Source organism: Zestomonas carbonaria, from assembly GCF_904061905.1.
GTDB lineage: Bacteria > Pseudomonadota > Gammaproteobacteria > Pseudomonadales > Pseudomonadaceae > Aquipseudomonas > Aquipseudomonas carbonaria.
The window spans coordinates 1-48,143 of the sequence record NZ_CAJFCI010000024.1; the positions used below are offsets into that span (position 1 = coordinate 1).

Genomic DNA, 48,143 nt, shown 5'->3' on the forward strand with positions numbered 1-48,143 from the left:
GTCTCCCCATGTGAGAGTAGGTCATCGTCAAGCTCCTATGCCGAAACCCCCGTCCTGGCAACAGGTCGGGGGTTTCTCTTTGCGCGATGGAAAACCGGGGCTGCTCGTTTCCATTTCCCTGATCAGCCTTCGTGACTGTCGGCCTTGGCGAAACGCAGGTCGCACTGTGTCGGAAGCGTTGTTATTTGATCCAGGCCAGCGGGCTCATGCATACCTCCGCAAGGACCAGATCTTCACGGTTTCCGAGATGGCTACCAAGGCCAGGAAAATCAGGTTGTGCCCAGGCACGAAATGAGCGGCGACCAGGATCAGGGAGATGGAAGGAACCAGGAAGAACAGGCGGAATGGGATCTGCGCGTAGCCAAGGTATTTCGCGTAGCGAACATCGAGCAGGAACATCAGGCAGGACATGATCAGTGACAGTTGCAGCAGCCAGGATGCAACTATCACGGCGGAGCTGAAGCTGCCGTGCCGCAGCAACAGCTCGTGAGTCGATATCAGGTCCTGGATGTACGGTGTCCGTCCGTGCAGCCAGCTACTGGTGCAATACCAGAGGATATGGAGCGCATCGAGCCCTCCCCAGATGAGGAGGGTGCTCTTGCGCCTGGTCGATTGGGTGGCGTTATCCATTGTCCTCGTCCAGGTGAGTGTTTCTGGATAGTGGGCAATCTCACGGATGCCCTTCCGGCAGGTTTCACAGAAATCGGGGCGGTGTTCGGCTCTGTTGCGAGCCATCGGCAACTGGCGCAAGCATGCTCCGCCCCGGAGCTGAGGGACTTGAACACGCTGCGGGTCTTGTTCGCCGACAAGGCGTAGGGTGGGATGTGCGCGAAGTGCTACAGACAGCCAGTAATCAGCGGCTGGTTGGGGCCGCTCTCGGGGAAACTGACCAGCACCTCCATGCTGATCCGCGGAATGGCGAGTTCGATTTCCTCCTGAGCGTTATCGGCCGCCGGTTTGAAGATAACGATAATGTAAGCACAGGTGGTCGAGAGGTCGCTGTGGGAAGATTCTGAATATCCTGCGTTGACCTGCGGCAGCGGCCACTCTTGCGTCGGTCGTCTCTATAACGGCTCCGCCCACAGGCTTACCGCCAGGCTCTTCTGCTCGCCTGGTGCGAGGTGCAGCGTGTCGCCGAGTACGTTGGCGGTTTCGATGCACAGCATGCGCTGCCAGGCGTCGCTGGCGAATTGCGAGAGGCGCTGGGATTTGTCGATCCACGGGTTCCAGACCACGGCCGAGCGCGAGCCGCTGCTGTGCAGGTGGATGCGCCGTTGCCAGGCGGGGTCGAAAACGCTCAGGCGCTCGGGGAGGTCGAGGTAGATGCGGTCGGTTTCGGCCTCGAAGTGCAGGTCGCCGTGCTGGGTGCGTTCCTGCCAGTCTTGCAGGGTTTCGATGTAGTGGACGCCGGCGAGGCCTTCGACGCGGGCCTGGCGGATGTCGCCGACCGCGAGATAGGTATGCAGGGCCTGGCCGACGGTTACCGGCTGGTCGCCGTGGTTGTGGCTGGCGAGGCTGAGGTGCAGGCGTTCGTCGAGGTGGATGTGCAGGCGCAGGTCGACATGGTGCGGCCAGCCGGGCAGGCCGTTCTCGGGTTGCAGGAGGGCGAACTGGAGGTTGACGGCATCTTCGCGGGTGTCGATTTCCAGCAATTGCCAGTCGAGGTTGCGGACCAGGCCGTGGGCCGGCGCATCGTTGCCCTGGTAGAGCGCCTGGACGGCCTGCGGGTTGCGCTCGAGGGCGCCGAACCAGGGCCAGCACACCGGCACGCCACCGCGCACCGACTGGCCCTTGCGGAAGGCCGCCTGTTCGCTGAGCCAGATCAGCGGCGCCTCGCCATCGCGCTGGTAGCTGAGCACCTGGGCGCCCTGCTGGGCGACCAGCAGTTCGGCGCTGGCGGTGCGGACCCGCCAGCAGACCAGTTCGTCCAGCTCGACGCGTTCGACCTGGGGAGCGGGGGATGTGGTGGTCATGGCGGGTACCTCCGGACGGCTGATGCCCCATTGGAACCCAGCTTGCGCCGCAGGCCAACCGTTGCCGTCGAAAGTAGTGGGGAAAGCAGGCCCGTAGCCCGGCGCATGGACGAACAAAAAACCCGGCGCGAGGGCCGGGGTTTTCGTGGATCGAGGTGGGCAAAGGATCAGTCGACCGCCTTGACCATGTCCTCGATGACTTTCTTGGCGTCGCCGAACACCATCATGGTCTTGTCCATGTAGAACAGTTCGTTGTCCAGGCCGGCGTAGCCGCTGGCCATGGAGCGCTTGTTGACGATGATGGTCTTGGCCTTGAAGGCTTCGAGGATCGGCATGCCGGCGATGGGCGACTTGGGGTCGTTCTTCGCCGCCGGGTTGACCACGTCGTTGGCGCCGAGGACCAGCACCACGTCGGCCTGGCCGAACTCGGAGTTGATGTCTTCCATCTCGAACACCTGCTCGTAGGGCACTTCGGCCTCGGCGAGCAGGACGTTCATGTGGCCCGGCATGCGGCCGGCCACCGGGTGGATCGCGTACTTCACGTTGACGCCACGGTGGGTCAGCTTCTCGGACAGTTCCATCAACGCGTGCTGGGCGCGGGCCACCGCCAGGCCGTAGCCGGGGACGATGATCACGCTGTCGGCGTTGGTCAGCAGGAAGGCGGCGTCGTCGGACGAGCCGGACTTCACCGGACGCTGTTCTTTGCTGCCCGCGGCGGGGCCCGCGTCGGTGTCGCCACCGAAACCGCCGAGGATGACGTTGAAGAACGAGCGGTTCATCGCCTTGCACATGATGTAGGAGAGGATCGCGCCGCTCGAACCGACCAGCGAACCGGCGATGATCAGCATCGAGTTGTTCAGCGAGAAGCCGATACCGGCCGCCGCCCAGCCCGAGTAGCTGTTGAGCATCGATACCACCACCGGCATGTCGGCGCCGCCGATCGGGATGATGATCAGCACGCCAATCACGAAGGCCAGCGCCACCAGGATGGCGAAGGCAGTGATGTTGCCGGTGAAGGTGAAGTACAGGCCGAGCGCGATGATGGCCAGGCCGACCAGCAGGTTCAGCTTGTGCTGGCCGGCGAACTGCACCGGGGCACCCTGGAACAGGCGGAACTTGTACTTGCCGGACAGCTTGCCGAAGGCGATCACCGAACCGGAGAAGGTGATGGCGCCGATGGCCGCGCCGAGGAACAGCTCCAGGCGGTTACCGGCCGGGATGGCGTCGCCCATGCTGGCGACGATGCCCAGCGATTGCGGCTCGACCACGGCGGCGATGGCGATGAATACCGCGGCCAGGCCGATCATGCTGTGCATGAAGGCGACCAGCTCGGGCATCTTGGTCATCTCGACGCGCTTGGCCATGATCGAACCGGCGGTGCCGCCGATCAGCAGGCCGACCAGTACATAGGCCAGGCCGCCGGCGGCGCTGCCGCCTTCGCCGAGCTGCGCGGCCAGCTTGAACACCAGGAACACGGTGGTGACCACGGCGATGGCCATGCCGACCATGCCGAAGACGTTGCCGCGACGCGACGAGGTCGGGTGCGACAGGCCCTTGAGTGCCTGGATGAAGCACACCGAGGCGACCAGGTAGAGAAGGGTGATCAGGTTCATGCTCATGGTCAGTGCTTCTCCGCCGGCGCTTTGGGCGCTTTCTTCTTGAACATTTCCAGCATGCGGCGGGTGACCAGGAAGCCACCGAACACGTTGACCGCGGCCAGGGCCACGGCCAGGGTGCCCATCGCCTTGCCCAGAGGGGTGACGGTGAGGGCGGCGGCCAGCATGGCGCCGACGATCACGATCGCCGAGATGGCGTTGGTCACCGCCATCAGCGGGGTGTGCAGGGCCGGGGTGACGTTCCAGACCACGTGGTAGCCGACGTAGATGGCCAGCACGAAGATGATCAGGTTGTAGATACCGTGGGAGATCAGCATGTCTTCCATTGTCTGGCTCCTTCTTATCCGTTCTTGCGCACGACCTGGCCGTCGCGGCACATCAGGCACGCGGCGACGATGTCGTCTTCGAGGTTGAGCTGGAACTGGCCGTCCTTGTCGATGACCAGCTTGAGGAAGTCGAGCAGGTTGCGCGCGTACAGGGCCGAGGCGTCGGCCGGTACCATCGCCGCCAGGTTGGTGTGACCGACGATGGTCACGCCGTGCTTGATCACCACCTGGTCGGCTTCGGTCAGCGGGCAGTTGCCGCCCTGGGCAGCGGCCAGGTCGATGACCACCGAGCCCGGCTTCATCTCCTGCACGGTGGCTTCCTGCAGCAGCACCGGCGCCTTGCGGCCCGGGATCAGCGCGGTGGTGATGACGATGTCGGCCTGCTTGGCGCGCTCGTGCACGGCCTGGGCCTGACGGGCCATCCAGCTCGCCGGCATCGGCCGGGCGTAGCCGCCGACACCTTCGGCGCACTCGCGCTCTTCGTCGGTCTCGTAGGGGACGTCGACGAACTTGGCGCCGAGCGACTCGATCTGCTCCTTCACCGCCGGACGCACGTCCGAGGCCTCGATCACCGCACCCAGGCGCTTGGCCGTGGCAATGGCCTGCAGGCCGGCGACACCGGCACCGAGGATCAGCACGCGGGCGGCCTTCACGGTGCCGGCGGCGGTCATCAGCATGGGCATGAAGCGCGGGTAGTGGTTGGCGGCGAGCATCACGGCCTTGTAGCCGGCGATGTTGGCCTGCGAGGACAGCACGTCGAGGCTCTGCGCGCGCGAGGTGCGCGGCGCCGCTTCGAGGGCGAAGGCGGTGATGCCGCGCTCGGCCATCTTGGCGATGGTCTCGTCGTTGAACGGGTTGAGCATGCCGACCAGCACGGCGCCGGACTTGAACTGGGCCAGCTCGGCATCGTTGGGAGCGACGACCTTGAGCACCAGGTCGGCGCCGAAGGCATCTGTGGCAGTACCGATACTGGCACCAACGGCCTCATAGGCACTGTCCGGAACGCTGGCGTTGACGCCGGCACCGCTCTGGACGGTGACCTGATGGCCTTGGCCGATCAGCTTCTTGATGGTCTCCGGGGTCGCGGCTACCCGCGTTTCCCCGGCTGCGGTCTCGAGGGGGACACCAATGTGCACGTGAAAATCTCCTGCGTGATCGTTTTTTTATTGACCGGTGCACTGCGTTGGCGCTCCGGGGGTGGATCATCACAACCCGCAAAGCGGGTATGAAACCGGCGGGGCGCGGCATTTTGCAGGTGATCGGCGAGGCCTTCAAGACGTTTGAAGGCCGACCTGGCAGTTACTACAAGTCACCAGCCGACTGGCGATTCTCCGCGGCAGGGCGCAAAGCCGCGTGGAGTCGGGCAGGCGGCGTGGTTGCTGGCTGGGTGGGAGTCTGGCGCGATACCGTTGCTGAATATCCGTTTATCAGGTCAGGCTGCTTGTGGAAAACGCCGCTCGAGTGTTTTTCGATATATCCCAACATATTGTTTTGTATAGGTTTTTATGTCTTGAAGAGTGATTTTAAGGGCATGGATTCTGTAGCTCCTAACTTCCTGACTACAGGGTCAATAAATGTGCTCCAGGGTGCGCCTGGCCTGGGTTGTGGCCCTTCCCGCCAACGTGACTGGCACATTTGCCCGGACTTTTGGCGGGAATGATGGAACCTCTGCCGCCCAGCGGCGAATGGTCGCAGGGCGGCGGATGGACGGCGTTCAACGCACGCCGGTACTGCGCAGGGCAGCCGGAGTGTAGTCGGTGGCGCTGGCCTTGAAGCCGTATTCGATGCCACGGTTCTCCTCGTTGTTCAGGCCGAGCACGATGTAGCGGCCGGCGATCAGGTCGTAGAGCGCTTCCACAGCATAGATCGACGCCTGCTGCTGGTACTCCTGCACGGCGTGCCCCTCGCCGACCCGCCACAGTTGGCCGCGGCCGTCGTAGTGGTCGGCCAGGGCGGCCTGCCAGCTATCCTCGTCGAAGTACAGGTCGCGCTTGGCGTAGATGTGCCGCTCGCCGGACTTCAGGGTGGCGACCACGTGCCAGACGCGGTGCAGCTCGTAGCGGGTGAGGTCCTGATTGATGTGGCCGGGCTTGATGATGTCGGCGTACTTGAGCTGGGTCGATAGCAGGCGGTAGCTGTTGTAGGGGATGTACATCTCCTTCTTGCCTTCCAGCTTCCAGTCGTAGCGGTCCGGCGCGCCGTTGAACAGGTCGAAGTTGTCCGAGGTGCGCAGGCCGTCGGCGGCGGTGCCGGGGCCGTCGTAGGCGACCTGTGGCGCACGCCGCACCCGGCGTTGGCCGGCGTTGTAGAGCCAGGCCATGCGCGGCTCCTTGACCTGGTCGAGGGTCTCGTGGACCAGCAGCACGTTGCCGGCCAGGCGCGCTGGCGAGAGCACTTCCTGCTTGAAGTAGAGGAGGATGTTGGCGCCCTTCTGCGGGTCCAGGTCGGGCATGTCGGCGGGGAAGGCGATCTGGTCTTCGAAGCGCACCACGCTGAACGAGCCGTTCACCTGCGGGGTGGCCTGGATGATCCGGCGCTTGGTGTTGCCGCCGCGATAGCGGGTGATGTGGTTCCACACCACTTCGACGCCGCTTTTCGGGATCGGGAAGGCGTAGTGGTGGGTGTCGGAGAAGTTGCTCAGGCCGTTGCCCCCGTCGATCGACTGGGTCTGTACCGCGCTGCGCTTGGCGATCTCGTAGATCCGTGGCGGTACGGCGGCTGTGCGGTGGGTCTTGTACACCGGGAGCTTGTAGGTGCTGCCGTAGCGCTTGAACATCGCCAGTTGGCCGGGCGAGAGCTTGTCCTTGTACTGTTCGGCGTTCTGCGCGGTGATGGTGAATTCGGGCTGCTCGTCGGCGAACGGATTGCCGAGGAAGCCGTTGCTGACCGGCGCGGCGTTGGTCGGCAGGCCGCCGGTCCACTCGGGGATGGTGCCGTCGGCGTTGCCTTCCTTCTGCGCGCCGAGCGGGGTGAGGGTGGTGCCGAGCTGGGCGGCCTCCTGTTGGGAAACGGCCGCCATCACGCTGCTGGCCAGCAGCGACAGTGCCAGGAAACTGCAAGGCAGAAAACGGGAACGGTTCATGGTGCGAGACCTTGTGCTGTTGTCGTGTTCAGAAGTACACGCCGCAGCGGGCGCCGCAGACTGCCGGACAGGTCGCCCCGTGAGCCCGGGGGCTCGGGCTGGCGGTGTTGATGGTGCTGGTACTCCCATCGGGCCACGGCCAGGTTCTGTACGAACAGGGCCTGCGCTCGGCGACTTTTCGTACAGACGCCTACTGGCGCTCGGCCTTCATCCAGTGTGGACCGGAACCTCCGTCCCGATAGGGCGGCCCGACATCTGGTCGCATTTCGACCGGGAGCAGGCTCTTATCCGGTCCGTTCCTCACGGTACTGGCGGGCGGCTTCCAGCAGCCAGTCGCGGAAGGCGCGCAGGGCCGCCGACTCCACCTTGCGCTCGGGGATCATCAGGTAATAGGCGCGGTCGCTCACGCAACCGTGCGGCAGGGCCACCACCAGGCGGCCATCGGCCAGTTCACGCTCGATCAGGAACGGCGGGATCAGGGCGATGCCCATCTCGTGGCTGGCCGCCTGGGCGAGCATGGAGAACAGCTCGTAGCGCGGCCCGGTCATGTCGTGGGCGACGTTCATACCGAGCGAGGCGAACCACTGCCGCCAGGCGTAGGGGCGGGTGGTCTGTTGCAGCAGCGGCAGGCTGGCGATGGTCGCCGCGTCGAGATGCGGGCGGCCGGCGAGCAGCGCCGGGCTGCACACCGGCTGCGAGTTTTCCTTCATCAGGAAGTGCGACTCGGTGCCCGACCAGTCGGCGTCGCCGAAGTAGATCGCCGCGTCGAACTCGGTGTCGGCGAACAGGAAGGGCCGGGTGCGGTTGGTGAGGTTGACGGTGACTTCCGGATGCAGGCGCTGGAACTCCTTGAGACGCGGCAGCAGCCACTGGGTGCCGAAGGTCGGCACCACCGCCAGCTCCAGGCGGCCGCTGCCGTGCTGGCCGATCACCGACAGGGTGTCGCGCTCCACCGCGTCGAGCTGCGCGGCGACCCGCCGGGCGTAGGACAGCCCCGCCTCGGTGAGCTTGACCCCGCGCCGCGAGCGGCGGAACAGCTCGATGCCGAGGAACGCCTCGAGCCCGGCGATCTGCCGACACACCGCGCTCTGGGTCAGCGCCAGTTCCTCGGCGGCCTTGGTGAAGCTCTGGTGGCGGGCGGCCGACTCGAAGGCGACGAGCGCGGCGGTGCTGGGAATCTTGCGGCGCATCTATGCAACGCTCTCACTCTGAAAAGGGATAAGTGCCGTGCAAAGCTATCTCGGAGTGAGTAAATCGCACAATAGCGTGCGAAATCCTCGTTTGCCTGGCCACCCGTGCGGGCCTAGGATCAATGCACTTGGTATCGCTGTGGAGCCAGGGGAATGCCCTGGTCCTTGCAGGCGATGCTTCGGATCGCCAGCAAGCTGGCTCCTACACCCACGACACCCATATCACCCGAGGATTCCGCACATGGCCGGCAAAGCAAGCTTCAACTGGGCAGACCCGCTGCTGCTCGACCAGCAACTGACCGAGGAAGAACGCATGGTGCGCGACAGCGCCCAGCAGTACGCCCAGGGCAAGCTGGCGCCGCGCGTGCTGGAAGCCTTCCGCCATGAGAAGACCGACCCGGCGATCTTCCGTGAGATGGGCGAACTGGGCCTGCTCGGCGCGACCATTCCCAGCGAGTACGGCGGCAGCGGCCTCAACTACGTGTGCTACGGATTGATCGCCCGCGAGGTCGAACGCATCGACTCCGGCTACCGCTCGATGATGAGCGTGCAGTCCTCCCTGGTGATGGTGCCGATCCACGAATTCGGCAACGAGGCGACCAAACGGAAGTACCTGCCCAAGCTGGCGTCCGGCGAGTTCATCGGCTGCTTTGGCCTGACCGAGCCGAACCACGGCTCCGACCCGGGCTCGATGATCACCCGCGCCCGCAAGGTCGACGGCGGCTACCGCCTGACCGGCAGCAAGATGTGGATCACCAACAGCCCGATCGCCGACGTGTTCGTGGTCTGGGCCAAGGACGACGCCGGCGAGATTCGCGGCTTCGTGCTGGAGAAGGGCTGGGAAGGCCTGTCCGCCCCAGCGATCCACGGCAAGGTCGGCCTGCGCGCGTCGATCACCGGCGAGATCGTCATGGACAACGTGTTCGTCCCGGAAGAGAACGCCTTCCCCGAGGTGCGCGGCCTGCGCGGTCCGTTCACCTGCCTGAACTCCGCCCGCTACGGCATCTCCTGGGGCGCGCTGGGCGCCGCCGAGTTCTGCTGGCACACCGCGCGCCAGTACACCCTGGACCGCAAGCAGTTCGGCCGCCCGCTGGCCGCCAACCAGTTGATCCAGAAGAAGCTGGCCGACATGCAGACCGAGATCACCCTGGCCCTGCAAGGCTGCCTGCGCCTCGGCCGGATGAAGGACGAAGGCACCGCGGCGGTGGAAATCACCTCGATCATGAAGCGCAATAGCTGCGGCAAGGCCCTCGACATCGCCCGCCTGGCCCGCGACATGATGGGCGGCAACGGCATCAGCGACGAATTCGGCGTGGCCCGCCACCTGGTCAACCTGGAGGTGGTGAACACCTACGAGGGCACCCACGACGTGCACGCGCTGATCCTTGGCCGCGCGCAGACCGGGATCCAGGCATTCTTTTAACGGCAGCGACAAGCCGCAAGCTCCAAGCTGCAAGCGAAGGCAGCTCATCTTGCGGCTTGAAGCTTGTAGCTTGAGGCTAGACGAATGTCGGCTCTTTCCCATATCCGCGTACTCGACCTGTCCCGCATCCTCGCCGGGCCCTGGGCCGGGCAGATCCTCGCCGACCTCGGCGCCGAGGTGATCAAGGTCGAGCGCCCCGGCGTCGGCGACGACACCCGGGGCTGGGGCCCGCCGTTCCTCAAGGACGCCGACGGCCGCGACAGCGACGAGGCGGCCTATTACCACGCTGCCAACCGCAACAAGCAGTCGGTGACCCTCGACTTCACCCAGGCCGAGGGCCAGCGCCTGGTGCGCGAGCTGGCGGCGAAGTCCGACATCCTCATCGAGAACTTCAAGGTCGGCGGGCTGGCCGCCTACGGCCTGGACTATGCGTCCCTGAAAGCGGTCAACCCGAGGCTGATCTACTGCTCGATCACCGGCTTCGGGCAGACCGGTCCCTATGCCAAGCGCGCCGGCTACGACTTCATGATCCAGGGCCTCGGCGGGCTGATGAGCCTCACCGGCCATCCGGACGGCGAGCCCGGCGGCGGGCCGATGAAGGTCGGCGTGGCGCTCACCGACATCCTCACCGGGTTGTACTCGTCGGTGGCGATCCTCGCCGCGCTGGCCCACCGCGAGAAAACCGGCGAAGGCCAGCACATCGACATGGCGCTGCTCGACGTGCAGGTCGCCTGCCTGGCCAACCAGGCGATGAACTACCTGACCACCGGCGTGCCGCCCAAGCGGCTGGGCAACTCGCACCCGAACATCGTGCCCTACCAGGATTTCCCCACCGCCGACGGCAACATGATCCTGGCGATCGGCAACGACAGCCAGTTCCGCAAGTTCTGCGAGGTCGCCGGCCTTACGGCTTTGGCCGACGACCCGCGTTTTTCCACCAACGCGTCGCGGGTGGCGAACCGTGCCGAGCTGATCCCGCTGCTGCGCCAGGCCACGGTGTTCAAGAGCACCGCCGAGTGGATCGCCCTGCTGGAGGCGGCCGGCGTGCCCTGCGGGCCGATCAACAACCTCGCCCAGGTGTTCGAGGACCCGCAGGTACGGGCGCGCGGCATGCGCCTAGACCTGCCGCACCCGCTGGCCGGCACGGTGCCCCAGGTGGCGAGCCCGCTGCGGCTGTCCGCCAGCCCGGTGGAATACCGCCACGCCGCGCCGCAACTCGGCGCGCATACCGATGCGGTGCTGGAGCGGTTGCTTGGGCTGGATGCCGCGCGGATTGCGGAGTTGCGCGGGGCGAGGGTGGTGTGAGGATCGGGGCGGCGTTCTGGTTCAGCCCGCCGAACTCGGTAGAGATCCAGGGCAGGGGAGGTGCCGGTGACTTCCGCCCCTCACCCCTTAGCCAGAACCTACGCTCGGTCCACCAACGAAGCAGTAAACAGATCGGTGCTCTTCTCCAGCACATCGGCAAGCGCCTGGGCGGCGGTGGACAGCTTGTGGTCGGCCAGGCGCAGCAGGCCGACGCGGCGTTCGATGGCTGGTTCCACCAGCGTCACGCAGCGGGCGCCGAGCTCTTCCATCTGGCGGATGCACAGGGTCGGCACCGCGCTGACGCCCAGTCCGTTGGCGACCATGCGCCCGACCGTGACCAACTGGTGGCTCTCGAACGCCACCGGCAGCCGCCCGTGCTGCGTGGCGACTTTGTCTTCGAGCAGCAGGCGCACCGCCGAGGGGCGTTGCAGGGTAATGAAGCTTTCCTCCAGCAGCTCCGCCCAGCTCACTTGCGCGCGCCCGGCCAGGGGCGAGTCGGCCGGTACCACGGCGACGAAACGGTCGCTGTAGAAGGGCGTGAAGCACAGGCTGTCCAGGCATTCCGGTTCGAAGGCGATGCCCAGCTCGACACGGCGTTCGCGGACCATCTCCAGCACCTGCTCGTTGATCACGTCGTGCACCGCCACGTTGACCCGTGGGTGGCGGCTGCGGAACTCCTTGAGCGCCACCGGCAGGAGGTTGCCGGCGAACGACGGCATGGCGGCGATGGAGACCTTGCCGAGTTGCAGGGTGAAGTGCTGGCGCATCAGCTCTTCGGCGTTGTCCCAGTCGGCCAGCAGGCGGCGGGCGGCCGGCAGGAGGATCTCGCCCTCCGGGGTCAGGCTGACGCTGCGGGTGGTGCGGATCAGCAGCGGCCCGCCGAGGGACTCCTCCAGGCTCTTGATCGCCAGGCTCAGCGCCGGTTGCGACAGGTGCAGACGCTCGCAGGCCTGGGCGAAGCTGAGGCTCTGGGCGACGGCGAGGAAGGCGCGCAGTTGCTTGACGGTCATCGATTTGGGTTTGTGATCAATGCGAAGGGAATGGCAAACCTAACAAATCAATCTCCAGCGTAGAAGCCTCCCGTAGGGTGCGCCGCGCGCACCGAAAGATCGGCAGCGCCTTCCTCGCGGTGCGCACGGCGCACCCTACCTTCAATGCCAGGTCGACTGCGCTTCCCAGTCGCGGAACTGCTCGGCGGGGATCGGCCGGCTGATCTGGTAGCCCTGGGCGATGTCGCAGCCGAGGTCGCCGAGCTGGTTCAGGGTGGCCTGGTCCTCGACGCCTTCGGCGACCACGGTGAGGTCGAGGTTGTGGGCCAGCTCGATGATGGAGTGGACGATCTTCGCCGAGCCGCTGCTGCGGGTCATGCTGGTGACGAAGGACTGGTCGATCTTCAGGGCGTCCACCGGCAGCTTTTGCAGGTAGGACAGCGAGGAGTAGCCGGTGCCGAAGTCGTCGATGGTCAGGCGGGTATCCAGTTGCTTGAGCTGCCTCAGGGTTTCCAGGGCCGCCACCGGGTCTTCCATCAGCGCGCTTTCGGTCAGTTCGAACTCGATCCAGTGCGGCTTGGCGCCCCAGGTGGTGAAGGAGCCCTGGATGCGGTCGAGCAGCTTCGGGTCGCGCAGGTCGCGGGCCGACAGGTTGACCGAGATCGGTCGCTCGTCGCCTTCCTCGTGCCAGGCGTAGCGCTGGCCCAGGGCGGTGTCGAGCACCCAGAAGGTCAGTGGGGTGATCAGCCCGGCGCCTTCCGCCAGCTTGATGAAATGGTCGGGCGGCAGCATCCCGCGCTGCGGATGCTGCCAGCGCACCAGCGCCTCGGTGCCGCACACGGTGTTGCTGGCGATCTGCAGTTTCGGCTGGTAGTAGAGCAGCAGTTCGTTGCGTTCGATGGCCTGGCGCAGGTCGCCCATCAGGGTCAGGTGCTGGGCGCATTCCTGGTCGAGGTCGCCCTGGAACAACGCGAAGCCGGTATTGCCGCGCCTGGCCTGCTCCATGGCGCTGCCGGCCCGGCGGATCAGCGCGTCCGGCTCGGTGCCGTGGCCGGGGAACAGCGAGATGCCGATGTTCGCCCGGACATCGACGAGCAGTCCGGACAGTTCGAAAGGTTGCTGTAGCGCCTGCTGGATCCGCTGGGCCAGCAGCGAGGCCCGTTCGGCGTCGCCGTTGGGCATCAGCACGGCGAATTCGCACTCGCCCATGCGCGCCACCGGATGGGCATCGCCGAGGGTCTGCGTCAGACGTGCGGCGATCTCCTGTTGCAGGCGGTCGCCTTCGCGGTAGCCGAGGGTTTCGTTGATCCCCTGGTGACGGCCGATCTCCAGTTGCAACAGGGCCACCGGTCGGCGTTCCTGGCGGGCGGTGAGGATCGCCTCCTCCAGCAGCTCGCGCAGGCGTACCCGGTTCGGCAGTCCGGTCAGGCCGTCGGTGTAGGCCATGCGGCGGATGGTCGCCTCCGCCTCGGCGGCCCGCGCGCGGACGCGCAGGGTGGAGAGGCCGAAGCCCAGGTCGTTGGCGGTGGCCATCAGGAGCTCGACCTCCTGGGCGTCGAAGGCTTCGGCCTCGGCCGCCATGATGACCAGCAGGCCGATCCGCTCGCCTTCGACCCGCAGGGGCAGCACCAGGGCCGCGGCGTAGCCCCGCGCGCGGGATTCCTCTTGCAGCGGCAGCTCCGCATCGCGCAGTACCAGCGGCTGGCCGCTTTCCAGGATGGCGTCCATCCGGCGGGTGAACTCCAGGCCCTCGGCACTGCCGGTCCAGGCGTTGCCGAGGGCGACGAAGCCGTGGTCCAGGCCGTGGTGGGCCATCGGCCGGTAGGGCGGCAGGCCGTCCTGGCGGTAGCCGATCCAGGCCAGGCGATAACCGCATTCGTCCACCAGCACCCGGCAGATTTCCCTGAGCAGGTTCTGTTCCTCGCTGGCGTGGATCACCGCGTGGTTGACCGCCACCCGTGTCGCCAGCACCCGGTTGAGTCCCTGGACCTGCAATTCCGCCTGGCGGCGCTTCGCCTCGCCACGCAGGGTCTGGATGCCGAACGCGAGGTCGGCGGCGGCCTCGCTGAGCAGTTCCAGCTCCCGATCGCCGAAGGCGTCGGGTTCGGCGGCGCAGATGCCGATGGCGCCGAACACCTCGCCTTCCACGCGCAGCGGCAGCGAGAGCACCGAGGCGATGCCGTGCAACTGGGCGTTTTCCCGCCAGGGGAGCACGCTCGGGTCGGTGAGGATGTCGCGGCTGATGCTCGGCTGGCCGGTGCGGATGGCGGTGCCGGTGGGGCCGTGGCCGCGTTCGTTGTCCGCCCAGGTCAGCCGCAGGGAGTCCACGTAGTCCCGTCCGAGACCGGCATAGGCCACGGGGGTGACGCTCTTCGCCACGTCGTGCTCGGCGCGGCCGACCCAGGCCATGCGGTAGCCGGCTTCCTCGACCACCACCCGGCAGATTTCCTGGAACAGGCCCTGTTCATCCTTGGCGCGCAGCAGGGCCCGATTGCTGCCGCTAAGGGTTCGCAGCGCCCGGTTCAGGTACTCGAGCTCTTCGGGGGAGGCGCAGTGCGTGGCCATGGAGGGCCTCCGGCGCGAGGGAAGGCCCCTCAAGTATAGAACCTGGGCTCTTGCCGGCTCCGGTCATCTCCATTGATTTGTTTTCATGATCAGTGGATTGGAAAAACAAACTTAACAAATCAGTCCGGGGCGGGGATTCTTGCTCGGGCGTCCCGGCAGCCACGGCTGCCGCATCGATAAATACAAGAGGCACAGCAGCATGGCAGGACTCGACAAGCGGGTTGGCAGTTACGAAGAGGCCCTTTCCGGGCTCACCGACGGCATGACCGTCCTGGCCGGTGGTTTCGGCCTGTGCGGGATTCCCGAGAACCTCATCGCGGAAATCCGCCGGCTCGGGGCTCGCGACCTGACGGTGGTGTCCAACAACTGCGGAGTCGACGGTTTCGGCCTCGGCGTGCTGCTGGAAGATCGCCAGATCCGCAAGATGATCGCTTCCTACGTCGGCGAGAACGCGCTGTTCGAGCAGCAACTGCTCAATGGCGAACTGGAGGTCGAGCTGACCCCGCAGGGCACCCTGGCGGAAAAACTGCGCGCCGGCGGCGCCGGCATCCCGGCCTTCTACACCGCCACCGGCTACGGCACGCCGGTCGCCGAAGGCAAGGAAGTGCGCGAGTTCAGCGGCCGCAAGTACATCCTCGAAGAGGCCATCACCGGCGACTTCGCCATCGTCAAGGGCTGGAAGGCCGACCACTTCGGCAACGTCATCTACCGCCACACCGCACAGAACTTCAACCCGCTGGCCGCCGCCGCCGGGCGCATCACCGTGGTCGAGGTGGAGGAGATCGTCGAGCCGGGCGAGCTGGACCCCACCCAGATCCATACCCCGGGCATCTACGTCGACCGCGTCATCCAGGGCCGTTTCGAGAAGCGCATCGAGAAGCGCACCGTCAGCGCCTGATCCGCCAAACGCCAAACAAGAGGTTCCGTGCCATGGCACTTTCCCGCGAACAGATGGCTCAGCGCGTCGCGCGCGAGCTGCAGGATGGCTACTACGTCAACCTGGGTATCGGCATCCCCACCCTGGTGGCCAACTACGTGCCCGAGGGCATGGACGTGATGCTGCAATCGGAAAACGGCCTGCTCGGCATGGGGGCGTTCCCCAGCGAAGCCGAGGTGGACGCCGACATGATCAACGCCGGCAAGCAGACGGTGACCGCGCGCCGTGGCGCGTCGATCTTCGACTCGGCGCAGTCCTTCGCGATGATCCGCGGCGGCCACGTCGACCTCACCGTGCTCGGCGCCTTCGAGGTGGACGTCCAGGGCAACATCGCCTCGTGGATGATCCCCGGCAAGCTGGTCAAGGGCATGGGTGGCGCCATGGACCTGGTGGCCGGCGCCGAGAACATCATCGTCACCATGACCCATGCCTCCAAGGACGGCGAATCCAAGCTGCTGGAGCGCTGCAGCCTGCCGCTGACCGGCGCCGGCTGCATCCGCAAGGTGCTCACCGACCTGGCCTACCTGGAGATCGAGGACGGCGCCTTCATCCTCCGCGAACGCGCGCCGGGGGTGAGCGTCGCCGAGATCGCCGAGAAAACCGCCGGCCGGCTGATCGTTCCGGAGCATGTGCCGGAAATGACGTTCTAAGATCGGCATTGCCTCGCCCCGTCCTCCTCCTACCGTCGGAGGGCGGGGCCTTTTGCGTTTCCCACAGGGCGGCCATTCGCAGGATGGCCATCTGTCGCAGGCCGGTGGATGTGCACAGCGACATCCACCCCATCGCCAGGCCCGTGCACTCCAACGTCCCCGGACAAGAGGAACCGAACATGCAAGAAGTCGTCATCGTCGCCGCCACCCGTACCGCCATCGGCAGCTTCCAGGGCTCGCTGGCCAACATTCCCGCGCCGGAACTGGGCGCCGCCGTGATCAAGCGCCTGCTGGAGCAGACCGGCCTGGATGGCGCCGAAGTGGACGAGGTGATCCTCGGCCAGGTGCTCACCGCCGGCTCCGGCCATGACCGTCGGCAAGGTCTGCGGCTCGGGCCTCAAGGCCCTGCACCTGGCCGCCCAGGCGATCCGCTGCGGCGATGCCGAGGTGATCATCGCCGGCGGCCAGGAGAACATGAGCCTGGCCCCCTACGTCATGCCCGGCGCGCGCACCGGCCTGCGCATGGGCCACGCCAAGCTGATCGACACCATGATCCAGGACGGCCTGTGGGATGCCTTCAACGACTACCACATGGGCATCACCGCCGAGAACCTGGTGGAGCAGTACGGCATCAGCCGCGAACAGCAGGACGCCTTCGCCGCCGCATCCCAGCAGAAGGCGCTGGCCGCCATCGAGGCCGGGCGCTTCGCCGACGAGATCACCCCGATCCTGATCCCGCAGCGCAAGGGCGATCCGCTCGCCTTCGCCACCGACGAGCAGCCGCGCGCCGGCACCACCGCCGAGTCGCTGGCCAAGCTCAAGCCGGCCTTCAAGAAGGACGGCACGGTGACCGCCGGCAACGCCTCGACCCTCAACGATGGCGCCGCCGCGGTGCTGCTGATGAGCGCGACCAAGGCCCAGGTCCTCGGCCTGCCGGTGCTGGCCAGGATCGCCGGCTACGCCAACGCCGGGGTCGACCCGGCGATCATGGGCATCGCTCCGGTCAGCGCTACCCGTCGCTGCCTGGACAAGGCCGGCTGGAACCTCGCCGACCTCGACCTGATCGAAGCCAACGAGGCGTTCGCCGCCCAGGCGCTGTCGGTCGGCAAGGAGCTCGGCTGGGACGCGGCGAAGGTCAACGTCAACGGCGGCGCCATCGCCCTCGGCCACCCGATCGGCGCATCCGGCTGCCGCATCCTGGTCAGCCTGCTGCACGAGATGATCAAGCGCGATGCGAAGAAGGGTCTCGCCACCCTGTGCATCGGCGGCGGCCAGGGCGTGGCCCTGGCCATCGAGCGCTGATCCGTCCGGGAATGGCCCGGAGCGCATCCGGGCCACTCGCTGCGCGATGCGCACCACGCAAGGGCCGGAAGGGACGCCGGTCGATGCGCATCCCGCGAAAGCTGCCCGGCATGGCCGGGGAGCGAAAAACCTTCGACAACAATAATTCCCAGAGGTAGTCATGTCGTCCCTCTCCGTTCCACTCGAAGAAAGCCGTTCCGCGCGTTTCGCCATGCGCTGCTCGAACTGGGCCGAGCGCTGGTTCCCCGATTCCTGGGTATTCGCCGTGGTCGGCGTGCTGATCGTCACCCTGGCGGTAATGGCCCTCGGCGCCGCGCCCACCGACGCCGCCAAGGCCTTCGGTGACGGCTTCTGGAGCCTGATCCCGTTCACCATGCAGATGGCCTTCGTGGTCATCGGCGGCTACGTGGTGGCCAGTTCCGGCCCGGCCTCGCGGCTGATCGACCGCCTCGCCCGAGTCCCGAAGAACGGCCGCTCGGCGGTCGCCTGGGTGGCGCTGGTGTCGATGCTCGCCTCGCTGCTCAACTGGGGCCTGAGCCTGGTGTTCGGCGGCCTGCTGGTGCGCGCGCTGGCCCGCCGCACGGACCTGAGGATGGACTACCGCGCCGCTGGCGCCGCCGCCTATCTCGGCCTCGGCGCGGTGTGGGCGCTCGGCCTGTCCTCTTCGGCGGCGCAGTTGCAGGCCAACCCGGCCAGCCTGCCGCCGGGCATCCTGCAGATCACCGGGGTGATTCCCTTCACCGAGACCATCTTCCTCTGGCAGTCCGGGGTGATGCTGCTGGCGCTGGTCGTGGTGTCCCTGGTGATCGCCTACGTCACCGCGCCGAGCGCGGCCAGCGCCCGCGACGCCAAGGCCTGCAACGTGGACGTCAGCTTCACCCCGCCGCCGGTGCTCAAGCCGACCCGCCCGGGCGAGTGGCTGGAGCACAGCCCGCTGCTGATCATCCTGCTGGTGCTGCTGGCCGGCGGCTGGCTGTACCACGAGTTCAGCACCAAGCCGGCGATCCTGGCGATCTCCGGTCTGAACACCTACAACCTGCTGTTCCTGATGCTCGGCGCGCTGTTGCACTGGCGTCCGCGCAGCTTCCTCGACGCGGTGGCCCGCGCGGTGCCGACCACCACCGGCGTGCTGATCCAGTTCCCGCTGTACGGCTCGATCGCCGCGATCATGACCGGCGTGCCGGGCAGCGACGGGCAGAGCCTGGCGCACCACATCTCCACCTTCTTCGTGCAGATCGCCTCCCACGACACCTACGCGGTGCTGATGGGCGTGTACTCGGCGGTGCTCGGCTTCTTCATCCCCTCCGGTGGTGGCAAGTGGATCATCGAGGCGCCCTACGTGATGCAGGTGGCCAACGAGCTGCAATACCACCTGGGCTGGGCGGTACAGATCTACAACGCCGCCGAGGCGCTGCCGAACCTGATCAACCCGTTCTACATGCTGCCGCTGCTCGGCGTGCTCGGCCTCAGGGCGCGCGACCTGATCGGCTTCACCTTCGTGCAGTTGCTGGTGCACATCCCGCTGGTCCTGGTGCTGCTGTGGGCGCTGGGCAGCACGCTGGCCTATGTGGCGCCAGTAATGCCCTGAGGCCCGCTGCCGTCCGGACATGACCTCCCGCCCGCCATGGAAGGCAGGTGGGAAGTGCCTGGCGTCAGGTACGGAACAACTGCCGCAGGTCGCTGGGCGACAGGCCGGTCCAGCGCTTGAAGGAGCGGCGGAAGTTGGCGGTGTCGTGGAAACGCAGGTAGGCCGCCACCTCGTCGTTGCCATAGCCCTTGAGGCGGTAGAGGTAGAGCGCGACCTGCTTGCGCACCAGGTCGCGCTGTTCCTGGTAGTGGGTGCCGTGTTTGTGCAGCTTGCGCTTGAAGGTCGCCGGACTCATCTCGAAGGCCTGGGCGGCCTGTTCCAGGGTCGGTGCCTCGCGCACGTGGCGCAGCAGCCAGACGTACAGGCGTTCCAGCAGGCTGGCGCCGAACCCCAGGCTCTCGAGTTGCCGGTCGCTTTCCTGCTGGGCCACGCGGCCGGCGGTCTGCAAGGCCTGCGGCCAGGGGCGGGTCAGGTATTCGCGGGGGATGCGCATGGCGTCCAGTTGCCGCGCGAACAGCACTTCATCGCCCAGGTGTACCCAGTACTGCTCGACGTAGCGCGGCTGCGCGTGGCCGAAATGGAAGTGCCAGGGCAGGCGCTCGCCAGCTAGCCAGCGACTCATGCCGGCCACCGCGGTCATGCTGGTCTCGACCAGGAAGCGCCGCTGCTCGCCGGCGCCGCAGGCGTCCACCCAGTACAACCAGGCATCCTTCTCGTCCAGCAGCAGGCGCGGCGCCAGCAGCGGGCAGAGCAGGGCGCGCAGGCGGATCAGCAGACCCAGCGCTTCCTGCAGGTTGCCGGCGTGCTGCAGGGCGTGACTGGCCGCGCCATAGTGGCCGGGCAGCAGGCGCTGGCCGAGCAGGAAGCTGGTGTCGTCGGCGTCCAGCAGGCGTTGGGAATTGCCGATCAGGGTCAGGAATTGCTGCGGACTGATGAGCCGCCGGCCGGCCAGGATGTCCTCGTAGAACAGCCCGGTGCCGCGCAGCAGGCGGTGGCTGTCGATCTCGCGGGACAGTGCCAGGTCGATCAGCATGGCGGGCTGGTAGTGGGCGGCTATGAAGCGGCTGTCGCATTCGTACCAGGGCGTTCTTATCGTCATGGCCGAGCCTCAGGCGCTGCGCGCCAGGCGTGGCGACTTGGCGCGGGCGAGGGCCTGGTTGAGTCGTTCGAGCAGGCTTTCCGGACTGTCCTGCACGGCCATGACCACCGCCATCGTGGCGTTCAGTTGCAGGCGCTCGCCCTGCTGGCGGGTCTTGTGGGCGAAGTGGCGCACGGCCAGGGCCAGTTCGTCGGCGATCTGGCGCGCCTGGGTTTCGCCGGTGTCCGGTAGCAACACCACGAAACGGTCGCCGGCCAGGCGGCAGAGCAGGTCCTGGCGGCGCAGGTTGAGCAGCAGCAACTGGGTCAGGCTCTGCAGCAGGTGGTCGCCCTCGGCGTGGCCAAAGCGGCGATTGATGGCGCCGAAGTCGTCGAGGTCGAGGATCGCCAGGGACAGCGGCCGGTTCTCCTCGCTCGCCCCGGCGAGGCTGATCTCCAGTTGCCGGCGCAGGTAGTCGGCGCCACCCAGCGGGGTCAGCTTGTCGAACAGGCGGTGCTCGCGGAACAGCCGCTCGCGCTTTTCCATCTGCGCGCTGATCGCCAGTTGCTCGCGGTGCCAGTGGTAGATGCCGAGGGTCAGCAGGACCAGCCCGACGGGCATTGGCGCCGACTCCAGCCAGTGGTCCCAGTGCACGCTGTCGGGCAGGCGGATGAACTCGTCGAGGCAGTCGATCCACCAGGAGAAGAACACTGCGCCCAGGCCCAGCGCCAGCAGGTTGGTGACCCGCCCGGCGGGACGGCTCTTGAGCAACAGACCGATCCACACCAGGGCCAGCAGCGCCGAGCCGCCCTCGCCAAGGATGTCCAGCCAGACCCACTCGTCAAAGCCCTTGAGGTCGCCGGCGGCGAGGTACAGCAGCAGACCGAGATTGGCGGCCAGGAACAGGGCGGTGAGTTTCAGGCGGTGCAGCTTGAGTAGTGACGGCATGGCGGGCTCCTGCGCAGCGACGGCGCCAGCAGAGCAGAGGAATGTGACGTTCCGGTTGCAGGCGGGGAGGTCGGATCGGCTCAGGCGAAAGGTGAAAAAATCGCCGGGATGCCGGGTATCTCCAGCGCCAGGCCAGCGGTTCGGCCTGCAGGGCGTGCCGTATTCACCGGTACCGGGGCTGGCGCCCTCCGTTTCCGGCGAGCCTGCTTACGGCGTGTCCCGCAAGAAAGATGAGGGCCGGAGGGACGGTGCCGGGGAGGTCATATCGGCTCAATAACGCCGGAAAAGCCCGCTTCAAGCGGGCTTTTCCGGCCCCTTGTCACAGAACCTTCATCCCCGCTCCCTAGGGTCCGCTCCCAAGTCGTCGGGCTGGTTGGCCGGCGTTACACGGACTCTTGGGGAGAGCAGTCATGTACACACGCAGTACCGCCGCCCGGCTCGCAGGTTTCACCGTCAGCGCCCTGGCGCTGGCCGTTTTCAGCGGGGTGGTCCAGGCCGCCGAACAGCCTATCGTCACCGAGCATGTCGAAGTGATCGGCCAGGCCGCGAGTATCGACCAGGCACTGAAGGAGCAGCGCAGTTCCGACAGCGTGAAAAGCGTGGTGCATGCCGACGGCGTCGCCCAGTTGCCCGACGAGAATGCCGCCGAGGCCCTGCAGCGCCTGCCCGGCGTCAGTGTCGAGCGCGACCAGGGCGAGGGGCGTTTCGTCAGCGTGCGTGGCCTGGGCCCGGACCTCAACAGCGTGACCATCAACGGCACCCTGGTACCGGCGCCGGAGAGCGATCGCCGCGCGGTGGCCCTCGATGTATTGCCGGCCGAACTGGTGCAGTCGCTGAGCGTGGTCAAGACCCTGACCCCGGACATGGACGCCAACTCCCTCGGCGGCACCATCGAGGTGGAGAGCCTGTCCGCCTTCGACCATGACGGGCTGTTCTACAGCTTCGGCGGCGAGGCCGGCTACGACGAGAACACCAACCAGACCAGCCCGAAATTCTCCGGCGCCATCAGCAACCGTTTCAGCCTCGGCGACGGTGTGGACAACTTCGGCGTGGCCGCCGCGCTGAGCTGGCAGAAGCGCGACTTCGGCTCGGACAACGTGGAAACCGGCGGCGCCTGGGACTTCGAGGACGGCGCCCGGCTGGAGGAGATGGAGCTGCGCGACTACGACATCCGTCGCGAACGCACCGGCGCCGGCCTGAACTTCGACTACCGTCCGGACGACCTTTCCAGCTTCTACCTGCGCACCCTCTACAGTCGCTTCAAGGACACCGAGATGCGCAATGCCGCCGGCGTCGAGTTCGCCGATCCGCAAGCGCCGGGCGAACTCGGCGAGGCCGAAGGCTACCGCGAGCTGAAGAGCCGCGAGGAGACCCAGGAGATCCAGTCCTACGTGTTCGGCGGCGAACGCATGTTCGGCCTGTGGACCCTGAGCGGCCAGGTCGGCTACAGCAAGTCCAGCGAGGATTCGCCGCTCGGCATCGCCGGCGCCAGCTTCGAGGGCAACGACGACTTCGCCGGCGCCGGCTTCCGCGACGGCAAGAAGCCGCGGCTGAACATCGGGGACGACTTCTACAACCCGGCCAACTTCACCCTCGACCAGGTCGACCGGGAGAAGGGCTACACCAAGGACACCGAGAAGAACCTGCGCCTGGACCTGGCCCGCGACTACGAGCTGGCCGGCTACCCGGCGCAGGCCAAGTTCGGCGGCAAGCTGAGCCGGCGCGACAAGCGCAACGACCTGGAAGTCTGGACCTACGAGGACCTGGACGACTTCTTCAGCGACGAGCAGCTCAGCCTTGATCAGTTCCAGAAAGGCAACGTGCACTACAACCTCGGTCGCTTCGCCACCGGCATCAGCGCCAAGGCCATCGAGCGGCTGCTCGGCGGTCTCGACCGGGCGGACTTCTACAACGAGGAAGAGTCGCGGGTGAACGACTTCACCATCAGCGAAGACATCGACGCCGGCTACTTCATGCAGACCCTCGACGTAGACGACTGGCGCTTCATCGCCGGCCTGCGCTACGAGGGCACGAAGATGGAAGCCAAGGGCACCGGCCTGCGCGACGACGCCTTCGAGGCCATCGAGCGCAAGAACGACTACCATCACTGGCTGCCGGGCCTGCACGCTCGCTACCAGTTGGACAAGGACACCCAGATCCGCGCGGCGCTGACTCATTCCGTGGTGCGTCCGACCTTCGGCCAACTGGCTCCCGGCTTCATCATCGATGGCGACGAGGCCAGCTTCGGCAACCCGGACCTCGATCCGCTGGAGTCGCGCAACTTCGACCTCGGCATCGAGCACTACATGGGCCGCGCGGGCGTGGTCTCGGCGTTCCTGTTCTACAAGGACATCGACAACTTCATCTACAACACCGACCTCGCCGGTACCGGTGCCTGGGTCGACTTCGACGAGGCGGAAACCTTCGCCAACGGCGACAACGCCAAGCTGTACGGCATCGAGTTGGCCTACTCGCAGAAGTTCGACTGGCTGCCGGCGCCCTGGAATGGCCTGCTGCTGGGCGCCAACGCCACCTTCAGCCGCTCCGACGCGAGCATCAAGGGTTTCGATGCCGACAGCGGGCGTACGCTCAAGCGCGACATCGACCTGCCCAACCAGTCCGACACCGTCGGCAACCTGATGCTCGGCTGGGAGAACGACAGGCTCAGCCTGCGCCTGTCGGCCAACTACAAGTCCGACTACCTGGCCGAGGTGGCGGCGGTGGGCGACCGCCTGCACGACCTGCATGCCGACTCGCAGACCTTCGTCGATTTCAGCGCGCGCTACTTCCTGACCCGGAACCTGCAGCTCAGCTTCGAGGCGCAGAACCTCACCGACGAGAGCTTCTACGTCTACACCGGGCGGCGCGGCTACAACGCCCAATACGAGGAGTACGGCCCGACCTACAAGCTCGGCCTGACGCTCACCCACTTCTGAACCCGGGCGGCTGGATCGGGCGGGTATTCGTCCTGGTCCGGCCGCTTCGCAGGAATGCCTACGCGATGATCTCCATTTTCCATCCGAAACACCTTCTGCCCGCCGTGCTGCTTGCCCTGGCCGCCTGCCAGCCGCAGACCGCTTCGCAACCGGCGAGCCCAGCCCTTTCCCTTGCCCCCTGGGACATTCCGGCCAAGGTCGAGGACCTGCGTTTCCTACCCGACGGCCAGGCGCTGCTGGCCGCCAGCGCGCGCCACGGCCTGTTGCTGCTCGATCGCCAGGGTGCCGAACTGGCGCGCCTGCCGGGTAGCTTCGGCGGCCTGGACAGTCGCGCCGCCGGTAGCGGCGTGGTCGTCGCCAGCCTGGATAACGCCAGCCAGCAGGCCATGCTGGTCGATCTCGACTTGGCAGGCCGACGCTGGGGCGCGCGGCATTACCTGCCGGCGCGCGACTATCCGGTGGCCGGGCTGTGCCTGTATCGCGACGAGGTCGCCAACCTCTACCTGTTCCTGGTCGGCGAAGACGGCCATGGCGAGCAATGGCTGGTCGGCGATGGCCGGCGGCTGCTCGCCGACCCCCGGCGTGTACGCGGCCTGCCGCTGCCGCCGGAGGCGGAGCACTGCCAGGCGGACGATGCCGCCGGCCAGCTTTTCGTCAACGAGGAAAATGTCGGTCTGTGGGCCTATCCGGCACACCCCGAGGCCGACAGCGCACGCGCCCCGGTGGATATGGTCGCGCCCTTCGGCGGTTTGCAGAAAGCCGCCGGCGCCCTGGCCGTGGTGCCGGGCGGGTTGCTGGCGCTGGACCCCGAGGCGGCCGCGCTGCACCTCTACCAGCAGCGAGAGCGGAACTGGGAACGGATCGCCGCGCTGCCGCTGGCCGGTCTGGAAGAGCCGGAGCGGCTGGCGCTGCGCTTGTCCGACAAGGGGCTCGACCTGCTGGTCCTGGACGACGGCGATGGGAAACTCCACCAGGGCACGCTGGACTGGCTGCCGGAAGCGCCGAAACCGGCGGTGCCGCTACCGAACGTCGCCGCGCTGCGACAGAGCGAGCCGGTGGCCCGCCAGGGCGACGCGGCGGACGATCCGGCGATCTGGGTCAACCCCCGTGATCCGGCCGCCAGCCGCGTTCTCGGCACCAACAAGAAGGAAGGGCTGCTGGTCTACGATCTCGACGGCCACCTGCTCCAGGAGCTGCCGGTGGGCCGCCTGAACAACGTCGACGTGCGCCCGAACTTCCAGCTCGGCGCTGGGTGGGTCGACCTGGCGGTGGCCAGCAACCGCGACACCAACAGCCTGAGCATCTTCAGCATCGATCGCGCCAGCGGGGAGTTGAAGGCGGCCGGCGAGGTGCCTACGCCGCTCGGCGAAATCTACGGCATCTGCCTGTTCCAGCCGGCTTCGGGCGAGCTGTATGCCTTCGCCAACGACAAGGACGGCAGCTTCCTGCAATACCGCCTGGATGGCGTCGGCGGCCGGGTGAGCGGGGAACTGGTGCGGCGCTTCCGGGTTGCCAGCCAGCCGGAGGGCTGCGTCGCCGACGACCAGCGCCAGCGCCTGTTCGTCGGCGAGGAGGACGTCGGTGTCTGGGCCCTGGATGCCCGCGCCGATCAACCCGCCGAACTGGCGTCGGTGATGAAAGTGGGTGAGGTGCTGCACGCCGACGTGGAAGGCCTGGCCCTCTACCAGAGCGAGGAACGCGACTACCTGGTGATCTCCAGCCAGGGCAACGACAGCTACGTGGTGCTCGACGCCGAGCCGCCGTTCGCCCTGCGTGGTGCCTTCCGTGTCGGCCTCAACGCCGGGGCCGGCATCGACGGCGCGTCGGAGACCGATGGCCTGGAAGTCACCTCGGCAAACCTCGGTGGGCCTTGGAGCGAAGGGATGCTGGTGGTGCAGGACGGCCGCAAGCGGATGCCCGAGCAGACCCAGAACTTCAAGTTCGTGCCCTGGGCCGAGGTGGCCCGCGCCCTGAAACTGTAGGAGCGGGCCATGCCGGTCGTCATCGGCCGGTAACCGCCAGTACCTGAAATAAGCAGTCGCGAATACGAGGAAAGACCGATGCACAGCACACTCGAACAGATGACCGTCTGGGGCCTGATCGGCGACGCCAGCCTGTTGGTCCAGGGCGTCATGCTGGTCCTGCTGGGCGCCTCGCTGCTCAGTTGGTACCTGATCGTCGAGCGCGGCGCCACCCTGCGACGCACCGAGCTTCGGCTCAGGGACTTCCAGCAGCGCTTCCGCGCCAGCGGCGACCTCACCCAGTTGCAGCGCCCGGAGGCGGAGGTCGGCGAGGACGCAGCCCTGGAACGCATCTTCCAGGCCGGCTACCAGTCCTTCGGGCAACTGCGCCGTGAGCCGGGCATCACCGGCGAGGCGGTGATCGACGGTGTCGAGCGCAGTCTCTACGTGGCCATCGCCGAGCAGGAGGAGCGCCTGGAGAAGGGGCTGGCCGTCCTCGCCACGATCGGCTCGGTGAGTCCCTACATCGGCCTGTTCGGCACCGTGTGGGGGATCATGAACTCCTTCATCGGTCTGTCCCAGGTGCAGCAGGCGACCCTGTCCACCGTCGCCCCGGGCATCGCCGAGGCGCTGATCGCCACCGCCATCGGCCTGTTCGCGGCGATTCCCGCGGTAATCGCCTACAACCGCTTCGCCGCTCGCGCGCAGAGCCTGACCGCCCGCTACTACGCCTTCGGCAACGAGTTGCAGGCGCGCCTGCAACGCCGCCTGCACGGCGCCGCCAACGTCGCCGTCGCGGCCTGAGGAACGCCCCATGCTCGTCCGCCCGCAACGCAGGCACGGTCCCAAGGCCGAAATGAACGTGGTGCCCTACATCGACGTGATGCTGGTACTGCTGGTGATCTTCATGGTCACCGCGCCGATGCTCACCCAGGGGGTGCCGGTGGAATTGCCGAAAGTGGCCGCCGAGGCGTTGCCACGTGACAGCCGGCAATCGATCCTCACCCTCTCGGTGCATGCCGATGGCGGCTACCACTGGAGCCTCGGCGAGGAGCTGGACACCGAGGGGAGCACCGACAGCGCCGTGGCTCTCGACGAGATGACCGCCAAGGTCGCCGCCGTCATCGCCGCGCGCGGCGACACCCAGGTGTACATCCGCGCCGACCAGGACGCCGGCTACGGCCGGGTGGTCGCCGCCATGGCGGCCCTGCGGCAGGGCGGGGTGAGCAACCTCGGCCTGATCACCGAGGCGCCGCGATGAGTGTGCTGGTGATGGACGACTCTTCCACCTTCAGCCTGGCCCCGTCGTACCGCATCCGCTGGCGCAACGCGGTGGCGGCCTTGCTCGCCGTGGGGTTGCACGGCCTGGTGCTGGCATTACTGATGGCCGGCTGGAAGCCCGAACCGCCCGCCGAGCCGTCCGTCCGGGTGTTGACCACCCAACTGGTGAGTCTGCCAACTCCTACGCCTCCCGCACCTCCTGCGCCCGTCGAGCCGGCTGTGGTGCCGCCGTCCGAGCCCGTCGCCGAGCCGGACCCGGCGCCACGGGGCGCCCCGGCCATCGAACAGCAGAAGCTTGAACAGGCGGCGCTGGCCCGCAAGCGGCTGGAGGAGGAGCAACGCCACGAGCGCCTGGCCGAACAGCGCCGCCAGCGGGAACGCGAGCGCCGCGAAGCCGAGCGGCGCGCCGTCGAGGCTGAGCGCCAGGCCGAGATGGCCCGTCGGGCGCAGGAAAGCCTGCTGGCCGCCGAGCGTGCGCGCCAGGCCGAAGCCGCCGCGGCCGCCAGCCGCCAGTACCTGCCCATCGTCAAGCAGGCACCGGACTACCCGCAGCGCGCCCTCGATCGGAGCGTCCAGGGCGATTGCACGGTGGAGTACCGGGTCAATCCGCAGGGCGGCGTGGAGGAGCCCAAGGTGGTCGGCGACTGCCATCCGCTGTTCGTCCGCCCTTCACTGGCGGCGGCGCTGAAGTTCCGTTACCAGCCGCGTGTGATCGACGGCCGGCCTGTCGCCGTACCTGGCGTGCGCAACACCTTCCATTACCGCATCGAGCGTTGATCAGAGCGGCAAGTGCCGCACCCGTGCCCGGCGCTGCTCCTCGGCCAGGAAGCGGCCGATGATCGGCGCCACCGCTTCCGCGCGGGTCACCAGGAACAGGTGGCCGTCGGCGATCACGTGCAGCTCCGCGTTGGGAATCCGCTTGGCCAGCAGGCGCATGTTGGGCAGCGGGATCAGCGGGTCGTCGTCGCCGGCCAGCAGCAGGGTCGGCTGGCGGATCTTGTGCAGCCAGTGGATGCTGGTCCAGCCGAGCCCGGCGAGCAGTTGCAGGTAATAGCCGCGCCGCCCGCCGGAGCGCACCTTGCTAGCATGCGTCAGTGCCAGGCCGGCATCGCGGCGGAAGGCGCCGCCGTAGATGTCCGGGGCGATGCGCGCGCCGTAGGAAGGCTGGATGTAGCGGCGCGGCGTGGCCATCTTCCACAGCACCCCGGGCTTGCCCGGCAGCATGAAAAGGCCGGTGGCGGTCGCGGCGAGGATCAGCTTCTTGCAGCGCTCCGGGTAGTCGCGGGCGAACTGCTGGGCCAGCGCGCCGCCCCAGGACACGCCGATGGCGTTGACCTGGCCGTAGTCCAGGTAATCGAGCATGCGCGACACCAGCTTGGCCAGGCTGGGGAAGCGATAGGGCCGCAGCGGGGTCGAGGAGCCACCCACACCGGGTACGTCGAAGGCGATGATCTCCATGTCGGGGTCGAGCGCCTGGATGAAGGGGAACACCAATTCGAGGTTGGCGCCGATGCCGTTGAAGATCAGCAACGGCGGTATCGGCGAGGTGCCCGGGCGGATGGCGACGCGCAAGTGCTCGCCATCGAACTCGATTGAACGGAAGACAAAGGGTTGCGACATACGATTCGGGTCCTTCTGAAACGCGGTGCGGTGGGTGATCGTTCAGCGCAGGTGCACGTAGGTGCCCGGTGACGACTCGCCGGCGGGATAGGCCTTGCAGCCCAGCTTGGCGGGGGCCTTCCTGGTCTTGCCGGAGCGGTCCTGCAGCCAGGCTTGCCAGTGCGTCCACCAGGAGCCGCTGTGCTTGGTGGAACTGGCCAGCCAGTCGTTGGCATCGGCCGGCAACCCGCTGTTGGTCATGAAGCGTGCCTTGGGGTTGCCCGGCGGGTTGAGGATGCTCTGGATGTGCCCGCTGTTGGACAGCACGAACTCGCACTGGCCGCCGAACAGGTGCACCGAGCGGTAGCAGGCGTCCCAGGGCGTGATGTGGTCGGTGACGCCGGCCACGCAGTAGAAGTCGCTGGTGACCTTCTTCAGGTCGATCGGCGTGCCGCAGACTTCCAGTAGACCGGCGTGGATCAGCGGGTTGGTCCGGTACATCTCGATGAACTCGCCGTGCAGCGCCGCCGGCAGGTTGGTGGTGTCGTTGTTCCAGTAGAGGATGTCGAACGCCGGCGGCTCGTTGCCGAGCAGGTAGTTGTTGATCCAGTAGTTCCAGATCAGGTCGTTGGGACGCATCCAGGCGAACACCTTGGCCAGGTCGCGGCCTTCCAGCACGCCGGCCTGGTAGGAGTGACGCTTGGCGGCTTCCAGGGTTTTCTCGTCGGCGAACAGGGCGACCTGGGTGTCGACGCGGGTGTCCAGCACGCTGACCACGAGGGTGAAGGCATGCACCTTGCTCTCGCCCAGGGCGGCGTAATGGCCCAGCAGCGAAGACATGGTGCCGCCGCCGGAACAGGCGCCGGTCATGTTCAGGTCCGGGCTGCCGGTGATGGCCAGCACCGCGTCGATGGCTTCCTTGAGCGCCTCGATGTAGGTGGACAGGCCCCACTCGCGTTGCTCCTTGCCCGGATTGCGCCAACTGACCACGAAGGTCTGGATACCGCTGCCGACCAGGAAGCGCGCCATGCTCTTCTCCGGCGACAGGTCGAACACGTAGAACTTGTTGATCTGCGGCGGCACCACCAGCAGCGGCCGCTCATGGACCTGCTCGGTGCTCGGCCGGTACTGGATCAGCTCCAGCACTTCGTTGCGGAACACCACGGCGCCCGGGGTCGTGGCCAGGTTGCGGCCCACCTCGAAGGCTTCCTTGTTCACCTGGCTGGGCATGCCGCCGTTGTCGATCAGATCCTTGGCCAGGTTGGAAAGGCCGTCGAGCAGGCTCTTGCCGCCGGTCTCGTAGAAACGCTTGAGCACCGCCGGGCTGGCCAGGGTGTTGGTCGGCGACATGGCATCGGTGAGCAGGCTGATGACGAACTGGCCGCGGCTGGCATCCTGCTCGGAGAGATTGCTGGTGCTGATCCATTCGTTCAGCTCCTTGCTCCAGGCCAGGTAGGTCTGCATGTAGCGGCGGAACAGCGGGTTCTCCTTCCAGGCCGGATCGACGAAGCGTTTGTCCCCCTCGTCGGGCTGCAATGCCGAGCGGCCGAACAGGATATTCCTCAACTCGCCGCCCAGGGCGGCAGCGTGCTTGGCGCTGTGCAGGGGCTGCCTGAGAACTTGCCGGAGCACCATGCGCGCACTGCTGAGCAGATCACGCCCGCGAGGACCGACCACCGGGTTCAGGTTCAAGGTGTACTCGGACGCCTGTTGAGAAAGCTCGAGGTCTTTCTTGTTGTGCATGATGGGAGCTCCATACGACATGCGAAGTCCCCGGCAGGGCAGGGACGACGCGACCCTCGGGCCAGGACAGGTGATGGAGAGGCGAGCGGCACCGACCGCTGGTTCTGCTCCCGGCCCTGCGTTACAGCCCAAGGGCATGGGGTTTCTGTCTATCAGTGGTTTTCGAGGCGGCTGGATGAGCACTCGCGGGTGGGATCGGCGAGATGACGCTTCGAAGCCAGTGTCAATGAGGCGGAGCGCCCGCAAAAGCACTCGAAAGTACGGTTTTTCCGGACGGTAGGGACTGGCCTGGCGCCAAGTGATTAGTGCTTTGGTGGGATATTTGGAGGGGTTATCGGCAGCGCTGCCCTGGCTGGCGAAGCGCCTGGAAGGTCATTTCCGTCTATAGCTCTTCTTGCCGCCAGGTGTCAGGCAGTACACCCCGCCGCGTGGGCCCGTGCAGAACGTGCTGGTGCCGCACGGGCAATCGCTAGTGTTGTCGTCGAGCAGTTGCCGGGGCTGTGCGGGGGAGGTGCCGCCCCGTCCCATGTAGGCCGCGCAGTTTCTCTTCGAACCGCTGATCGAGCCATCGTTGCACAGGAACAACTCGCCATCGCAGCCGGCGATGCCGCCCTTCTTGCCGGAGCAGGGGGGATTCGCGGCGAGGGCCGAGGGGGCGGCAAGCACGAGCAGCAGGAAGGCGGCCAGGCCGAACGTCGGCATCCAGGCTTGGGGAAGCGATAAGGGCACGGGCCGATCTCCCAAGGGGTGATGGCCAGATGCTATTCGCCTTCGCTGGGCAAGAAAAGCGCTCCGGTCGGGCTCGGAAGACGCAAACGAAAAGGCCCCGGGTGCGAACACCTGGGGCCTTTCATTCATATGGCGCACTCGGCGGGATTCGAACCCACGACCCCTGCCTTCGGAGGGCAGTACTCTATCCAGCTGAGCTACGAGTGCGTTGCGGGGCGCAATCATACGCATCTCCCCGGCGGGCGTCCATGCCGGGGATATCGTTCGCGATCCCGAACGGCAGGAGCTTTTTTGGCCGGTTTTGTCCAGAAAAGCCGATTGATGCTCGACCTTTCGTTAATTTTTTCGAACATCCTATTGCCCTTTGTCCCCCCGGCCCCTAGGATTCGTTTGAGATTTCAAACGCCTGGCGGTGCAGGGCAGGGAACTCCGGGAGCGATGGCGACTCCCTGGTTTCAGGGCCGACGAACGACCGCCCGGGCGAGTCCACCAGACAACAAGCAGCGAGGCCCGGTGGCGCCGGGTGTCGTGTATTCACCATCTACCCGTTTCCGGGTGTCGGGTTTCAGGAGACTGCCATGCAATTGAAAGACGCCACGCTGTTCCGCCAGCAAGCCTATATCGACGGCACCTGGCAGGACGCCGACAGCGGCCAGACCATCAAGGTCAACAACCCGGCCACTGGCGAGATCCTCGGCACCGTGCCGAAGATGGGCGCTGCCGAGACCCGCCGTGCCATCGAGGCCGCCGACCGTGCGCTGCCGGCCTGGCGCGCGCTGACCGCCAAGGAGCGCGCGCAGAAGCTGCGCAAGTGGTTCGAGCTGATCATGGCCAACCAGGACGACCTGGGCCGCCTGATGACCCTGGAGCAGGGCAAGCCGCTGGCCGAGGCCAAGGGCGAGATCGCCTACGCGGCTTCGTTCATCGAGTGGTTCGCCGAGGAAGGCAAGCGCATCTATGGCGACACCATTCCCGGCCACCAGCCGGACAAGCGCATCATCGTCATCAAGCAGCCGATCGGCGTCACCGCCGCCATCACCCCGTGGAACTTCCCGGCCGCGATGATCACCCGCAAGGCCGGCCCGGCGCTGGCCGCCGGCTGCACCATGGTGCTCAAGCCGGCTTCGCAGACGCCGTATTCCGCCCTGGCGCTGGCCGAACTGGCCGAGCGCGCGGGCATCCCGAAAGGCGTGTTCAGCGTGATCACCGGCAGCGCCGGCGAAGTGGGCAGCGAGCTGACCGGCAACCCGATCGTGCGCAAGCTGACCTTCACCGGCTCCACCGAGATTGGCCGCCAGTTGATGGCCGAGTGCGCCAGGGACATCAAGAAGGTGTCGCTGGAGCTGGGCGGCAACGCGCCGTTCATCGTCTTCGACGACGCCGACCTGGATGCCGCCGTGGAAGGCGCGCTGATCTCCAAGTACCGCAACAACGGCCAGACCTGCGTGTGCGCCAACCGCCTGTACGTGCAGGACGGCGTCTACGACGCCTTCGTCGAGAAGCTCAAGGCCGCGGTGGCCAGGCTGAAGATCGGCAACGGCCTGGAAGACGGCACCACCACCGGTCCGCTGATCGACGACAAGGCGGTGAAGAAGGTCGAGGAGCACATCGCCGACGCGGTGAGCAAGGGCGCCAAGGTGGTTGCCGGCGGCAAGCCGCACGCCCTGGGTGGCAGCTTCTTCGAGCCGACCATCCTGGTCGACGTGCCGGCCACTGCGGCGGTGGCCAAGGAAGAGACCTTCGGCCCGCTGGCGCCGCTGTTCCGCTTCAAGGACGAGGCCGAAGTGATCGCCATGGCCAACGACACCGAGTTCGGCCTGGCCTCGTACTTCTACGCCCGCGACCTGTCCCGCGTGTTCCGCGTGGCCGAGGCGCTGGAATACGGCATGGTCGGCATCAACACCGGGCTGATCTCCAACGAAGTGGCGCCGTTCGGCGGCATCAAGGCTTCGGGCCTGGGCCGCGAGGGTTCCAAGTACGGGATCGAGGACTACCTGGAGATCAAGTATCTCTGCCTCGGTCTCTGAGACTGGAGGGTGGGCCGGGTGCGGTCCACCAGACAAGGTTCAATACTGTTCGGTGGGCTGAAGCCCACCCTACGAATTGATTCGACGGGGCAAGGCGCGAAAGAGCGCGCGGCGGCCCAGCGGTACCCCTGAACACACGGCCTCCGGCAAGCCTGCGCAGTCGATCATCGTATGCCGCGCGGCTCCTTCCCGGAGGCGTTTTCCTTGGACCTAGCCGCACGATGAGCGGCCAATGAGGACACCATGAGCAAGACCAACGAATCCCTGCTGCAACGCCGTGCCGCCGCCGTCGCCCGCGGCGTCAGCCAGATCCACCCGATCGTCGCCGAGCGCGCCGAGAACGCCACCGTGTGGGACGTCGAGGGCCGCGAGTACATCGACTTCGCCGGCGGCATCGCGGTGCTCAACACCGGCCACCTGCATCCGAAGGTGATCGCCGCGGTGCAGGAGCAACTGACCAAGCTGTCGCACACCTGCTTCCAGGTGCTGGCCTACGAGCCGTACATCGAGCTGTGCGAGGAAATCGCCAAGCGCGTGCCGGGCAGCTTCGCCAAGAAGACCCTGCTGGTCACCTCCGGCTCCGAGGCGGTGGAGAACGCGGTGAAGATCGCCCGCGCCGCCACCGGCCGCGCCGGCGTGATCGCCTTCACCGGCGCCTACCACGGCCGCACCATGATGACCCTCGGCCTGACCGGCAAGGTAGTGCCGTACTCCGCCGGCATGGGCCTGATGCCCGGCGGCATCTTCCGCGCCCTGGCGCCTTGCGAGCTGCATGGCATCAGCGAGGACGAATCGATCGCCAGCATCGAGCGCATCTTCAAGAACGACGCCCAGCCGCAGGACATCGCCGCGATCATCATTGAGCCGGTGCAGGGCGAAGGCGGCTTCTACGTCAACTCCAAGGCCTTCATGCAGCGCCTGCGCGCCCTGTGCGACCAGCACGGCATCCTGCTGATCGCCGACGAAGTGCAGACCGGCGCCGGCCGTACCGGCACCTTCTTCGCCACCGAGCAACTGGGCATCGTCCCGGACCTGACCACCTTCGCCAAGTCGGTCGGCGGCGGCTTCCCGATCTCCGGGGTGTGCGGCAAGGCCGAGATCATGGACGCCATCGCTCCGGGCGGCCTCGGCGGCACCTACGCCGGTAGCCCGATCGCCTGCGCCGCGGCCCTGGCGGTGATGAAGGTGTTCGACGAGGAGAAACTGCTGGAGCGTTCGCAGGCGCTCGGCGAGAAGCTCAAGGCCGGCCTCGACGCCATCGCCGCCAAGCACAAGGTGATCGGCGACGTGCGCGGCCTGGGCTCGATGGTCGCCATCGAGCTGTTCGAAGGCGGCGACCATGACAAGCCGGCCGCCGAGCTGGTCGGCAAGATCGTTGCCCGTGCTCGCGAGAAGGGCCTGATCCTGCTGTCCTGCGGTACCTACTACAACGTCATCCGCTTCCTGATGCCGGTCACCATCCCGGACGCGCAACTGGAAAAGGGCCTCGCCATCGTCGCCGAGTGCTTCGACGAACTGGCCTGATCCAGCCGTATGGAAAAGACCCGCTGCGGCGGGTCTTTTTTCGTCTACGACAAAAGGCGGGCTGGTCGAGTGCCGGGACCTCGGCTAATGTTCCGGGTTTTCTTTCGGGGATTCACGATGGGCGAGCAGGGAGCTGGCGCAGGGCCGCGGGTGGTGATTGCCGAAGGCGACCCGTGGAGTCGCGAGTTGCTTGCCAACCTGGTGCGCAACGTGCGCGGCGACGCCCGCCTCGAGCTGTGCGCCGATGGCCATGCGGCGCTGGCGGCCTGCCGCGCGAAACTGCCCGACCTGGTGCTCGCCGACCGTGCGCTGCCGGGGCTGGATGGTCTTTCCCTGTTGCGCGAGTTGCGTCGCGGCCGGCGCAAGCCGCCGCTGCCGTTCATCCTGATGAGCGAGCGCAGCGATGCCGCCAGCGTGCGCGAAGCCTTGCCGCTGGCGCCCAGCGCCTATCTGGTCAAGCCGCTGAATCTCGAAGCCTTGAGCAAACGCCTGGGCGAGTTGTTGCTGGCTCCCGGCCAGGAGCCGGTGCAGGTAAGCGCCGGGCTGCCGGCGAACGCCACGCTGGACGCCTACCTGCAGGGGCAGCGGGAACGTTCCGTCGGCGCGCCGCTGCTCGAAGAGGTGCGCGTCGCCCTGGGGCGCCGCCTGAATGCCGCCGAGCTCGACCTCTCCACCTTGCAGGACGACTTCGCCCGCGACCCGCAGATCACCGCCCGCCTGATCGCCGCCGCCAACAGCGCCGCCCTGCACGCCGGCCGTTCCTGTCAGACCCTGAGCCAGGCCCTCGCCCGGCTGGGCGTGGCGCACAGCCTCAACCTGGTGCTGGGGCTGGCCCTGCAACGCAGCGCCGCGCTCGAGGACGAAATGCTGGCGCAGCGCGCCGGGCAGTTCTGGCTGTTGTCGCAACGCAGCGCCGAACTCGCCGCGCTGCTGGCGAGGCTCTGCCAGGGCGATGCCGAGCGCTGCTACAGCGCCGGGCTGCTGCATTGCCTCGGCGACCTGGCATTGCTGCGCTGCCTGCAGGATTGGCAACTGGCGGGCGGCGAGCTGGACGAAGCGCAGGTGGACAACGCGCTACGCCGGCATGCCGCCGGTTTCGGCTCGGCGTTGCGTACCCGCTGGCGGCTGCCGCTGGAGCTGCGCGAGCTGATCGCCGCGACCTGGCAGCTCGGCGGCGGGGTCTACTCGCGCGACGTGCTGGTCCTCCACCTGGCCGCGCAACTGGCGCGCCTGCCGGCCGAACGGGGCGTCGAGGACCTGCTGGACAACAAGGCCGTGCAGATGCTGCGCCTCGATGTCGCAGCCCTGCAGCGTGTGCGGGAGCTGGTCGAAGGGTAGGTGGATGGGGGTGGCCACCACCCTCTCCCCAGCCCTCTCCCATGAATGGGAGAGGGAGCCGTCCGCGTAGGCGGCTAGCATCGTAGCCCGGATGAAACCCGGGGAAGCCGGCAACTCCGCGTCCCGGATTGCATCCGGGCTACAGGAAAAGTCACTCCTCTCCCATTTATGGGAGAGGGGCCGGGGGAGAGGGAGCGGCGGTCCGGGCGCGCAGGATGCCGAACAGGAAACGGCTACCCCCCAACCTTCCGCAACCGCTCCAGATCGACGATCTCGATGCCCCCATAGGTCAGGCGCAGGATGCCCTGGGCTTCCAACTCCTTGAGTATCTGGTTGGTGGTCTGCCGGGAGATCGCCAGCATCAGCGCCAGTTGTTCCTGGGCCAGGTGGATTTCCCGCCGCTCGCCGCTGGCCCAGCCGTAGCCCTCGGCGATCATCACCAGGCGCCGCGCCAGGCGGGGTGCGGCGGGTAGCAGGCTCATCTCTTCCAGGGCGATGAACGCCAGGCGCAGCTTCTGGCTCATCAGCAGGGCGAACTCGCGCCAGTAGCGCGGCTGGCGTTCCAGCAGGCCGAGCAGCGCCGCCTGCGGCACGTTGAGCAGCAGGCAGGGGCCTTCGGCGTAGGCGTCGTGGGTGCGGGGCTGGCCGTCGAACAGGGAGATTTCGCCGAACCAGGAGGGCGGTTCGATCAGGGTCAGCAGTGCTTCCTTGCCGCTCAGGCCGACCGCGCCGATGCGGATGCCGCCTTCGAGCACCGCGTACAGCCCGCAGGGCTTGTCGCCGCGACTGAACAGCCGCTGCCCGGCGTCCAGGCGGCGGAGGACGGCGGCGTCCAGCAGGCTCTCCTGCAGGTCGGCCGGCAGGTGGCTGAACCAGTGGCCGCTGAGCAGCAGCGGGCGGTGGGCGTGGATGTCGGTCATGCTTCTCCCGGGGTTTGTCGCCTAGCCGACAGTGCAGCCGGCGGGCTGGCGGCATTATTGTCGTATCTGCCTGCGATGCGAGGATAACCATAATGAAAACGCTCACCGACTACCTTGGCCAATACGCGGAGTACCACCGTGATCGACGCAATATCGCCAGCCATTTCATCGGCATTCCCATGATCGTCCTGGCCGTCGCCGTACTGCTGTCGCGGCCGGGGCTGGAGCTGGGCGGCCTGTGGCTGTCGCCGGCGGCGCTGGTGGCGCTGGCCGCTGCGTGGTTCTACCTGCGCCTGGACCTGCGTTTCGGCGTGGTGATGGCCGTGCTGCTTGCCTTCTGCCTGTGGGGCGGGGCGGTCCTGGCGGTGCAGGGCACGGCGCTGTGGCTCGGCGCTGGCGTGGGGCTGTTCGTGGTCGGCTGGGTGATCCAGTTCATCGGCCATTACTACGAGGGCCGCAAGCCGGCGTTCGTCGACGACCTGATGGGGCTGGTGGTCGGGCCGCTGTTCGTGGTCGCCGAACTGGCCTTCCTGCTCGGCCTGCGCGATGAGGTGCGCCGCGAGGTGGAAGAGCGCGCCGGACCGACCTGCATCCGCGAGCGCAAGGCCGCTATCTGACGCTCCCCATCGAGCGCGGCGATATCCATCGCCGCGCGCGGGCAAGGCTCAGTTGAGACTCAGCAACTGCCCGGTCAGCGAGCGGGTGTGCCGGTCGACCATGGTCGGCGCGAAGGGCCGGCCCGAGCTGCTGATCATGGCGGTGGTGCCGCTGTTCAGGTCGCTGAGGGCAACCTTCAGGTACTGCCAGCGGGTCATGAGCTTGTCCAGCTCCGCCGGGTTCTGCACGCTCAACTGGCTGAACTCGCTGTCGATGCTCGGGACCAGCTTGCGTTCATCCTGGCCGAGATAGTGTTCGCCGTCTTCCCTGGCGATCTCGAAGGTGCCGATGTAGGCGCGGAACAGGTACTGCACCGCCAGGTATTCGATCTGCACCGGGATCTGTTCGAGCGGAGCGCTGTCCGCCTGCTGGCTGACGACGGCCAGGAAGTCGCGCAGGGCCTTGCTCAGGCTGTGGGTATAGTCCCAGGGCACGTCTTCCTCGTTCTGGCCGAAGGCCGCGCCACGGCGCAGTTCGGCGGCCAGTTCGCGGTGGGCCTGGCGCATCTCGTCGGTGACCTGGGGACCTTGCAGGGTGGCCGCCAGGGTCGCGAGGTCGTTGTTCATGCGTTCGAGGTGCTGGCTCTGGAAGCCTTCGCCACGGTACAGCAGAAGGCTGCTGGTGGCGCGACAGGCCTGGACCTGCAGGGCTTCGAGGGTATTGCCGGGCTGGGCCGAGGCGAGGGAGGCGAAGCTGGCGAGCAACACCAGGCTCCAGGCGAGGAGGGAGTGCCGTACTGCTGGGTTACGCATGCCGAGGTGCTCCTTGAATTATTGTTTTGAGCGGTTCGGGAATGGGGCCGGAGCACAGATTACAGTGCCGGCGCGGTCAGGATATTACTCCAAAGTGTGATTTTTTCCGTGCGCCAGCGCCGGCTCAGGCGTACTGGTCGTGCAACTGGCGAAGTATCCGGGCGCTGGCGTCGTCGGCTGGGAAGAAAGTTTCCAGCGCCAGTTCGGCGAGGGTAACGTCCACCGCCGTGCCGAACACCGTGGTGGTACTGATCAGGCTCAGCGGCCCCCAGGGCGTATCCAGTTGCAGAGGCACCAGCACGCCGCCGGGTGTGGCGGGCTCGGCCGGCGCCGGGTAGCCGGTCAGCTCGGCGAGCAGCTCCGCCAGGGCAGGGTCGGCGCTGACTTCCAGGTCGCGTTGCAGGCGCGCCAGCAGGTGCGCGCGCCATTGGCCGAGGTTGCGGATGCGCGGCGCCAGGCCCTGTGGATGCAGGCTGAGGCGCAGCACGTTGAGCGGCGGTTGCAGCAGTTCTTCCGGCAGGTCGGCGAGCAGCGGCGGGACGCAGCGGTTGGCGGCCAGCAACTGCCAGTGGCGGTCGATGGCCAGCGCCGGGTTGGGCTCGTGGGCGGCGAGCAACTGGTCGATGGCGTCGCGCGCGGCCTGCAATGCCGGGTCGTCGAGCGGCCGTTCGCCGTAGGGCGGGGCGTAGCCGCCGGCGATCAGCAGCAGGTTGCGCTCGCGCAGGGGGATCTGCAGGCGCTCGGCCAGGTGCAGGAGCATCTCGCGGCTGGGCCGCGCGCGGCCGGTCTCGACGAAGCTCAGGTGGCGCGTGGAGATATCGGCCTCGCAGGCGAGGTCGAGCTGGCTGAGGCGGCGGCGCTGGCGCCACTGGCGGAGCAGGGCGCCGACCGGGAGGGCTGTGCTGTTCATGGCTATCGACGATAGACCCGCCTGGTCAACACGGCCATTACCTGGCGGGTAATCGACGCGCTGCGCGAATCGGCGAAACCTAGGCCCAGGCGCCAATCCCGGCGTCGGATTCTGGAGGATTCGCCATGACCACCGTGCAACCTTCCCTGCTGCTTCGCCGTGTCCTGCTCGCCGATGGCCTGATCAGCGGCGCCACCGGGCTACTGATGCTGTTCGCCACCGACTGGCTGAGCGCCTTCCTCGAACTGCCGCGCGGGCTGTTGCTCGGCGCTGGCGCCAGCCTGCTGCCGTTCGCCCTGGGGCTGTTCTGGCTGGCCCGCTGCGAGACCCTGCCGCGCCTGGCGGTGTGGGTGGTGATCGGCATCAACGCGCTGTGGGTGATCGACAGCATCTGGCTGCTGGTCGCCGGCGGGCTGGCACCGAACCTGTTCGGTTATGCCTTCGTGATCGCCCAGGCCGTGGCGGTGGCGCTGTTCGCCGAATTGCAGTGGTTCGGCCTGAAGCGTTCGCAGCCGGTGCTGGCTTGATCCGGGACCGCCTGCTCCGTAGGAGCGGCCCATGGCCGCGAATCGCGCGCATGGCGCGCTCCTACGGGAGCGCAGGGTGCTTAGAACCAGCCGCGCAGCGCCAGGTCCGAGCCCAGCAACAGCAGGCCGATGAAGAACCAGCGGCGGAAACGCTCCGGGCTGATCCGCCGCCGCAGCCATTGGCCGCCGGCCATGCCGAGCAGTGCCGGGATCAGCGCCAGTGCGGAAGTCCCCAGCACCTGCGGCTCCAGCAGCGAGCCATGCTGGCCGAGGCTCAACGCCAGGGCCAGGGTGGACATGCTGAACGACAGCCCCAAGGCGCGCACCAGATCGTCCCTTTCCAGGCCGATGGCTTGCAGGTAGGGCACCGCCGGAATGACGAAGACCCCGGTGACCGCGGTGATCGCCCCGGTCAGCGTGCCGACCAGCGGCGCCAGCCAGGGTTCGTGGGCCGGCGCCACGTGGAAATGCACCGCCGCCAGGCCGAGCGCCGCATAGATCACCAGCGCCGCGCCGAGCAGTTGCGTGGCCTGCGGCAGTTCGGTGCCGCGCATCAGCGCCGCCGTGCCCAGGGTGCCGGCGGCGATCCCCAGCAGCATCGGCCACAGGCGGCGCAGCATGGGCAGCGGGCTGCGGCCATCGGCGAGTTGCCAGAGGTTGGTCACCGCCGAGGGGACGATGAGCAGCGCCGCAGCCTGCATCGGCGGCATCACCAGGCCGAGCAGGCCCATGGCGATGGTCGGCAGGCCGAGGCCGACCACGCCCTTGATCAGCCCCGCGAGGAGGAATACGGCGAGGATCAGCGTCAGGTTGGCGGCGAATCCTTCAAGCATCATGGGGCTCCCGGTGCGGGTGGTGGCTGTCGGCCGGCGCCTGTGCGCGGTCGTGCAGGCCGTAGTCGCGCAGCACGCTGGCGATGCGCAGGCGGTAGTCGGAGAAGAGCTGCGAGCGCCCGGCGGCCTGCGCATGGCGGTGCGCTTCCTGCTGGCGCCAGGTGGTGATGGACGCTTCGTCCTGCCAGAACGAAAGGGACAGTATCTTGCCCGGCGTCTTCAGGCTCTGGAAGCGTTCGATGGAAATGAAACCGTGCTGGCCGTCGAGCAGCGAATGCAGTTCGGCGGCGATGTCCAGGTAGTCCTGCCGGAGGCCGGGGCGGGCCTCGGCTTCGAAGATCACGGCGAACATGGCGATTCTCCTCGTGGGGCTGGCGTGTCGGGGATTTCGGGTCCAGTATCTCCAGCGGCAGTCAGCCATGTTTCATCGCGAGGTGAACAATGGAATACACACCGGGAATCAGTTCGACGGCCGCCCTGCTCGCCGACCCGGGGCGCGCGTCGATGATCTGGGCGCTGATGGATGGCAGCGCGCGGCCGGCCGGCGAGCTGGCGCTGCTGGCCGGCCTGTCGCCGTCGTCGACCAGCGCGCACCTGGCCAAGCTGGTCGAAGGCGGCCTGCTGGTTCAAGAAAGCCACGGGCGCAATCGCTACTACAAGCTCGCCGGGCCGGAGGTCGGCCAGGCGGTGGAGGCCCTGGCCAGCGCCGCCCTGGCCGCGCAACCGCGCAAGACCCGGGTGGTCCCGGCTTCGCGCGGCACGCCGCTGGCCCTGCGCGAGGCGCGCACCTGCTACGACCATCTGGCCGGCGCGCTGGCCGTCGGTCTGTTCGAGCGCATGACCGCCGCCGGCTGGCTGGTTCATCAGGGCAAGCAGGTGCAGCTCAGCGAGGCCGGCGCGGCGGCCCTGGGCGCGTTGGGTATCGATCTCGAGGCCCTGCGCAAGCGTCGCCGGCAACTGGCCTGCGCCTGCCCCGACTGGAGCGAGCGCAAGCCGCACCTGGGCGGAGCCTTGGGCGCGGCATTGCTGGAAACCTGCAAGCAGGCGGGCTGGCTGCGCCCGTCCGCCTGCTCGCGGGCGCTGCACGTGTCGCCGCAGGGGCGAAGGGAGATCGGCAGGATCGCGGCGTCGTAGGGTGGGCCGGGCGGCCCACCCTACGATGCAATCCTCAGCCGTGGGCGATCGGCTGGCCGGCCTTGGGTTTGAAGTAGAGGGTCTCGCCACGCACCAGGCCGGCCAGGCTGTCGTGGTCCTTGACCACTTCGGCCTCGATCAGCTCGTCCTGGCCGTCGACCTTGAGCGTCACCCGGGTGATCGCGCCGAGCGGGCGGATGTCGCGGACTTCCGCCGGGCAATGCTCGGCGATGGCGCTGCGCGACAGCGACACCTCGTGGGGTCGGAACAGCACGTGGTGGTCCTCGCCGATGAACAGGCGGTTGGCGTCGCCGAGGAAGTGGTAGACGAAGTCGCTCTTCGGGTTCTCGTAGACCTCGCCCGGCGCGCCGATCTGCTCGATCACGCCCTTGTTCATCACTACGATGCGGTCGGCGACTTCCATCGCTTCTTCCTGGTCGTGGGTCACGAATACGCTGGTCAGGTGCACCTCGTCGTGCAGGCGCGCCAGCCAGCGGCGCAGTTCCTTGCGGACCTTGGCGTCGAGGGCGCCGAACGGTTCGTCGAGCAGCAGTACCTTGGGCTCCACCGCCAGGGCGCGGGCCAGGGCGATGCGCTGGCGCTGGCCGCCGGAGAGCTGTTCCGGGTAGCGGTCGGCGAGCCAGTCGAGCTGCACCAGGCCGAGCAGGTCGTGGACCTTCTGCTTGATCTGGCTTTCGTTGGGGCGGATCGCCTTGGGCTTCATGCGCAGGCCGAAGGCGACGTTGTCGAACACCGTCATGTGGCGGAACAGCGCGTAGTGCTGGAACACGAAGCCGACGTTGCGGTCGCGCACGTCGCGGCCGGAGACGTCTTCGCCGTGGAACACGATGTTGCCGGTGTCCGGGGTTTCCAGGCCGGCGATGATGCGCAGCAGGGTGGTCTTGCCGCAACCGGACGGGCCGAGCAGGGCGACCAGTTCGCCGCTCTGGATGTCCAGGTTGATGTCGTCCAGCGCCTTGAAGGCATTGAAGTTCTTGCTGACGTTACGGATTTCGATCGACATGAATTATTCCTCCGCGTCGCTGTGACGTAGGCGGTTGATGCGCGACTCGCTCCACTGCTTGAGCAGCAGGATGACCAGCGCCATGGCCAGCAGCAGGCTGGCGACGCTGAACGCGGCGACGTGGTTGTATTCGTTGTAGAGGATCTCGACGTGCAGCGGCAGGGTGTTGGTGAAGCCCCGGATGTGCCCGGAGACCACCGATACCGCGCCGAACTCGCCCATCGCCCGCGCGGTGCACAGCACCACGCCGTAGATCAGGCCCCATTTGATGTTGGGCAGGGTCACGTGCCAGAACATCTGCCAGCCGTTGGCGCCGAGCAGGCGCGCGGCTTCCTCTTCCTGGGTGCCCTGTTCCTGCATCAGCGGGATCAGCTCGCGGGCCACGAAGGGCACGGTGACGAACAGGGTGGCCAGGACGATGCCGGGCACGGCGAAGATGATCTGGATGTCATGGTCCTGCAGCCAGGGACCGAACCAGCCCTGGGCACCGAACATCAGCACGTAGATCAGGCCGGCGATCACCGGCGATACCGAGAACGGCAGGTCGATCAGGGTGACCAGCACGCTCTTGCCACGGAACTCGTACTTGCTCACGCACCAGGCGGCGGCGACGCCGAACACCAGGTTGAGCGGCACCGAGATACCCACGGCGATCAGCGTCAGCTTCAGGGCGGCGATAGCGTCCGGCTCGAAGATCGCGCTGAAGAAGGTGCCGATGCCGAGCTTCAGCGCTTCGCTGAGCACCACGAAGAGCGGCAGCACCAGGAACAGCACGAACACCAGCCAGGCGCTGATGACCAGCAGGCGGCGCCCCAGCGCGTTGCCGCGGCGCGCGGCGTTGGCGGCGGAGGTGGCCGTCAGGGTTGCGGATGACATGGCGGGCTCCTCCTCAGGGGGTCGAAATGCGGCGCTGCAGCAGGTTGATCAGCAGCAGCAGGATGAACGCCACCACCAGCATCAGCACGCCGATGGCAGTGGCCCCGGTGTAGTCGTACTGGTCCAGCTTGACCATGATCAGCAGCGGCAGGATTTCGGTCTTCATCGGCATGTTGCCGGCGATGAAGATCACCGAGCCGTACTCGCCGACCCCGCGCGCGAAGGCCAGTGCGAAGCCGGTCAGCCAGGCCGGCAACAGCGCCGGCAGCAGCACGTGGCGGAACACCTGCAGCGGTTTGGCTCCCAGGCAGGCGGCGGCTTCCTCGACTTCCTTGGGAATGTCGGCCAGTACCGGCTGCAGGGTGCGCACCACGAAGGGCAGGGTCACGAAGGTCAGTGCCAGGGTGATGCCCAGCGGCGTGTAGGCGACCTTGAAACCGAGCGCGGTGGCCCACTGGCCGAGCAGGCCGGCGGGCGCGTACAGCGCGGTGAGGGCGATGCCGGCCACCGCGGTGGGCAGGGCGAACGGCAGATCGATCATAGCCTCGATGATCTTGCGGCCGGGGAACACGTAGCGCACCAGCACCCAGGCCAGCAGGGTGCCGATCACCCCGTTGAGCAGGGCGGCGGCCAGCGCGGTGCCGAAGGAAAGCTTGAGCGCGGCGAGTACTCGGGGCGCGGAAATGATGGCCCAGAACTGTTCCCAGGTGAGCTGGGCCGCGTGGATGAACATCGCGGCCAGGGGGATCAGCACCAACAGGCTGAGATACACCAGGGTGTAGCCCAGCGTCAGCCCGAAGCCGGGTATGACGGGGGAGGTACGTCGAGACATCGTCTGTCCTTTATCTGCGTTGGAACGCTTGGAGACTCGGCCGGGCCGCGTCTTCCGGTCGGTCGAATCGACCTGGCCCGCTCGCGACAAAGGGAAGCCTGCGGCTTCCCTCTCTCGTTCCGGCACGGGGCGGCGATTCTAACCCCTACGTCCGCGGGGTGGGTCGGGAAGCGTAGCGCCGATACCCATTGCCGTGGGGCCGAGGCATCGATGGGTGTCGCTTCGGACCCATCCCGCGAACCGTTCGCCGGTCAGTTCGCCTTGTAGATCTGGTCGAACACGCCGCCATCGTTGAAGAACTTCGGCTGGGCGGTCTTCCAGCCACCGAAATCGCCGTCGATGGTCACCAGCTTGAGGCTGGAGAACTGCTGGCTGAACTCCTTGGCGATCTCCTGGTTGCGCGGGCGGTAGAAGTGCTTGGCCGCCAGGCGCTGGCCCTCGTCGCTGTACAGGTAGTTCAGGTAGGCCTCGGCGACCTTGCGGGTGCCCTTGCGATCGACGTTCTTGTCGACCACGGTCACCGGCGGCTCAGCCAGGATGGACAGCGAAGGTGCCACGATCTCGAGGTTGTCGCCACCTTCTTCCTTCAGGGCCAGGAAGGCTTCGTTTTCCCAGGCCAGCAACACGTCGCCGATCTTGTTGTTGACGAAGGTGATGGTCGAGCCACGGGCGCCGGTGTCGAGGACCGGGACATTCTGGTACAGCTTCTCGACGAATTCCTGGGCCTTCTCTTCGCTGCCGTACTGCTGCTGGGCGTAGGCCCAGGCGGCGAGGAAGTTCCAGCGCGCGCCGCCGGAGGTCTTCGGGTTCGGGGTGATGACGCCGACGCCCGGCTTGACCAGGTCATCCCAGTCCTTGATGCCTTTCGGGTTACCCTTGCGCACCAGGAACACGATGGTCGAGGTGTAGGGAGTGCTGGCGTCCGGCAGGCGGCTCTGCCAGTCCTCGGGGATCAGCTTGCCGAGCTTGTACAGCTCGTCGATGTCGCCGGCCAGGGCCAGGGTCACCACGTCGGCGCGCAGGCCGTCGATCACCGCGCGGGCCTGCTTGCCCGACCCGCCGTGGGATTGCTGGATGGTCACCGGCTCGTTGCCCTGGGCTTGCCAGTGCGTGTTGAAGGCCTTGTTGAACTCAACGTACAGCTCGCGGGTCGGGTCGTAGGAGACGTTCAGCAGGGTCTCCGCGGCGATGGCGGGACCGGCGATCAGGCTGCTGGCCAGGGCGGCCAGGGCAAAACGGCGAATGGACATGGTGTAGCTCCTGGAAATTCGGTTGGCTCGGGGTTGGCTGATTATTGTTTCGGCTTCTGGGGCCGCATTCGCGAACGACGGCACTGCACGGGCATGCTCGCGCTGTCTTTATGTGAACTGGGGTTCATGCGGCGTTCCTCCGGCGGTCCGGTCGGGATGGGCGGGTCAGGACTGCTTGCCGTGGGGCTGCTGCAGGCGGAACTTTTCCTTGCGCTCGATCTGGACGACTTGGCCGTTGTGTACGGTGATTTCCACCGAGCCGAATCGCAGGCCCTGAAGGGCGCTGTGGATCTCGCGCAGGATGCCGGCTTCGTCTTGGCCTTCGATGCTGCGAAGAGGGGCGCTCATCTCGATCTGCTCCTATGAAGAAGTACCCGCGACACAGGGGACGCTGGGCGTGGAGCGGATAGTAGAAGGCAACTGAATATTCTGAAAAATACTATTTAAGAATTTTAATATTCGAATTGGTTTTATGCGTGGGCGACGAGTGTCGCCAATACGCGCGCGCTCCTGTTTAATGCAGCGCCTCGAACCACGGGAGCCAGCCAGTATTCCAGTGAAGGGATCGCGACGGGCCGGTTCTGAAAGACATTCGTTTGGGGATTCGTATGAAAGCGCTTCGCACCTGCCTGTGTGCAGCCCTCTGCTGCTTGTTGCCCGGCATCGCTTCGGCGGCCGAACTGGATGGCGCCAGCCTGAGCCTGGCCTGGGCCGCTCCCTTCGTCGGCATCCTGCTGTCGATTGCCCTGCTGCCGATCCTCGCCAGCCACCTCTGGCACCATCACTTCGGCAAGATCACCGCGGCCTGGGCGCTGGCCTTCCTGGTTCCCTTCGCGGTCAGTTTCGGCCTGCACGACAGCGCCGCCCTGGTGGTGCATGCGCTGCTCGCCGAGTACATCCCCTTCATCATCCTGCTGTTCGCGCTGTACACCATTTCCGGCGGCATCCTGGTATGGGGCAACCTGCACGGCTCGCCGGCGCTGAACACCGGCCTGCTGGCGCTCGGCACGCTGCTCGCCTCGCTGATGGGCACCACCGGCGCGGCCATGCTGCTGATCCGCCCGCTACTGCGCGCCAACGACAACCGCAAGCACCGCGTGCACGTGGTGGTGTTCTTCATCTTCCTGGTCGCCAACATCGGCGGCGGCCTGACCCCGCTGGGCGATCCGCCGCTGTTCCTCGGCTTCCTGAAGGGCGTCGACTTCCTGTGGACCGTCGAGCACATGGCCGCGCCGGTGGCGCTGCTGTCGGCGGCGCTGCTGGCGATCTTCTACCTGGTCGACCGCTACTTCTACGCCAAGGAGGACGAACTGCTGGCCAAGGACCCGACCCCGGATTCGCCGCTCAGGCTGTACGGCAAGTGGAACCTGCTGCTGGTCGTCGGCGTGGTCGGCGCGGTGCTGATGTCCGGGGTGTGGAAGCCGGGCATCCGCTTCGACGTCATGGGGACCCCGGTGGAGTTGCAGAACCTGGTTCGCGATGTGCTGCTGATCGGCCTGGCGCTGGTCTCCCTGGCGATCACCCCGAAGCAGGTGCGCGCCGGCAACGAGTTCGACTGGGGGCCGATCCTCGAAGTGGGCAAGCTGTTCGCCGGCATCTTCGTCACCATCGCCCCGGCCATCGCCATCCTGCGCGCCGGCAGCGAAGGGCAACTGGCGTCGCTGGTGGCGCTGGTCTCCGGCGCCGACGGCCAGCCGATCGATGCCTGGTACTTCTGGCTGTCCGGCGCGCTGTCGAGCTTCCTGGACAACGCGCCGACCTACCTGGTGTTCTTCAACCTGGCTGCAGGTGATGCGCAGGTACTGATGCAACAACTGCCCGGCACCCTGCTGGCGATTTCCATGGGCTCGGTGTTCATGGGCGCGATGACCTACATCGGCAACGCGCCGAACTTCATGGTCAAGGCCATCGCCGAGCAGCGCGGCGTAGCCATGCCGAGCTTCTTCGGTTACCTGGCCTGGTCGTGCGCGATCCTGCTGCCGCTGTTCGTGCTGTTGAGCCTGGCGTTCTTCCTGTAGGTGTTTTCTGGGTCCCCGCGAACGCGGGGAGCCATTACATAACGTAGGAGCGGGCCATGCCCGCGATCGCGCGCATGGCGCGCTCCTACAGGTTTCTGCCTGTCGCTGTTGATGGGTATCGCTTCGCTGACGCGTCGTCCCCGCGAACGCGGGGAGCCATTACATAACGTAGGAGCGGGCCATGCCCGCGATCGCGCGCATGCGCGCTCCTACAGGTTTCTGCCTGTCGCTGTTGATGGGTATCGCTTCGCTGACGCGTCGTCCCCGCGAACGCGGGGAGCCATTACATAACGTAGGAGC

General features: G+C 67.0%; 41 protein-coding genes, 1 tRNA gene and 1 pseudogene. 18 read left to right on the forward strand and 25 right to left on the reverse strand.

Annotated elements, in window-relative coordinates:
- Positions 1-204: 204 nt before the first annotated feature.
- From PSEWESI4_RS04450 to PSEWESI4_RS04480, 7 genes are all read right to left on the reverse strand, one after another.
- A complete protein-coding gene (locus tag PSEWESI4_RS04450) occupies positions 205-750 on the reverse strand; it encodes a hypothetical protein (RefSeq protein WP_187669977.1) in 546 nt (181 codons plus the stop codon).
- 314 nt (positions 751-1,064) lie between these two features.
- Complete coding sequence (locus PSEWESI4_RS04455; protein WP_187669978.1) at positions 1,065-1,973, reverse strand: D-hexose-6-phosphate mutarotase; 909 nt, start codon at positions 1,971-1,973, stop codon at positions 1,065-1,067.
- 167 nt (positions 1,974-2,140) lie between these two features.
- A complete protein-coding gene (locus tag PSEWESI4_RS04460) occupies positions 2,141-3,592 on the reverse strand; it encodes an NAD(P)(+) transhydrogenase (Re/Si-specific) subunit beta (protein WP_187669979.1) in 1,452 nt (483 codons plus the stop codon).
- A gap of 2 nt (positions 3,593-3,594) precedes the next feature.
- A complete protein-coding gene (locus PSEWESI4_RS04465) occupies positions 3,595-3,915 on the reverse strand; it encodes an NAD(P) transhydrogenase subunit alpha (protein ID WP_187669980.1) in 321 nt (106 codons plus the stop codon).
- Between the two features lie 14 nt (positions 3,916-3,929).
- Complete coding sequence (locus PSEWESI4_RS04470; protein WP_187669981.1) at positions 3,930-5,051, reverse strand: Re/Si-specific NAD(P)(+) transhydrogenase subunit alpha; 1,122 nt, start codon at positions 5,049-5,051, stop codon at positions 3,930-3,932.
- 578 nt (positions 5,052-5,629) lie between these two features.
- Positions 5,630-6,997 carry a DUF1329 domain-containing protein gene (locus PSEWESI4_RS04475; protein ID WP_187669982.1) on the reverse strand — a complete coding sequence of 456 codons (1,368 nt, stop codon included), beginning with the start codon at positions 6,995-6,997 and terminating at the stop codon, positions 5,630-5,632.
- A 284-nt stretch (positions 6,998-7,281) separates the two neighbouring features.
- The gene (locus tag PSEWESI4_RS04480; protein ID WP_187669983.1) at positions 7,282-8,187 is read right to left on the reverse strand and encodes a LysR family transcriptional regulator; all 906 of its coding nucleotides are present in this window, start codon (positions 8,185-8,187) and stop codon (positions 7,282-7,284) included.
- Between the two features lie 241 nt (positions 8,188-8,428).
- Between PSEWESI4_RS04480 and PSEWESI4_RS04485 the strand changes: the two genes are divergently transcribed.
- Together PSEWESI4_RS04485 and PSEWESI4_RS04490 are read left to right on the forward strand one after the other, a co-directional pair.
- On the forward strand, positions 8,429-9,610 hold the full coding sequence (locus PSEWESI4_RS04485; RefSeq protein ID WP_187669984.1) for an acyl-CoA dehydrogenase: 1,182 nt from the start codon (positions 8,429-8,431) through the stop codon (positions 9,608-9,610).
- Between the two features lie 84 nt (positions 9,611-9,694).
- Complete coding sequence (locus tag PSEWESI4_RS04490; protein ID WP_187669985.1) at positions 9,695-10,915, forward strand: CaiB/BaiF CoA transferase family protein; 1,221 nt, start codon at positions 9,695-9,697, stop codon at positions 10,913-10,915.
- A gap of 98 nt (positions 10,916-11,013) precedes the next feature.
- Here the strand turns inward: PSEWESI4_RS04490 and PSEWESI4_RS04495 are convergent, their stop codons facing one another.
- Together PSEWESI4_RS04495 and PSEWESI4_RS04500 are read right to left on the reverse strand one after the other, a co-directional pair.
- Positions 11,014-11,925: a LysR family transcriptional regulator gene (locus tag PSEWESI4_RS04495; protein WP_187669986.1), complete on the reverse strand. Its 912-nt coding sequence runs from the start codon at positions 11,923-11,925 to the stop codon at positions 11,014-11,016.
- Between the two features lie 141 nt (positions 11,926-12,066).
- On the reverse strand, positions 12,067-14,469 hold the full coding sequence (locus PSEWESI4_RS04500) for a bifunctional diguanylate cyclase/phosphodiesterase (protein WP_187669987.1): 2,403 nt from the start codon (positions 14,467-14,469) through the stop codon (positions 12,067-12,069).
- A 199-nt stretch (positions 14,470-14,668) separates the two neighbouring features.
- Between PSEWESI4_RS04500 and PSEWESI4_RS04505 the strand changes: the two genes are divergently transcribed.
- The 4 genes and pseudogenes from PSEWESI4_RS04505 (at position 14,669) to PSEWESI4_RS04520 (ending at position 18,946) form a co-directional block, all read left to right on the forward strand.
- Positions 14,669-15,367: a CoA transferase subunit A gene (locus PSEWESI4_RS04505; RefSeq protein WP_187669988.1), complete on the forward strand. Its 699-nt coding sequence runs from the start codon at positions 14,669-14,671 to the stop codon at positions 15,365-15,367.
- A 32-nt stretch (positions 15,368-15,399) separates the two neighbouring features.
- A complete protein-coding gene (locus tag PSEWESI4_RS04510; protein ID WP_187669989.1) occupies positions 15,400-16,056 on the forward strand; it encodes a CoA transferase subunit B in 657 nt (218 codons plus the stop codon).
- 179 nt (positions 16,057-16,235) lie between these two features.
- A pseudogene (locus tag PSEWESI4_RS04515) lies at positions 16,236-17,358 on the forward strand (acetyl-CoA C-acetyltransferase).
- Positions 17,359-17,518: 160 nt separating this feature from the next.
- Positions 17,519-18,946 carry a short-chain fatty acid transporter gene (locus tag PSEWESI4_RS04520; protein ID WP_187669990.1) on the forward strand — a complete coding sequence of 476 codons (1,428 nt, stop codon included), beginning with the start codon at positions 17,519-17,521 and terminating at the stop codon, positions 18,944-18,946.
- 64 nt (positions 18,947-19,010) lie between these two features.
- On the opposite strand, the gene PSEWESI4_RS04525 is transcribed toward PSEWESI4_RS04520, so the two are convergent.
- Positions 19,011-20,045 (reverse strand): AraC family transcriptional regulator, encoded by a 1,035-nt coding sequence (locus PSEWESI4_RS04525; RefSeq protein ID WP_187669991.1) that lies wholly within the window; start codon positions 20,043-20,045, stop codon positions 19,011-19,013.
- A 9-nt stretch (positions 20,046-20,054) separates the two neighbouring features.
- Positions 20,055-20,972 carry a GGDEF domain-containing protein gene (locus tag PSEWESI4_RS04530; protein ID WP_187669992.1) on the reverse strand — a complete coding sequence of 306 codons (918 nt, stop codon included), beginning with the start codon at positions 20,970-20,972 and terminating at the stop codon, positions 20,055-20,057.
- Between the two features lie 410 nt (positions 20,973-21,382).
- On the opposite strand from PSEWESI4_RS04530, the gene PSEWESI4_RS04535 reads away from it, so the two are divergent.
- The 5 genes from PSEWESI4_RS04535 (at position 21,383) to PSEWESI4_RS04555 (ending at position 27,927) form a co-directional block, all read left to right on the forward strand.
- Positions 21,383-23,908, forward strand: a complete 2,526-nt coding sequence (locus PSEWESI4_RS04535; RefSeq protein ID WP_187669993.1) for a TonB-dependent receptor — start codon at positions 21,383-21,385, stop codon at positions 23,906-23,908.
- Between the two features lie 65 nt (positions 23,909-23,973).
- Positions 23,974-25,890 (forward strand): phytase, encoded by a 1,917-nt coding sequence (locus PSEWESI4_RS04540; RefSeq protein WP_187669994.1) that lies wholly within the window; start codon positions 23,974-23,976, stop codon positions 25,888-25,890.
- 78 nt (positions 25,891-25,968) lie between these two features.
- A complete protein-coding gene (gene tolQ, locus PSEWESI4_RS04545; RefSeq protein WP_187669995.1) occupies positions 25,969-26,673 on the forward strand; it encodes a protein TolQ in 705 nt (234 codons plus the stop codon).
- Positions 26,674-26,683: 10 nt separating this feature from the next.
- Positions 26,684-27,130: a protein TolR gene (gene tolR / locus PSEWESI4_RS04550; RefSeq protein WP_187669996.1), complete on the forward strand. Its 447-nt coding sequence runs from the start codon at positions 26,684-26,686 to the stop codon at positions 27,128-27,130.
- Positions 27,127-27,927 (forward strand): energy transducer TonB, encoded by an 801-nt coding sequence (locus PSEWESI4_RS04555; protein WP_187669997.1) that lies wholly within the window; start codon positions 27,127-27,129, stop codon positions 27,925-27,927. The genes tolR and PSEWESI4_RS04555 overlap by 4 nt, the downstream gene beginning before the upstream one ends.
- Here PSEWESI4_RS04555 and phaZ read toward each other — a convergent pair whose 3' ends face one another.
- The 4 genes from phaZ to PSEWESI4_RS04575 all read right to left on the reverse strand — a co-directional run bounded on the left by phaZ (position 27,928) and on the right by PSEWESI4_RS04575 (position 31,428).
- Positions 27,928-28,770, reverse strand: a complete 843-nt coding sequence (phaZ, locus tag PSEWESI4_RS04560; protein WP_187669998.1) for a poly(3-hydroxyalkanoate) depolymerase — start codon at positions 28,768-28,770, stop codon at positions 27,928-27,930.
- 42 nt (positions 28,771-28,812) lie between these two features.
- A complete protein-coding gene (gene phaC, locus PSEWESI4_RS04565; protein WP_187669999.1) occupies positions 28,813-30,492 on the reverse strand; it encodes a class II poly(R)-hydroxyalkanoic acid synthase in 1,680 nt (559 codons plus the stop codon).
- 372 nt (positions 30,493-30,864) lie between these two features.
- Positions 30,865-31,221: a YdcA family protein gene (locus PSEWESI4_RS04570; RefSeq protein WP_187670000.1), complete on the reverse strand. Its 357-nt coding sequence runs from the start codon at positions 31,219-31,221 to the stop codon at positions 30,865-30,867.
- 130 nt (positions 31,222-31,351) lie between these two features.
- Positions 31,352-31,428: transfer RNA gene (locus PSEWESI4_RS04575), tRNA-Arg, on the reverse strand.
- A gap of 371 nt (positions 31,429-31,799) precedes the next feature.
- On the opposite strand from PSEWESI4_RS04575, the gene gabD reads away from it, so the two are divergent.
- The 3 genes from gabD to PSEWESI4_RS04590 all read left to right on the forward strand — a co-directional run bounded on the left by gabD (position 31,800) and on the right by PSEWESI4_RS04590 (position 36,110).
- A complete protein-coding gene (gene gabD / locus PSEWESI4_RS04580) occupies positions 31,800-33,248 on the forward strand; it encodes an NADP-dependent succinate-semialdehyde dehydrogenase (protein ID WP_187670001.1) in 1,449 nt (482 codons plus the stop codon).
- 243 nt (positions 33,249-33,491) lie between these two features.
- Positions 33,492-34,772: a 4-aminobutyrate--2-oxoglutarate transaminase gene (gene gabT / locus PSEWESI4_RS04585; RefSeq protein WP_187670002.1), complete on the forward strand. Its 1,281-nt coding sequence runs from the start codon at positions 33,492-33,494 to the stop codon at positions 34,770-34,772.
- A 117-nt stretch (positions 34,773-34,889) separates the two neighbouring features.
- Positions 34,890-36,110: an HDOD domain-containing protein gene (locus PSEWESI4_RS04590; RefSeq protein WP_187670003.1), complete on the forward strand. Its 1,221-nt coding sequence runs from the start codon at positions 34,890-34,892 to the stop codon at positions 36,108-36,110.
- Positions 36,111-36,343: 233 nt separating this feature from the next.
- Here the strand turns inward: PSEWESI4_RS04590 and PSEWESI4_RS04595 are convergent, their stop codons facing one another.
- Positions 36,344-37,030 (reverse strand): Crp/Fnr family transcriptional regulator, encoded by a 687-nt coding sequence (locus PSEWESI4_RS04595; RefSeq protein WP_187670004.1) that lies wholly within the window; start codon positions 37,028-37,030, stop codon positions 36,344-36,346.
- A gap of 92 nt (positions 37,031-37,122) precedes the next feature.
- Between PSEWESI4_RS04595 and PSEWESI4_RS04600 the strand changes: the two genes are divergently transcribed.
- Complete coding sequence (locus tag PSEWESI4_RS04600; RefSeq protein ID WP_187670005.1) at positions 37,123-37,647, forward strand: Mpo1 family 2-hydroxy fatty acid dioxygenase; 525 nt, start codon at positions 37,123-37,125, stop codon at positions 37,645-37,647.
- 48 nt (positions 37,648-37,695) lie between these two features.
- Here PSEWESI4_RS04600 and PSEWESI4_RS04605 read toward each other — a convergent pair whose 3' ends face one another.
- Entirely contained in the window at positions 37,696-38,439 is a 744-nt protein-coding gene (locus PSEWESI4_RS04605; protein ID WP_187670006.1) for a hypothetical protein, read from the reverse strand.
- Positions 38,440-38,563: 124 nt separating this feature from the next.
- A complete protein-coding gene (locus tag PSEWESI4_RS04610; RefSeq protein WP_187670007.1) occupies positions 38,564-39,349 on the reverse strand; it encodes a helix-turn-helix transcriptional regulator in 786 nt (261 codons plus the stop codon).
- Positions 39,350-39,474: 125 nt separating this feature from the next.
- Between PSEWESI4_RS04610 and PSEWESI4_RS04615 the strand changes: the two genes are divergently transcribed.
- Complete coding sequence (locus tag PSEWESI4_RS04615) at positions 39,475-39,876, forward strand: hypothetical protein (RefSeq protein ID WP_187670008.1); 402 nt, start codon at positions 39,475-39,477, stop codon at positions 39,874-39,876.
- Between the two features lie 80 nt (positions 39,877-39,956).
- On the opposite strand, the gene PSEWESI4_RS04620 is transcribed toward PSEWESI4_RS04615, so the two are convergent.
- The gene (locus PSEWESI4_RS04620) at positions 39,957-40,712 is read right to left on the reverse strand and encodes a sulfite exporter TauE/SafE family protein (protein ID WP_235978874.1); all 756 of its coding nucleotides are present in this window, start codon (positions 40,710-40,712) and stop codon (positions 39,957-39,959) included.
- Entirely contained in the window at positions 40,702-41,061 is a 360-nt protein-coding gene (locus tag PSEWESI4_RS04625) for an antibiotic biosynthesis monooxygenase family protein (protein ID WP_187670009.1), read from the reverse strand. The genes PSEWESI4_RS04620 and PSEWESI4_RS04625 overlap by 11 nt, the downstream gene beginning before the upstream one ends.
- An 89-nt stretch (positions 41,062-41,150) precedes the next feature.
- Between PSEWESI4_RS04625 and PSEWESI4_RS04630 the strand changes: the two genes are divergently transcribed.
- Complete coding sequence (locus tag PSEWESI4_RS04630) at positions 41,151-41,843, forward strand: ArsR/SmtB family transcription factor (RefSeq protein WP_187670010.1); 693 nt, start codon at positions 41,151-41,153, stop codon at positions 41,841-41,843.
- Positions 41,844-41,877: 34 nt separating this feature from the next.
- Here PSEWESI4_RS04630 and PSEWESI4_RS04635 read toward each other — a convergent pair whose 3' ends face one another.
- The 5 genes from PSEWESI4_RS04635 to oscA all read right to left on the reverse strand — a co-directional run bounded on the left by PSEWESI4_RS04635 (position 41,878) and on the right by oscA (position 46,173).
- Positions 41,878-42,867, reverse strand: coding sequence for a sulfate/molybdate ABC transporter ATP-binding protein (locus PSEWESI4_RS04635; RefSeq protein ID WP_187670011.1), 990 nt, complete (start codon positions 42,865-42,867; stop codon positions 41,878-41,880).
- A 3-nt stretch (positions 42,868-42,870) separates the two neighbouring features.
- Positions 42,871-43,743 carry a sulfate ABC transporter permease subunit CysW gene (gene cysW / locus PSEWESI4_RS04640; protein ID WP_187670012.1) on the reverse strand — a complete coding sequence of 291 codons (873 nt, stop codon included), beginning with the start codon at positions 43,741-43,743 and terminating at the stop codon, positions 42,871-42,873.
- Positions 43,744-43,756: 13 nt separating this feature from the next.
- Entirely contained in the window at positions 43,757-44,575 is an 819-nt protein-coding gene (gene cysT / locus PSEWESI4_RS04645) for a sulfate ABC transporter permease subunit CysT (RefSeq protein ID WP_187670013.1), read from the reverse strand.
- A gap of 251 nt (positions 44,576-44,826) precedes the next feature.
- The gene (locus PSEWESI4_RS04650) at positions 44,827-45,825 is read right to left on the reverse strand and encodes a sulfate ABC transporter substrate-binding protein (protein ID WP_187670014.1); all 999 of its coding nucleotides are present in this window, start codon (positions 45,823-45,825) and stop codon (positions 44,827-44,829) included.
- Between the two features lie 165 nt (positions 45,826-45,990).
- Positions 45,991-46,173: a sulfur starvation response protein OscA gene (gene oscA, locus PSEWESI4_RS04655; protein ID WP_187670015.1), complete on the reverse strand. Its 183-nt coding sequence runs from the start codon at positions 46,171-46,173 to the stop codon at positions 45,991-45,993.
- Between the two features lie 260 nt (positions 46,174-46,433).
- On the opposite strand from oscA, the gene PSEWESI4_RS04660 reads away from it, so the two are divergent.
- Positions 46,434-47,843, forward strand: a complete 1,410-nt coding sequence (locus PSEWESI4_RS04660) for a sodium:proton antiporter (protein WP_187670016.1) — start codon at positions 46,434-46,436, stop codon at positions 47,841-47,843.
- Positions 47,844-48,143: the final 300 nt, after the last annotated feature.

What these genes read in the sequence shown, in the direction of transcription:
- PSEWESI4_RS04455 (WP_187669978.1), bottom strand. Translation starts at nt 1,973, where the DNA reads ATGACCACCACATCCCCCGCTCCCCAGGTCGAACGCGTCGAGCTGGAC.
- PSEWESI4_RS04460 (WP_187669979.1), bottom strand. Translation starts at nt 3,592, where the DNA reads ATGAGCATGAACCTGATCACCCTTCTCTACCTGGTCGCCTCGGTGTGC.
- PSEWESI4_RS04465 (WP_187669980.1), bottom strand. Translation starts at nt 3,915, where the DNA reads ATGGAAGACATGCTGATCTCCCACGGTATCTACAACCTGATCATCTTC.
- PSEWESI4_RS04475 (WP_187669982.1), bottom strand. Translation starts at nt 6,997, where the DNA reads ATGAACCGTTCCCGTTTTCTGCCTTGCAGTTTCCTGGCACTGTCGCTG.
- PSEWESI4_RS04480 (WP_187669983.1), bottom strand. Translation starts at nt 8,187, where the DNA reads ATGCGCCGCAAGATTCCCAGCACCGCCGCGCTCGTCGCCTTCGAGTCG.
- PSEWESI4_RS04485 (WP_187669984.1), top strand. Translation starts at nt 8,429, where the DNA reads ATGGCCGGCAAAGCAAGCTTCAACTGGGCAGACCCGCTGCTGCTCGAC.
- PSEWESI4_RS04490 (WP_187669985.1), top strand. Translation starts at nt 9,695, where the DNA reads ATGTCGGCTCTTTCCCATATCCGCGTACTCGACCTGTCCCGCATCCTC.
- PSEWESI4_RS04495 (WP_187669986.1), bottom strand. Translation starts at nt 11,925, where the DNA reads ATGACCGTCAAGCAACTGCGCGCCTTCCTCGCCGTCGCCCAGAGCCTC.
- PSEWESI4_RS04500 (WP_187669987.1), bottom strand. Translation starts at nt 14,469, where the DNA reads ATGGCCACGCACTGCGCCTCCCCCGAAGAGCTCGAGTACCTGAACCGG.
- PSEWESI4_RS04505 (WP_187669988.1), top strand. Translation starts at nt 14,669, where the DNA reads ATGGCAGGACTCGACAAGCGGGTTGGCAGTTACGAAGAGGCCCTTTCC.
- PSEWESI4_RS04510 (WP_187669989.1), top strand. Translation starts at nt 15,400, where the DNA reads ATGGCACTTTCCCGCGAACAGATGGCTCAGCGCGTCGCGCGCGAGCTG.
- PSEWESI4_RS04520 (WP_187669990.1), top strand. Translation starts at nt 17,519, where the DNA reads ATGTCGTCCCTCTCCGTTCCACTCGAAGAAAGCCGTTCCGCGCGTTTC.
- PSEWESI4_RS04525 (WP_187669991.1), bottom strand. Translation starts at nt 20,045, where the DNA reads ATGACGATAAGAACGCCCTGGTACGAATGCGACAGCCGCTTCATAGCC.
- PSEWESI4_RS04530 (WP_187669992.1), bottom strand. Translation starts at nt 20,972, where the DNA reads ATGCCGTCACTACTCAAGCTGCACCGCCTGAAACTCACCGCCCTGTTC.
- PSEWESI4_RS04535 (WP_187669993.1), top strand. Translation starts at nt 21,383, where the DNA reads ATGTACACACGCAGTACCGCCGCCCGGCTCGCAGGTTTCACCGTCAGC.
- PSEWESI4_RS04540 (WP_187669994.1), top strand. Translation starts at nt 23,974, where the DNA reads ATGATCTCCATTTTCCATCCGAAACACCTTCTGCCCGCCGTGCTGCTT.
- tolQ (WP_187669995.1), top strand. Translation starts at nt 25,969, where the DNA reads ATGCACAGCACACTCGAACAGATGACCGTCTGGGGCCTGATCGGCGAC.
- tolR (WP_187669996.1), top strand. Translation starts at nt 26,684, where the DNA reads ATGCTCGTCCGCCCGCAACGCAGGCACGGTCCCAAGGCCGAAATGAAC.
- PSEWESI4_RS04555 (WP_187669997.1), top strand. Translation starts at nt 27,127, where the DNA reads ATGAGTGTGCTGGTGATGGACGACTCTTCCACCTTCAGCCTGGCCCCG.
- phaZ (WP_187669998.1), bottom strand. Translation starts at nt 28,770, where the DNA reads ATGTCGCAACCCTTTGTCTTCCGTTCAATCGAGTTCGATGGCGAGCAC.
- phaC (WP_187669999.1), bottom strand. Translation starts at nt 30,492, where the DNA reads ATGCACAACAAGAAAGACCTCGAGCTTTCTCAACAGGCGTCCGAGTAC.
- gabD (WP_187670001.1), top strand. Translation starts at nt 31,800, where the DNA reads ATGCAATTGAAAGACGCCACGCTGTTCCGCCAGCAAGCCTATATCGAC.
- gabT (WP_187670002.1), top strand. Translation starts at nt 33,492, where the DNA reads ATGAGCAAGACCAACGAATCCCTGCTGCAACGCCGTGCCGCCGCCGTC.
- PSEWESI4_RS04590 (WP_187670003.1), top strand. Translation starts at nt 34,890, where the DNA reads ATGGGCGAGCAGGGAGCTGGCGCAGGGCCGCGGGTGGTGATTGCCGAA.
- PSEWESI4_RS04595 (WP_187670004.1), bottom strand. Translation starts at nt 37,030, where the DNA reads ATGACCGACATCCACGCCCACCGCCCGCTGCTGCTCAGCGGCCACTGG.
- PSEWESI4_RS04600 (WP_187670005.1), top strand. Translation starts at nt 37,123, where the DNA reads ATGAAAACGCTCACCGACTACCTTGGCCAATACGCGGAGTACCACCGT.
- PSEWESI4_RS04605 (WP_187670006.1), bottom strand. Translation starts at nt 38,439, where the DNA reads ATGCGTAACCCAGCAGTACGGCACTCCCTCCTCGCCTGGAGCCTGGTG.
- PSEWESI4_RS04610 (WP_187670007.1), bottom strand. Translation starts at nt 39,349, where the DNA reads ATGAACAGCACAGCCCTCCCGGTCGGCGCCCTGCTCCGCCAGTGGCGC.
- PSEWESI4_RS04615 (WP_187670008.1), top strand. Translation starts at nt 39,475, where the DNA reads ATGACCACCGTGCAACCTTCCCTGCTGCTTCGCCGTGTCCTGCTCGCC.
- PSEWESI4_RS04620 (WP_235978874.1), bottom strand. Translation starts at nt 40,712, where the DNA reads ATGATGCTTGAAGGATTCGCCGCCAACCTGACGCTGATCCTCGCCGTA.
- PSEWESI4_RS04625 (WP_187670009.1), bottom strand. Translation starts at nt 41,061, where the DNA reads ATGTTCGCCGTGATCTTCGAAGCCGAGGCCCGCCCCGGCCTCCGGCAG.
- PSEWESI4_RS04630 (WP_187670010.1), top strand. Translation starts at nt 41,151, where the DNA reads ATGGAATACACACCGGGAATCAGTTCGACGGCCGCCCTGCTCGCCGAC.
- PSEWESI4_RS04635 (WP_187670011.1), bottom strand. Translation starts at nt 42,867, where the DNA reads ATGTCGATCGAAATCCGTAACGTCAGCAAGAACTTCAATGCCTTCAAG.
- cysW (WP_187670012.1), bottom strand. Translation starts at nt 43,743, where the DNA reads ATGTCATCCGCAACCCTGACGGCCACCTCCGCCGCCAACGCCGCGCGC.
- cysT (WP_187670013.1), bottom strand. Translation starts at nt 44,575, where the DNA reads ATGTCTCGACGTACCTCCCCCGTCATACCCGGCTTCGGGCTGACGCTG.
- PSEWESI4_RS04650 (WP_187670014.1), bottom strand. Translation starts at nt 45,825, where the DNA reads ATGTCCATTCGCCGTTTTGCCCTGGCCGCCCTGGCCAGCAGCCTGATC.
- oscA (WP_187670015.1), bottom strand. Translation starts at nt 46,173, where the DNA reads ATGAGCGCCCCTCTTCGCAGCATCGAAGGCCAAGACGAAGCCGGCATC.
- PSEWESI4_RS04660 (WP_187670016.1), top strand. Translation starts at nt 46,434, where the DNA reads ATGAAAGCGCTTCGCACCTGCCTGTGTGCAGCCCTCTGCTGCTTGTTG.